54 protein-coding genes (2 of these 54 cut by a window edge) are annotated in these 55,540 nt (G+C 72.2%); 18 read left to right on the top strand and 36 right to left on the bottom strand.

All coding sequences use genetic code 11. The features are described from left to right. From mmsB to ASD16_RS02470, 10 genes are all read right to left on the bottom strand, one after another. On the bottom strand, window positions 1–511 hold the start of the coding sequence (gene mmsB, locus ASD16_RS02515; RefSeq protein ID WP_055912426.1) for a multiple monosaccharide ABC transporter permease. Its footprint begins 671 nt before the window's first position; the window shows 511 of its 1,182 coding nt (coding positions 1–511); the start codon lies at window positions 509–511; its stop codon lies off the left edge, out of view. Further along, the gene (gene mmsA / locus ASD16_RS02510; RefSeq protein ID WP_055912424.1) at window positions 508–2,046 is read right to left on the bottom strand and encodes a multiple monosaccharide ABC transporter ATP-binding protein; all 1,539 of its coding nucleotides are present in this window, start codon (window positions 2,044–2,046) and stop codon (window positions 508–510) included. Before mmsA ends, mmsB begins: the two co-directional genes overlap by 4 nt. 114 nt (window positions 2,047–2,160) lie before the next feature. Beyond that, the gene (gene chvE / locus ASD16_RS02505; protein WP_055912421.1) at window positions 2,161–3,303 is read right to left on the bottom strand and encodes a multiple monosaccharide ABC transporter substrate-binding protein; all 1,143 of its coding nucleotides are present in this window, start codon (window positions 3,301–3,303) and stop codon (window positions 2,161–2,163) included. Window positions 3,304–3,643: 340 nt separating this feature from the next. Then, window positions 3,644–9,454: a pullulanase-type alpha-1,6-glucosidase gene (gene pulA / locus ASD16_RS02500; protein WP_055912419.1), complete on the bottom strand. Its 5,811-nt coding sequence runs from the start codon at window positions 9,452–9,454 to the stop codon at window positions 3,644–3,646. 148 nt (window positions 9,455–9,602) lie between these two features. After that, a complete protein-coding gene (locus tag ASD16_RS02495) occupies window positions 9,603–10,325 on the bottom strand; it encodes a cysteine hydrolase family protein (protein WP_055912417.1) in 723 nt (240 codons plus the stop codon). Then, window positions 10,322–10,882: a cysteine hydrolase family protein gene (locus ASD16_RS02490; protein WP_055912415.1), complete on the bottom strand. Its 561-nt coding sequence runs from the start codon at window positions 10,880–10,882 to the stop codon at window positions 10,322–10,324. The genes ASD16_RS02495 and ASD16_RS02490 overlap by 4 nt, the downstream gene beginning before the upstream one ends. A 50-nt stretch (window positions 10,883–10,932) precedes the next feature. Beyond that, on the bottom strand, window positions 10,933–12,093 hold the full coding sequence (locus ASD16_RS02485; protein ID WP_055912413.1) for a BMP family ABC transporter substrate-binding protein: 1,161 nt from the start codon (window positions 12,091–12,093) through the stop codon (window positions 10,933–10,935). A 32-nt stretch (window positions 12,094–12,125) separates the two neighbouring features. Further along, window positions 12,126–13,037 carry an ABC transporter permease gene (locus ASD16_RS02480; protein WP_200942808.1) on the bottom strand — a complete coding sequence of 304 codons (912 nt, stop codon included), beginning with the start codon at window positions 13,035–13,037 and terminating at the stop codon, window positions 12,126–12,128. After that, window positions 13,034–14,131: an ABC transporter permease gene (locus ASD16_RS02475; RefSeq protein WP_082570555.1), complete on the bottom strand. Its 1,098-nt coding sequence runs from the start codon at window positions 14,129–14,131 to the stop codon at window positions 13,034–13,036. The genes ASD16_RS02480 and ASD16_RS02475 overlap by 4 nt, the downstream gene beginning before the upstream one ends. After that, on the bottom strand, window positions 14,128–15,654 hold the full coding sequence (locus ASD16_RS02470) for an ABC transporter ATP-binding protein (protein ID WP_055912411.1): 1,527 nt from the start codon (window positions 15,652–15,654) through the stop codon (window positions 14,128–14,130). Before ASD16_RS02470 ends, ASD16_RS02475 begins: the two co-directional genes overlap by 4 nt. A 145-nt stretch (window positions 15,655–15,799) precedes the next feature. Between ASD16_RS02470 and ASD16_RS02465 the strand changes: the two genes are divergently transcribed. After that, window positions 15,800–16,426 (top strand): alpha/beta fold hydrolase, encoded by a 627-nt coding sequence (locus tag ASD16_RS02465; RefSeq protein WP_055912409.1) that lies wholly within the window; start codon window positions 15,800–15,802, stop codon window positions 16,424–16,426. Here ASD16_RS02465 and ASD16_RS02460 read toward each other — a convergent pair. From ASD16_RS02460 to ASD16_RS02445, 4 genes are all read right to left on the bottom strand, one after another. Beyond that, window positions 16,423–16,692 (bottom strand): DUF167 domain-containing protein, encoded by a 270-nt coding sequence (locus tag ASD16_RS02460; protein ID WP_055912407.1) that lies wholly within the window; start codon window positions 16,690–16,692, stop codon window positions 16,423–16,425. The two genes, ASD16_RS02465 and ASD16_RS02460, sit on opposite strands and share 4 nt — an antisense overlap. Then, window positions 16,692–17,102 carry a hypothetical protein gene (locus ASD16_RS02455; protein WP_157453764.1) on the bottom strand — a complete coding sequence of 137 codons (411 nt, stop codon included), beginning with the start codon at window positions 17,100–17,102 and terminating at the stop codon, window positions 16,692–16,694. The genes ASD16_RS02460 and ASD16_RS02455 overlap by 1 nt, the downstream gene beginning before the upstream one ends. 13 nt (window positions 17,103–17,115) lie before the next feature. Then, window positions 17,116–18,105, bottom strand: coding sequence for a malate dehydrogenase (locus tag ASD16_RS02450; protein WP_055912402.1), 990 nt, complete (start codon window positions 18,103–18,105; stop codon window positions 17,116–17,118). A 103-nt stretch (window positions 18,106–18,208) separates the two neighbouring features. Then, on the bottom strand, window positions 18,209–19,426 hold the full coding sequence (locus ASD16_RS02445; protein ID WP_055912400.1) for an NADP-dependent isocitrate dehydrogenase: 1,218 nt from the start codon (window positions 19,424–19,426) through the stop codon (window positions 18,209–18,211). 268 nt (window positions 19,427–19,694) lie between these two features. Between ASD16_RS02445 and ASD16_RS02440 the strand changes: the two genes are divergently transcribed. Next, a complete protein-coding gene (locus ASD16_RS02440) occupies window positions 19,695–20,741 on the top strand; it encodes an MIP family channel protein (RefSeq protein ID WP_055912398.1) in 1,047 nt (348 codons plus the stop codon). 79 nt (window positions 20,742–20,820) lie between these two features. Here ASD16_RS02440 and ASD16_RS02435 read toward each other — a convergent pair whose 3' ends face one another. Beyond that, entirely contained in the window at window positions 20,821–21,171 is a 351-nt protein-coding gene (locus ASD16_RS02435) for a DUF3017 domain-containing protein (protein ID WP_235523076.1), read from the bottom strand. A 131-nt stretch (window positions 21,172–21,302) separates the two neighbouring features. Between ASD16_RS02435 and ASD16_RS02430 the strand changes: the two genes are divergently transcribed. Next, the gene (locus ASD16_RS02430; protein ID WP_235523075.1) at window positions 21,303–22,571 is read left to right on the top strand and encodes an FAD-dependent oxidoreductase; all 1,269 of its coding nucleotides are present in this window, start codon (window positions 21,303–21,305) and stop codon (window positions 22,569–22,571) included. A 1-nt stretch (window position 22,572) separates the two neighbouring features. On the opposite strand, the gene purH is transcribed toward ASD16_RS02430, so the two are convergent. From purH to purN, 3 genes are all read right to left on the bottom strand, one after another. Continuing rightward, entirely contained in the window at window positions 22,573–24,165 is a 1,593-nt protein-coding gene (purH, locus tag ASD16_RS02425) for a bifunctional phosphoribosylaminoimidazolecarboxamide formyltransferase/IMP cyclohydrolase (RefSeq protein ID WP_055912394.1), read from the bottom strand. A 130-nt stretch (window positions 24,166–24,295) separates the two neighbouring features. After that, a complete protein-coding gene (locus tag ASD16_RS02420; RefSeq protein ID WP_055912392.1) occupies window positions 24,296–24,661 on the bottom strand; it encodes a DUF2750 domain-containing protein in 366 nt (121 codons plus the stop codon). After that, complete coding sequence (purN, locus tag ASD16_RS02415; RefSeq protein ID WP_055912390.1) at window positions 24,658–25,332, bottom strand: phosphoribosylglycinamide formyltransferase; 675 nt, start codon at window positions 25,330–25,332, stop codon at window positions 24,658–24,660. The genes ASD16_RS02420 and purN overlap by 4 nt, the downstream gene beginning before the upstream one ends. A 77-nt stretch (window positions 25,333–25,409) precedes the next feature. Here purN and ASD16_RS02410 point away from each other — a divergent pair, with 77 nt between their 5' ends. After that, a complete protein-coding gene (locus tag ASD16_RS02410; RefSeq protein WP_055912388.1) occupies window positions 25,410–25,937 on the top strand; it encodes a hypothetical protein in 528 nt (175 codons plus the stop codon). 6 nt (window positions 25,938–25,943) lie between these two features. Here the strand turns inward: ASD16_RS02410 and ASD16_RS02405 are convergent, their stop codons facing one another. The 3 genes from ASD16_RS02405 to sucC form a co-directional block, all read right to left on the bottom strand. Next, window positions 25,944–27,227: a DUF6350 family protein gene (locus tag ASD16_RS02405; RefSeq protein WP_055912386.1), complete on the bottom strand. Its 1,284-nt coding sequence runs from the start codon at window positions 27,225–27,227 to the stop codon at window positions 25,944–25,946. Window positions 27,228–27,355: 128 nt separating this feature from the next. Next, window positions 27,356–28,231 (bottom strand): succinate--CoA ligase subunit alpha, encoded by an 876-nt coding sequence (sucD, locus tag ASD16_RS02400; protein WP_055912384.1) that lies wholly within the window; start codon window positions 28,229–28,231, stop codon window positions 27,356–27,358. A gap of 42 nt (window positions 28,232–28,273) precedes the next feature. Then, complete coding sequence (gene sucC, locus ASD16_RS02395) at window positions 28,274–29,455, bottom strand: ADP-forming succinate--CoA ligase subunit beta (RefSeq protein WP_055912382.1); 1,182 nt, start codon at window positions 29,453–29,455, stop codon at window positions 28,274–28,276. Window positions 29,456–29,679: 224 nt separating this feature from the next. Between sucC and ASD16_RS02390 the strand changes: the two genes are divergently transcribed. Beyond that, window positions 29,680–30,372, top strand: coding sequence for an AAA family ATPase (locus tag ASD16_RS02390; RefSeq protein WP_055912380.1), 693 nt, complete (start codon window positions 29,680–29,682; stop codon window positions 30,370–30,372). A gap of 26 nt (window positions 30,373–30,398) precedes the next feature. On the opposite strand, the gene ASD16_RS02385 is transcribed toward ASD16_RS02390, so the two are convergent. The 4 genes from ASD16_RS02385 to ASD16_RS02370 are packed head-to-tail and all read right to left on the bottom strand — an operon-like array spanning window position 30,399 to window position 33,621. Then, the gene (locus tag ASD16_RS02385; RefSeq protein WP_162250274.1) at window positions 30,399–30,980 is read right to left on the bottom strand and encodes a signal peptidase I; all 582 of its coding nucleotides are present in this window, start codon (window positions 30,978–30,980) and stop codon (window positions 30,399–30,401) included. Beyond that, the gene (locus ASD16_RS02380) at window positions 30,977–32,353 is read right to left on the bottom strand and encodes a hypothetical protein (protein ID WP_157453763.1); all 1,377 of its coding nucleotides are present in this window, start codon (window positions 32,351–32,353) and stop codon (window positions 30,977–30,979) included. Before ASD16_RS02380 ends, ASD16_RS02385 begins: the two co-directional genes overlap by 4 nt. Further along, entirely contained in the window at window positions 32,350–33,054 is a 705-nt protein-coding gene (locus ASD16_RS02375) for a hypothetical protein (protein ID WP_157453762.1), read from the bottom strand. Before ASD16_RS02375 ends, ASD16_RS02380 begins: the two co-directional genes overlap by 4 nt. A gap of 27 nt (window positions 33,055–33,081) precedes the next feature. After that, window positions 33,082–33,621 carry a hypothetical protein gene (locus tag ASD16_RS02370; RefSeq protein ID WP_055912372.1) on the bottom strand — a complete coding sequence of 180 codons (540 nt, stop codon included), beginning with the start codon at window positions 33,619–33,621 and terminating at the stop codon, window positions 33,082–33,084. A gap of 180 nt (window positions 33,622–33,801) precedes the next feature. Here ASD16_RS02370 and ASD16_RS02365 point away from each other — a divergent pair, with 180 nt between their 5' ends. After that, window positions 33,802–34,014, top strand: coding sequence for a hypothetical protein (locus ASD16_RS02365; protein WP_055912370.1), 213 nt, complete (start codon window positions 33,802–33,804; stop codon window positions 34,012–34,014). Next, window positions 34,014–34,562, top strand: coding sequence for a Clp protease N-terminal domain-containing protein (locus ASD16_RS02360; RefSeq protein WP_055912369.1), 549 nt, complete (start codon window positions 34,014–34,016; stop codon window positions 34,560–34,562). The genes ASD16_RS02365 and ASD16_RS02360 overlap by 1 nt, the downstream gene beginning before the upstream one ends. A 58-nt stretch (window positions 34,563–34,620) precedes the next feature. On the opposite strand, the gene pcrA is transcribed toward ASD16_RS02360, so the two are convergent. From pcrA to ASD16_RS02345, 3 genes are read right to left on the bottom strand one after another with little or no spacing between them, the layout of a single operon-like run. Then, complete coding sequence (gene pcrA, locus ASD16_RS02355) at window positions 34,621–37,062, bottom strand: DNA helicase PcrA (RefSeq protein ID WP_055912367.1); 2,442 nt, start codon at window positions 37,060–37,062, stop codon at window positions 34,621–34,623. A gap of 59 nt (window positions 37,063–37,121) precedes the next feature. Continuing rightward, window positions 37,122–37,604 carry a DUF456 domain-containing protein gene (locus ASD16_RS02350; protein WP_055912365.1) on the bottom strand — a complete coding sequence of 161 codons (483 nt, stop codon included), beginning with the start codon at window positions 37,602–37,604 and terminating at the stop codon, window positions 37,122–37,124. A 16-nt stretch (window positions 37,605–37,620) separates the two neighbouring features. Continuing rightward, a complete protein-coding gene (locus tag ASD16_RS02345) occupies window positions 37,621–37,968 on the bottom strand; it encodes a hypothetical protein (protein WP_055912363.1) in 348 nt (115 codons plus the stop codon). Window positions 37,969–38,073: 105 nt separating this feature from the next. Here ASD16_RS02345 and ASD16_RS02340 point away from each other — a divergent pair, with 105 nt between their 5' ends. From ASD16_RS02340 to ASD16_RS02300, 9 genes are all read left to right on the top strand, one after another. Further along, a complete protein-coding gene (locus tag ASD16_RS02340; RefSeq protein WP_055912361.1) occupies window positions 38,074–38,814 on the top strand; it encodes an SDR family oxidoreductase in 741 nt (246 codons plus the stop codon). 25 nt (window positions 38,815–38,839) lie between these two features. Continuing rightward, window positions 38,840–39,415: a TetR/AcrR family transcriptional regulator gene (locus ASD16_RS02335; protein WP_055912359.1), complete on the top strand. Its 576-nt coding sequence runs from the start codon at window positions 38,840–38,842 to the stop codon at window positions 39,413–39,415. 4 nt (window positions 39,416–39,419) lie between these two features. Next, window positions 39,420–40,397, top strand: a complete 978-nt coding sequence (locus tag ASD16_RS02330) for an NADPH:quinone oxidoreductase family protein (protein ID WP_055912358.1) — start codon at window positions 39,420–39,422, stop codon at window positions 40,395–40,397. After that, window positions 40,394–41,125 (top strand): glucose 1-dehydrogenase, encoded by a 732-nt coding sequence (locus ASD16_RS02325; RefSeq protein ID WP_055912356.1) that lies wholly within the window; start codon window positions 40,394–40,396, stop codon window positions 41,123–41,125. The genes ASD16_RS02330 and ASD16_RS02325 overlap by 4 nt, the downstream gene beginning before the upstream one ends. Before the next feature lie 99 nt (window positions 41,126–41,224). Beyond that, window positions 41,225–41,968, top strand: coding sequence for an ABC transporter ATP-binding protein (locus tag ASD16_RS02320; RefSeq protein WP_200942805.1), 744 nt, complete (start codon window positions 41,225–41,227; stop codon window positions 41,966–41,968). Beyond that, window positions 41,965–42,675, top strand: coding sequence for an ABC transporter ATP-binding protein (locus ASD16_RS02315; RefSeq protein WP_055912355.1), 711 nt, complete (start codon window positions 41,965–41,967; stop codon window positions 42,673–42,675). Before ASD16_RS02320 ends, ASD16_RS02315 begins: the two co-directional genes overlap by 4 nt. Further along, window positions 42,675–43,553, top strand: coding sequence for a branched-chain amino acid ABC transporter permease (locus ASD16_RS02310; protein WP_055912353.1), 879 nt, complete (start codon window positions 42,675–42,677; stop codon window positions 43,551–43,553). The genes ASD16_RS02315 and ASD16_RS02310 overlap by 1 nt, the downstream gene beginning before the upstream one ends. Then, window positions 43,550–44,641 (top strand): branched-chain amino acid ABC transporter permease, encoded by a 1,092-nt coding sequence (locus ASD16_RS02305; RefSeq protein WP_055912351.1) that lies wholly within the window; start codon window positions 43,550–43,552, stop codon window positions 44,639–44,641. The genes ASD16_RS02310 and ASD16_RS02305 overlap by 4 nt, the downstream gene beginning before the upstream one ends. Before the next feature lie 5 nt (window positions 44,642–44,646). Then, window positions 44,647–45,912, top strand: a complete 1,266-nt coding sequence (locus ASD16_RS02300; protein WP_055912350.1) for an ABC transporter substrate-binding protein — start codon at window positions 44,647–44,649, stop codon at window positions 45,910–45,912. Between the two features lie 54 nt (window positions 45,913–45,966). On the opposite strand, the gene ASD16_RS02295 is transcribed toward ASD16_RS02300, so the two are convergent. From ASD16_RS02295 to ASD16_RS02275, 5 genes are read right to left on the bottom strand one after another with little or no spacing between them, the layout of a single operon-like run. Then, window positions 45,967–47,550, bottom strand: a complete 1,584-nt coding sequence (locus tag ASD16_RS02295; protein WP_055912348.1) for an AMP-binding protein — start codon at window positions 47,548–47,550, stop codon at window positions 45,967–45,969. A gap of 1 nt (window position 47,551) precedes the next feature. Further along, on the bottom strand, window positions 47,552–48,748 hold the full coding sequence (locus ASD16_RS02290) for an acyl-CoA dehydrogenase family protein (RefSeq protein ID WP_055912347.1): 1,197 nt from the start codon (window positions 48,746–48,748) through the stop codon (window positions 47,552–47,554). Then, a complete protein-coding gene (locus tag ASD16_RS02285) occupies window positions 48,748–49,809 on the bottom strand; it encodes a phosphotransferase family protein (RefSeq protein WP_200942802.1) in 1,062 nt (353 codons plus the stop codon). Before ASD16_RS02285 ends, ASD16_RS02290 begins: the two co-directional genes overlap by 1 nt. A 58-nt stretch (window positions 49,810–49,867) precedes the next feature. Further along, a complete protein-coding gene (locus ASD16_RS02280; protein WP_055912343.1) occupies window positions 49,868–50,272 on the bottom strand; it encodes a thioesterase family protein in 405 nt (134 codons plus the stop codon). Continuing rightward, window positions 50,269–50,910 carry a QsdR family transcriptional regulator gene (locus tag ASD16_RS02275; protein WP_055912341.1) on the bottom strand — a complete coding sequence of 214 codons (642 nt, stop codon included), beginning with the start codon at window positions 50,908–50,910 and terminating at the stop codon, window positions 50,269–50,271. Before ASD16_RS02275 ends, ASD16_RS02280 begins: the two co-directional genes overlap by 4 nt. A gap of 101 nt (window positions 50,911–51,011) precedes the next feature. Here ASD16_RS02275 and ASD16_RS02270 point away from each other — a divergent pair, with 101 nt between their 5' ends. After that, on the top strand, window positions 51,012–52,205 hold the full coding sequence (locus ASD16_RS02270) for an acyl-CoA dehydrogenase family protein (protein WP_082570552.1): 1,194 nt from the start codon (window positions 51,012–51,014) through the stop codon (window positions 52,203–52,205). Then, on the top strand, window positions 52,205–53,428 hold the full coding sequence (locus ASD16_RS02265) for an acetyl-CoA C-acetyltransferase (RefSeq protein ID WP_055912339.1): 1,224 nt from the start codon (window positions 52,205–52,207) through the stop codon (window positions 53,426–53,428). Before ASD16_RS02270 ends, ASD16_RS02265 begins: the two co-directional genes overlap by 1 nt. Before the next feature lie 123 nt (window positions 53,429–53,551). On the opposite strand, the gene ASD16_RS02260 is transcribed toward ASD16_RS02265, so the two are convergent. The 3 genes in view from ASD16_RS02260 to ASD16_RS02250 are tightly spaced (each overlapping or abutting the next) and all read right to left on the bottom strand, a layout consistent with a single transcriptional unit that may run on beyond the window. Beyond that, a complete protein-coding gene (locus ASD16_RS02260; RefSeq protein WP_055912337.1) occupies window positions 53,552–54,007 on the bottom strand; it encodes a MaoC family dehydratase in 456 nt (151 codons plus the stop codon). Continuing rightward, on the bottom strand, window positions 54,004–54,753 hold the full coding sequence (fabG, locus tag ASD16_RS02255) for a 3-oxoacyl-ACP reductase FabG (protein ID WP_055912335.1): 750 nt from the start codon (window positions 54,751–54,753) through the stop codon (window positions 54,004–54,006). Before fabG ends, ASD16_RS02260 begins: the two co-directional genes overlap by 4 nt. Beyond that, on the bottom strand, window positions 54,750–55,540 hold the 3' portion of the coding sequence (locus ASD16_RS02250) for an alcohol dehydrogenase catalytic domain-containing protein (protein ID WP_055912333.1). The gene runs 322 nt beyond the window's last position; only the last 791 of its 1,113 coding nucleotides appear in the window; its start codon lies off the right edge, out of view — the gene reads right to left on this strand; the stop codon is at window positions 54,750–54,752. Before ASD16_RS02250 ends, fabG begins: the two co-directional genes overlap by 4 nt.

Below are 55,540 nucleotides of genomic sequence, written 5' to 3'. Positions count from 1 at the left end.
CGCCCAGGAAGCCGTTGAGGAAGCCACCGGCGATCTTCTGGTACTCCGCGGGGAACGGCGACAGGGAGATGTTGCCGAGCACCTGCAGCGTCATGCCGCGGAAGAGCAGCATGCCGGCCAGGGTCACGATGAACGCCGGGATCCCGACGTACGCGACCCAGAAGCCCTGCCACATGCCGACCAGGAGCCCGACGGCGAGTCCGGCGAGGACGCCGACCCACCAGGGCAGGCCCCGCTGGATGACGACGACCGCCGAGACAGCACCCGTGAGCGCGACCACCGACCCGACGGACAGGTCGATGTGGCCGCCGATGATCACGATGACCATGCCGATCGCGAGGATCAGGATGTAGGAGTACTGCAGGACGATGTTGGTGACGTTGCCCGGGCTGAGCAGCACACCGTCGGTGAGGATGGTGAAGAGGCCCACGATCGCGACGAACGCGACGTAGATCCCACTCTGGCGCAGGTTCCTCGTGAAGAGGTCCTTCAGGCCTGCCATGGCGGTCATCGAACCTGGTCCTTTTCCTTGGTCATGAGTTCCATCAAGTTCTCCTGGGTCGCCTGCTCCTTGGGGAGCACGCCGGTGATCCGGCCGGCGGAGAGCGTGTAGATCCGGTTGCAGATGCCGAGCAGCTCGGGCAGCTCCGAGGAGATGACGAGGACGGCCCTGCCCTCCTCGGCGAGACGGTTGATCAGGGTGTAGATCTCGTACTTGGCCCCGACGTCGATGCCACGGGTGGGCTCGTCGAGGATGAGCACCTGCGGGTCCGTGTAGAGCCACTTGCTCAGCACGACCTTCTGCTGGTTGCCGCCGGACAGCTTGCCCGACAGCGCCAGCACCGTGGGTGCCTTGATGTTCATGCTCTGCCGAAAGCTCTCGGCGACCTTGATCTCCTCGTTGCTGTTCACCCAGCCTCCGCGCGAGACCTTCGACAGGTTCGCGGCGGAGATGTTCGTCCGGATGTCCTCGATGAGGTTCAGGCCGTACTTCTTGCGGTCCTCCGTGGCGTACGCGATGCCGTGCTTGATCGCCTCGGAGACGGTGGCGACGCGGATCTCCTTGCCGTGCAGGAAGACCTTGCCGGTGATGTGGCTGCCGTAGGAGCGGCCGAACACGGACATCGCGAGCTCGGTGCGCCCGGCGCCCATGAGTCCGGCCAGGCCGACGATCTCGCCCGCGCGCACCGTGAGGTTGGCGCCGTCGACGACGATGCGGTCCGGGTCGGTGGGGTGGTGCACGGTCCACTCCTCGATCCGCAGCACCTCCTCGCCGATGTGCGACTCGTGGGGCGGGAACCGGTGCCCGAGGTCGCGGCCGACCATCCCGCGGATGATGCGCTCCTGCGTGACCTCGTCGGCCACCATGTCGAGCGTCTCGACCGTGCGGCCGTCGCGGATGATCGTCGTGGTGTCGGCGATCTCGGCGATCTCGTTGAGCTTGTGGGAGATCATGATCGAGGTCATGCCCTGCGCCTTGAGCTGGCGCAGGAGGCCCAGCAGGTGCTCGGAGTCGTTGTCGTTGAGGGCGGCCGTCGGCTCGTCGAGGATCAGCAGCTTGACCTCCTTCGACAGCGCCTTGGCGATCTCGACGAGCTGCTGCTTGCCGACGCCCAGCTGTCCGACGGGGGTGACCGGCAGCTCGTCGAGGCCGACGCGCGCAAGGAGGGCCACGGCCTCGGAGTTGGCGACGTTCCAGTCGATGAGCCCGCGGCGCGAGCGCTCGTTGCCGAGGAAGATGTTCTCGGCGATCGACAGGTAGGGCACCAGCGCGAGCTCCTGGTGGATGATCACGATGCCCTTGGCCTCGGAGTCGTTGATCGACCCGAACTGGACCTCGTCCCCGTCGAAGAGGATCGAGCCGTCGTACGTGCCGTGCGGGTAGACGCCCGACAGCACCTTCATCAGCGTCGACTTCCCGGCGCCGTTCTCACCGCAGATCGCGTGGATCTCGCCACGCTGGACCGACATCGACACGTCCTGCAGCGCCTTGACGCCGGGGAAGGTCTTCGTGATGGCTTGCATCTCGAGAATGGAGTTGGCCATGGGGCTTCCACCTTCGTCGTGCAGGGTGCCGCCGTCGGCACCCCTCGTGGGGGGCGACCCGGGCCGACCGGCACCGTGTGGGTGCCGGCCGGCCGCAGGTCAGGACGGTACGGGTCAGGCCTGGCCGCTGGCGACCTGGTCCTCGGTCCAGTAGCCCGAGTCGATCAGGAGCGACTGGATGTTGTCCTTGTAGACGATGTCCGACTTGAGGAGGAAGGACGGGACGACCTTGACGCCGTTGTCGTACGTCTCGGTGTCGTTGGCCTCCGGCTCCTCACCGGCGAGGAAGGACTGCGCCGAGACGACAGCCTGCTCGGCGAGCTTGCGGGTGTCCTTGAAGATCGTCGAGAACTGGACGTCGTCGTTGATCAGCTTGACCGACGCGATCTCCGCGTCCTGGCCGGTGACGACCGGCAGGCCCTGGGCGAGCGTCGGGCCGTAGCCGGCGTTCTGCAGCGCGGTGATGATGCCGCGGGACAGGCCGTCGTACGGGGACAGGACGCCCTGCACCTTGCTGCCGTCGGAGTACGTCGACGTCAGCAGGTCCTCCATGCGCTTCTGGGCGGTCTCCTGCAGCCAGCGCAGCGTCGCGACCTGCTCGATGTCGGTCTGGCCCGACTTCACGACGAGCGTGCCGGCGTCGATGTACTCCTGCAGGGTGTCCATCGCGCCCTGGTAGAAGAAGTGCGCGTTGTTGTCGTCCAGCGAGCCCGCGAACAGCTCGACGTTGAACGGGCCGGCCGCGTCGCCCTTGGAGCCGTCGGCGTTGAGCACGCCCAGCCCGACGAGCAGCGACGTCGCCTGCTGGACGCCGACCTTGTAGTTGTCGAACGTCACGTAGAAGTCGACGTTCTCGCTGTCGCGGATCAGGCGGTCGTACGCGATGACGGGGATGTTCGCGTCGGCCGCGGCCTGCAGCTGGGTGGCCAGCGCGGTGCCGTCGATCGAGGCGATGATCAGCAGGTCGGCGCCCTTGGTGATCATCTGGTCGATCTGCTGCTGCTGGGTCGGGATGTCGTCGCCGGCGAACTGCAGGTCGACCTTGTAGCCGGCGTCCTTCAGACCCTTCTCGACCGCGTCGCCGTCGGCGATCCAGCGCTCGGAGGTCTGCGTCGGCATGGCGACACCGACCGTGAGGTCGGCCGGGTCTGCCGCGGCGCCCGTCGAGTCGTCGGTGCTCCCGGCACCGCTGCCCGAGCAGGCGGCCAGTCCGAGTGCGACGACCGCACCCATTGCCGCGATGGTGATCCGTCGCATTGCTTGCTCCTTCTCATCGTTGAGAGGTCCGGTGATCGGACCTGACGAGCTCGGGTTCGTCGGCCGCGGGCAGCGTCTGCGCTGCCTCGTCCGGTGTCCCGGCCGCGTTCTCCGGCGTGGCCGGTGATCGCTGCGGTGCTCACTTTCTTCTCTTCGAGTCTCGAAGTCAAACTCTCCTGAACGGCGGAGTGATTACAAATTCATCACGATGTGAACGCCAACATCACGGTTATCTCACGATCTGTCGCCAGTTTGGCTTCGCAGCGCGAACCTATCAGGCCCCAAAACGGACAGCGCGACGGGCCCGAGACCGAGGTCAGGGGCCCGTCGCGGGACGTCGTCAGCTGCGCTGGCCGCCCCACCAGCCCCGGACCGAGTCCCACCAGCCGTGGCCGTGGCCCCAGGTCGCGTGGTTCTCGACCAGCACCGCCACGGTCCGCGGCGGGACCGTCACCGTACCCGTCGCCTTGTCCCAGGTCGTGCCCTTGACCACCGGGTCGCTGCCCTTCGCCTGGACCGGCGACAGGGTCAGCTTGTGGCCCACCAGCGACGACACGGTCTGCGTGGTCGCCTCGTCGGACGCGTTGACCACGACCAGGACGCCGTCGAGCTTCTTGTCCACGTCCTTGGTCCACCACCGCGTCGCCGGGTCCCAGCCGGGCTCGTCGTCGATCGTCATGACGACCACACCGGGATCGGCGTCCGGACCCGAGCCGGGGAAGCCGACCTTCTGCTCGATCAGGTCGGCCGAGCCGAGCCGGAACAGCGGCGTCGAGAACCGCAGCTTCAGCAGGTCGTCGGCAGCCTTCGACGCCGTGGCGATGTCCGCCGGGGTCGGCTTCAGCGCCGGGTCGGCCAGCAGCGGCTGCTGGAACGGCCACTTGGCCGCGTTGTCAGGCGCCGGGGGCAGACCGCGGCCGAAGCCGTTGTCCTGGCCGGACAGGTCGAGCAGGTTGAACCAGTCGCCCGAGTTGTAGCTGTTGCGGTCGAGCGACTTGCTGCGCAGCAGGTCGGCGCCCGCGTGCCAGAACGAGGGCGTCTGGGCCAGGGCCGTCGTCGCCAGCGAGACGGTGTTCATGCGCACGCGGTCCGCCATCGGGGTGTCCGTAGGCAGCTTGTACGTGAGCGAGTCCCACAGCGTCTCGTTGTCGTGGGCGTCGACGTAGGTGATGACCTCCTCCGGGGAGTCGGCGTACCCGGCCGGCTGACCGTTGTAGTCGAGCTCCTCCCCCGTCTGAACGGTGCCTGCGCTGGTCAGGAAGGCGTAGTCGCGCAGGTTGCCCGCCATGCCGAGCCGGACCAGGTCGGCGTCGTGCGCCGCCCGGGCCAGCTGGTCGGCCGCCGAGCCGTTGATCGCGTCGCCGTTCGGGTCGGTGCCCCCGCCGGAGCCGAAGCCCTGGATGCGCGGGTTCTCGTCGAACGGGCCGCCGCCGCGGACCGCGTCGCGCAGCCGGTCGGAGAACGTTCCGATCCCCGTCCCGCCCAGCTGCCCCTGCGTGGCCTGCGTGAAGAGCCGGTTGTCGGCCACCTCGCCGAAGTTCCAGCCCTCGCCGTACAGGTAGACCTTCTTCCCGTCGACGCCGTCCTTCTTCGGTGTCAGCTTGTCCAGAGCGGTCCGGACGGCCTCCATGTTCTCCACGGAGTGGTGGCCCATGAGGTCGAACCGGAACCCGTCGACCTTGTAGTCCCGGGCCCACGTCACCACCGAGTCGACCATGGCCTTCTGCGCCATCGCGTGCTCCGTGGCGATGTTCTGGCAGCACGTCGAGGTCTCGACGTTGCCGGTCGCGTTGAGCCGCTGGTAGTAGCCGGGCACCACGCGGTCCAGCACGGACTGCGGCGACTGGCCGCTGGCCGTGGTGTGGTTGAACACCTGGTCGAGCACGACCTGCAGGCCGTCCGCGTGCAGCGCGCCGACCATCGTGCGGAACTCGGCGACGCGGGCACCGCCGTCCGCGTCGACCGCGTACGACCCCTCGGGCGTCGACCAGTGCAGCGGGTCGTAGCCCCAGTTGAAGCCGTCCGCGTCGGCCACCGCGGTGACGCAGGCCTGCTGCTGGTCGGAGTCCGGCGCGTACGACGCGAGGTCGCAGTCCGGCTGCAGCGGCTGTTCCTGCAACCTCCGGTCCTCCTGGATCGAGGCGATGTCGAACGTCGGCAGCAGGTGGACCGTCGTCAGGCCCGCCTTCTCGAGCTCACGCAGGTGCGCGCGGCCGTCGCCCTCGGTGCCGAACGCGAGGTAGGTGCCCCGCTTGGCGGCGGGGACCGTCAGGTCACTGATCGAGAAGTCCCGCACGTGCAGCTCGTAGATCGTCTGGTCCACGGGCCGCACCACCGGCTGCTTCGCCTTCTCCCACTCGCGCGGGCGGAACGCCTTGTCAGCGAGGTCCACCAGCACCGAGTGCGTCGAGTTGAGCGTGAGCGCCACCGAGTACGGGTCCGTGACCCGGTTGACCTCGACCTGGTCGGTCGTCGGCGCGTACACCGTGACCTCCCAGAGGTACCGCGCACCGGCCCAGGACTTCTTCCCGTCCACGGTCCACGAGCCGTCGTCCTGACGCGTCGCCGGGACACGCTGCTCCGTGCTCCCGGAGGAGACCAGCAGGTCGACCTTCTGGGCTGTCGGAGCCCACAGCGCGAGCGACGGGACACCCTTCTTCCACGTCGCGCCCAGGCTCCGCTTGCCGGCCTTCGCCGCGTACAGGTCGTCGAGCACGCCCGGGATCTGCACCCCGGTCGCCGCCTGGTACGTGCCGTCGGCCGCCGCCTGGGTGACCAGGAGCGCACCGCGCAGGAGCTCCGCGGCGGGTGTCCCGTCGGGCACGCGCAGGGCCAGGTAGCCCTCGAGCGCCGGGAAGCGCTCGAGCTGCTCGGCGGACAGACCGGCGGGGTCGTACGTGAGCGGCACCGCTGGGCCGTCGCCGAGGTCCGCCACGGACAGCCCACCGGTCGGCGAGCCGTGCAGCGCGAACGTGCTCTGTGCCGGGGTCGGCGCCCACGCCGCCGGCCAGGCGATCGTGCGTGCGTCGATCCAGTGCGCGCGCTCCTCACCCGAGCCGGGCAGCGGCGGGTCCGTGACCTCGATGGTCAGCACGTGCGTGGCCAGCACGTAGGAGAACGTCACCGGCTTGCCGCCCGGTGCGGAGAACGGGATGTTCGCCCCGTCGCGCACCCCGCCGGCACCGTAGTTCTCGGCCCAGCCGAGGTTGTGCGCGACCTTGACCTCGTACGCGCCCTCGGGCAGGTCCGGCGCGGTGAACGTGTACGTGCCGTCGCCGTCCAGGTCCTGCAGCCAGGACTTCAGGCAGTCCGGCATCCAGTCGCCGGAGCAGCCCAGCTCGCTGTTGTCGGAGCCGGGGACCGTGAGGATCGGGCCCTGAGCGGTCGACGTGAAGTAGTGCGTCGTGGCGTCGTAGTAGAACGTCACGGGACCGGCCGTGGTGACGGTGTACGCCGCGTTCGCGCCACCGGGGACGCCGCCCACGCCGTAGTTCTCGTCCCACGATCCGCCCACGGCGACCTTGTACTCGTAGCTGCCGACCGGCAGCGTGAACGTGCCCGAGTAGATGCCGTCGGCACGCTTGGTCAGCTGGGCGGCCTCGCAGTCCGGCTGCCAGTCGCCCGGGCAGCCCATCGCCGCGTTGTGGCTGCCGGGGACGGTGACGAAGAGGTCCTCGCCCGGGTCCGGGCCGGGGTCGACGACGCCGTCGACGGCCCCGCCGACGCTCGCGAACGTCGAGGCGGCGGAGCTGTGGCCCGCGGCGTCGACGGTCACCGCGCGGTACTCGACGAGCGCGCCGTCGGGCAGCCCCGTGACGGTGTGGAACACCCGCGGCGACGTGGTCTCGGCGGTCCCCAGCGGGGTCCAGCCGTCGTCGCCGAGCACGCGGTAAGCGAACGACGTCTGGCTCCACACGTCGTCCGCCACGGCGGCGGTGATCGCGACGTCGCCCGACAGACCGGCACCGGGCGTCGGGGCGGTGAGCGTGATGGCACCGGCGGACGCGGGAGCGCCGACCGTGCTGCCGGCCCGGAGCACGACCGCGCTCAGGGCGGGGATCGTCACCGAGACGGTGCCGTCGGCCGCCGCCGTCACGCCCGTCGACGTCCCGTACAGCGGCGCGAACGTCGCCCCCGGGGTCAGGGTGTCGATGGTGACGGTGGTCGCGCTGGTGCCGTTGTTCGTCGCGACGAGGTGCTCGACCTTCTCCGTGGCGTCGACCCGGCTGAACGCGTAGACCGCGCCGTCGGCGTACCGCTCGATCTGCGCGCCGGTGCCCAGCGCCGGGTGGGCGCTGCGCAGGGCGGCCAGCTCGGCGATGTGGTCGTACAGCGCGGAGTCGGTGTCGTACCGGTCGACGGAGCCCGCCAGGGTGCCGTCGAGCAGGTTCTGGTTCGCGTACTCGGACACCTGCGTCGCGAAGAGCGACTGCCGGGCGTCCTTGTCCCCGCCGGTGCCGACGAAGCCCTGCTCGTCGCCGTAGTAGACGACGGGCTGCCCGCGCGTGAGGTACATCAGCGAGTGCGCCAGCTCCGAGCGCTGCTCCCGGTTGTCCGCGTCCTTCACGAAGTAGCCGATGCGGCCCATGTCGTGGTTGCCGAGGAACGTGGGCAGCGCCTGCGCGTTCGTCGTCGGCGTGATGTACCGGTCGTCGCCCGCGTACAGCGCCGCCAGACCGCCCGACGAGAAGCCCTTGGCGTAGTTGCTGGCCGCCGACTGGAACGTGAAGTCGAGGACCGCGTTCATGTCGCTGTCGCGCAGGTACGGCGCGAGCTTGACCGGGTCGGCGTCGTAGACCTCGCCGAACATGAAGAAGTCGTCGTTGCCGATCGAGGCCGCGTGGTCGCGCACGCCCGTCGTGAACTTCTGCCAGAACTCGAAGTTCACGTGCTTGGCGGTGTCGATGCGGAAGCCGTCGACGCCCAGGTCGACCCACTGGTTGTACACGTCCACGAAGCCGTCCACGACCGCCGGGTTCTCGGTCATGAGGTCGTCCAGGCCGGAGAAGTCGCCGTACGTCGTCGACTCACCGCTGTAGGTCGAGTTCCCGCGGTTGTGGTAGAGCGTCGGGTCGTTCAGCCAGCCCGGGACCTTGACGTCGGCGTCCTCGGGGTCGATCACCGGCGTGTAGGGGAAGGAGGTGGCTGGGTCCATCGTCGGGAACGTGTCGGTGCCCGCGTAGGTGGCCGGGTCGAACTCGGTGCCCGCGGCGTCGGTGTACGGGCTGGTCGCCTGGTCGACATAGTCGTACTGGCCCTCGGCGTAGTCGATGACGTCGGCCGTGTGGTTGGTGATGATGTCGAAGTAGACGTCGATCCCGCGCGCGTGGGCGTCGGCGATCAGCGCCTCCAGCTCCGCGTTGGTGCCCAGGTGCGGGTCGATCTGCGTGAAGTCGGTGATCCAGTACCCGTGGTACCCGGCCGACACGTCCGCGCCGCTGCCCTGCACGGGACGGTTCTTGAACGACGGCGTGAGCCAGATCGCGGTCGTCCCGAGGCCCTCGATGTAGTCGAGCTGCTCGTGCAGGCCGGCCAGGTCGCCGCCCTCGTAGAAGCCCTTGTTCGTCGGGTCGTAGCCCGTGACCAGGCTGTCTCCGGTGAGCCCGCCCGTGTCGTTGGCGTCGTCGCCGTCCGCGAACCGGTCGGTCATGACGAAGTAGAACTGCTGGTCCGCGCCCGGGTCCCGCACCGGGTCCGCGACGAGGGCGTCGTCGGCGGGCGTGTAGTCGCCGCCCAGGTCCAGCGGCGTCAGCGCGATGCGGTGGGTGGTGTCGTCGTAGGTGAACCGCAGGCTCGACGGGCCGGCGACGACGAGCGGGATGTTCGCGTCGCCGCCGTCCTTGCCGTAGCTCTCGTCCCAGCTGTCGTCGATGGCGACCTTGTACTCGTAGGTGCCCGCGGGGACCGTGAAGTCGGCGGCGTACACCCCCGCGGTGCCGGTCGGGGCGAGCTCGCTCTCGGCGCACGCAGGCTGCCAGTCGTCGGGGCAGCCGATCTCGCTCTGCAGCGACCCGACGAGCGCGACCGTGCGGTCGGCGGCGACGGACGGGGTGGCGACGACGGCGACGAGCCCGACGCCGGCGACCGCGGCGGCGGTCAGCGCGGCGAGCGCTCGGGAGAGGGGGCGGACGGGGGCGTCGGCGGGCGACATGGCGACTCCTTCGTCTCCCCGCACGTCGATGTGCGGGGCAGGTGTCGCCGACCGTATCCGCTTGCAGCAACTTGCAGCAAGCGATACGGGCGAATCTCTGAAGACGGGAGGGAACGGACGCGCTCCCACACGCGCCCGCCGACGTCCGCTAGGGGGTCAGCGGGTTCGCCAGGGACGCCAGAAGTGCCGCCGAGTCCGCGACCGCGCCGAACACGCCGCCCTGCATCGTGACCATCTTCAGCGCCGCCAGGTAGTTGCCGTAGTCCGTGGCACCCGTGCAGTCGGACAGCAGCAGGCACTCGTACCCGCGGTCGTTGGCGTCGCGCATGGTGGTGTGCACGCAGACGTCGGTCGTGATGCCGGTGAGGATGATGTGCGTGATGCCCCGGCTGCGCAGGATCAGGTCCAGGTCGGTGGCGTAGAACGAGCCCTTGCCGGGCTTGTCGATGACGAGCTCCCCCGGCAGCGGTGCGACCTCGGGGACGATCTCCCAGCCCGGTTCGCCGCGCGTCAGGATGCGACCGCACGGGCCGTCGTCCCCGATGCCCGCGTTGATCCGCCGCGAGCGCCACAGCTTGTTGGCGGGCAGGTCCGAGAGGTCGGGCCGGTGCCCCTCGCGCGTGTGCAGGATGTGGAACCCCAGGTCACGGGCCACAGCGAGCATCGCCGCCGTCGGTGCCAGGCCCGCGCGGGTGAGCGACAGGTCGTAGCCCATCGCGTCGACATAGCCGCCGGGGCCGCAGAAGTCCTGCTGCCAGTCGATGTTCAGCACGGCCGTGGTGGCGGCGGAGAACGTGCCGTCGTACGGCCACGCGTAGGGGTCGGCCTCGACAGGACCGAAGGTGGTCGTGGTGGTCAGCAGCTCGGTCATGTCAGGGCTCCAACGGTCAGCTCGGCGGTGGACAGGGCGGCGATCACGTCAGCGCTGGTGCCGACGGCCCCGAAGATGCCGCCCGACATCTCGATGCTCGACACCGACGCCGCCACCAGGGCGGGGTCGATCGGCACGCACGCGTCGAGCACGAGCAGGCACTCGTACCCGCGGTCGTTGGCGTCGCGCATCGTGGAGTGCACGCAGGTCTCCAGCCCGACGCCGGTGAGCAGCAGGCGCCGGATGCGGCCGGTGCGGAGCACGAGGTCGAGATCGCTGGCGTAGAACCCGTCGACCCCGCCGGCGGTGAGGTCGAGGTCCGCGACACCGGCGGCGGCCTCGGACGGGATGCCGGGTGGGCGCACGGCACCGGGTGCGGGTGCCGTGGTGCGCACGACGATGACCGTGCCCCCCGCAGCGCGGACCGCGGCGGCGAGCGGCTCGGTGGCTGCGGGCGGCTCGACGCCGACGGGCAGGACGACGAGCAGCGCGGTGCCGCTGCCCCCGAGGTCGCCGTCGTACGGCCACGGGTAGGGCGTGGTGCCGGTGACGTGCATGGCCCCTCCAGGAAAGGGGCGGGGGCCGGTGGGACCGGCCCCCGCCAGGGTCAGGAGACGGTGCCGGTGACGCCCTGCACGAAGTAGTCCATCTGCTCGATGGTCTCGATCGGCGGGGTCTCGCCCTCGGGGACCGTCACGGTCCCGTCCTGCGCGGTGATCGGACCGGCGAACGGGCTGCCACCCGCCTCGAGGTCGGCGGCCGCGGCGGCGATGAGCGCCTTGGTCTCGTCGGTGACGCTCGGCCCGAACGCCGAGGCGACGAACGGGTTCTTGCCGCTGGCCATGTTCGCGCGGTAGTTGGCGTTGTACTCGCTGCCCGTGAAGTCACCGTCGATCGCCGTCTGCACGATGTCCGTGTACAGCGGACCCCAGTCCCACTCGGACCCCGTGAGCCAGCCCTCGGGCGCCAGCGACGACGCGTCCGCGTGGTAGCCGACCGTGTACGCACCGGCGGCCTCGGTCGCCTCGATGATCGTCTTGGTGCAGTCCTGGTGCTGCGTCATCACGTCGACGCCGGAGCTGAGCAGCGACGCCACCCGGTCGGCCTGCGTGGCCGGGTCGCACCAGCTGGTGGTCGAGACGGCGGTCACGTCGACGTCCGGCCGCACCGACTGCGCACCGAGCGTGAACGCGTTGATGTTGGCCAGCGTCTGCGGGATCGGGATGGCGTAGACGTAGCCGAGCTTGCCGGTCTGCGTCGCGGCCCCTGCGGCGATGCCGGCGAGGTACACGGGCTCGAACACGCTCCCGAAGTACGTGCCCATGTTGGCGGGCACCGGGTCGAGCAGACCGCCCTGGTGGACGACGACGACCTCGGGGTGCGCCTCGGCCACCTGCTTGGCGGCGTCGAGGTGGCCGTAGCTGGTGGCGAAGATGATCGTCGCCCCCTGCGCGACCATGCTCTCCATCGTCGTGGCGGCCGTGTCGTCCTCGGGGATGTTGTACGCCTCGAGGACGTCGAGGTCGGGGAACTGTTCGCGCAGCGCCTCGACGCCCTGGTAGACGGCCTGGTTGTAGCCGAAGTCGTCCTTCGGCCCGACGGCGATGACGCCGACCGTCGTGGCGTCGGCGCCGGGCGCCGAGTCCCCGGCCGGGGCAGAGCCGCCGGTCTCCGGGGAGCTGACGGCGGGGCTGCACGCGGCGAGGCTGCATGCGGTGATGACCACCGCCGCGACGAGACACACGCGTGCTGTTCGGGTGAGGCGCATGGTGATCCTTCCGGGGGGAGGGGCTGTGGGGGTCAGGTCGTGCGGCTGTTGTCGAACACCTTGAGCAGCTCGTCCGGGGCGGCGAGCATCGTGCGGCGGCCCAGCACCGCCAGGACGACGAGGGTGAGCACGAACGGCACGGCGTTCAGGGCGAACTGGTTCACGGCGATGCCCGAGGTCTGCAGCACGGACGCCAGCGACAGCGCGGCACCGAACAGGTACGCGCCGGCCATGATCCGGATCGGGTTCCACATCGCGAAGATGACGAGTGCCACCGCGATGAAGCCGCGGCCGGCGATCATGTTCTCGAACCAGCTGTTGGCGTACGCGATGGAGATGTGCGCGCCGCCGATACCGGCCAGCGCACCGCCCGCGACGGTTGCGCAGTAGCGGACGGCCTGCACCGAGTACCCGTGCACCTCGAGCGCCTCGGTCCGCTCGCCCGCGGTGCGGACCAGGAGCCCGACGCGGGTGCGGAACAGCACCCACCAGATGACCGGCGCCGCGACGTAGGCGATGTAGACCAGCGGGTCGTGGTCGAAGAGGATCGGCCCGATCCCCGGGATCTCGCTCAGGCCCGGGACGGGGACGGGCGTGAACGCGTTGATCTGCTGGCTCACGTAGCTGACGCCGAACAGCGCCGTCACACCGAGGGCCAGGAAGTAGAGGGTCAGGCCGCTGGCGAACTGGTTGGCGCGCCGGCTGACCACGAGGACCGCGTGCACCAGGCTCAGCAGCGCACCCGCCAGCGCGCCGCCGAGGACCCCCAGCCACGGGTTCCCGGTCTCCGCGGTCACGGCGTACCCGCCCAGGGCCCCGAGCAGCATCGCCCCCTCGGTGCCCAGGTTGATGACGCCGCCGCGCTCGGAGATCGTCTCCCCCAGCCCCGCGTACATGATGGACGTGCCGCCACGGACCGCCCCGGCCAGGATGTCGATGATCACGAGCGCACCTTCCGCGGGCTGGTCCAGCCGAGGACGGCCAGCAGCACCAGACCCATGAGGATGTTGACGCTCGCGGCCGGCAGGCCCGAGCCGATCTGGAGGCTGTTGCCGGACACCGCGATCGCGGCCAGCACGAGCGACGCGATCAGCAGCGGCAGCGGCTTGTGCCGCGACAGCCAGCTGGCCAGGAACGCGACGTAGCCGATGGTCAGGCCGAAGGTGGGCCGCAGCTTGTACTCCATCCCCGCGAGCTGGATGAAGCCCGCCAGGCCGGCCAGGGCACCGCCGATGAGCAGCGCGGTCAGCAGCAGCGTGACCACGGGCAGCCCGGCCCGGCGCGCGGCCTCCGCGTTGCCGCCGACCACCGACAGCCGGAAGCCCCACGTCGTGCGGGACAGGGCGAACCAGACGGCCCCCGCCGCGACCACCGCGAGCGCCACCCCGACGTGGATCGCGGTCCCGGCGAACACCGGGAGCTTCATCGCGTCGTTGAGCTCGACGCTCGTGGACTGCCCGAGGGCCGCCGGATCCTTCCAGGGACCGAGGATGAGGAAGAGCATCGAGTAGAGCGCGACGTAGTTGAGCAGCAGCGTGGTGACGGCCTCGTTGACCTTCACGACGAGCCGCATCGCGGCGGCGATCCCGGCCCACGCGGCACCCGCCACCACCGCGGCGAGGACCATCAGCAGCATGACGAGCCACGGGGACGCGACGGGCGTGAGCCACAGCGCCACCCCGGCGGCCGCGACGGCACCGATGATCAGCTGCCCCTCGCCGCCGACGTTCACCAGCCCGGCGCGGGCGGGGACCACGACGGCCAGACCCGCGAGCGCGATGGGCGCGGCGCGCAGCACGATCTGCTGGAACTGCCCCGGCTGCGTGAGCGTCGACGTCCAGATGTCGGCGTAGACCGCGAACGGGTCGGCGCCGTTGGCCAGCACGAACGCCCCGAACACCACGAGGCCCGCGATCAGCGCCCCGACCCAGCGCAGCAGCGTGGAGCCACGGCTGAGGAACCTTCCCCGGCCGTCCGTCGTCTGCGGTGCCGGCGGGGGCGGCAGCGGTGGGGCAGCCTTCTCCGTCTCCTGGCTCATGCCACGCCTCCGAGCATCAGTCGTCCGATGGACATCCGGTCGGCACCGGCGGTGTCGACGACCCCGACCAGGTGCCCGTCGTGCATGACCGCGATCCGGTCGGCCACGGCGATGAGCTCGTCGAGGTCCTCCGAGACCATGAGCACGCCCGCCCCGCGGGCCCGGTGCTCCAGCAGCAGCTCCTGCGTGCGCCGGGTGTTCGCGACGTCCAGCCCGCGGCTGGGGTAGGCCGCGACGACGAGCGAGGCGTCCTGGCCCAGCTCGCGCGTGAGCAGGACCCGCTGGATGTTGCCGCCCGACAGGGACGACAGGGTCCGCTTGGCGGGTGCCATGTGCAGACCGACCCGCTCGTCCAGCACCGCGGTCCGCGCCCCGACGGCCGGCCAGTCGATCCCGAGCCCACGACGTGGCACCGCCCGTCCGTCGAGCACCATGTGCTCCAGCACCGTCAGGCCCGGCACCACGGAGTCCACGACCGGGTCCTCCGGTACGGCGACCGCACCGGTCAGCCCGTGCACCGACTCGCCGACGCGGACCGCGCCCGACGTCACCGGGCGTAGCCCCAGCGCGACCTCGCACAGCTCCTTCTGACCGCTCCCGGCGACACCCGCCACGCCGACCAGCTCACCCGGGTAGACCTCGAGGTCGACCCCCTTGAGCGCGACGTGCCCGCGGTCGCCGAGAGCCGTGGCGCCCTGCAGCTCCAGCACGGCCTGCTCGCGCGGCGGCACCGCGACGCGCTCCACCGCGAGGGGCGGCACCCGTCGGCCCACCATCGCCTCGACCAGCTCGGCGTCGGAGAAGTTCCCGGGGTCCTCCGCGTTGAGGATCACCTGCCCACCGCGCAGCACGGTCACCTGGTCGGCGATGGTGCGCACCTCCCCCAGCTTGTGCGTCACCAGCACGACGCCGAGGCCCTGGTCGCGCAGCTGCGCCACGACACCGAACAGCGCCTCGACCTCCTGCGGCGCCAGCACGCTCGTCGGCTCGTCGAGGATCACGAGGCGCGCGCCGGTCATGAGGACCTTGAGGATCTCCGCGCGCTGGCGTTCGCCGATGGACAGGTGCCGGACCTTCGCGGACGGGTCGACGGCCAGCCCGTACGCCTCCGACGCCTCCGCGATCCGCGCGGCCAGCCGGGCCAGGCGCAGGGTCGGCCCGTCGGGCAGCGCGAGGGCGATGTTCTCCGCGACCGTCAGCGCCGGCACCAGCCGCAGGTCCTGGAACACCATGCCGATGCCGAGAGCCCGGGCGTCCGCAGGGCTGCCCGGCGACACCGGCGCCCCGTCGACGAACATGCGCCCCTCGTCGGGGGTGTAGACGCCGTAGATCATCTTGAGCAACGTGCTCTTGCCGGCCCCGTTCTCCCCGATCAGGCCGTGCACGGTGCCGGGCAGGACGGTGAGGTCCACGTCCCAGTTCGCCTGCACCTCGCCGAAGCGCTTGGACAGGCTGCGCACCTCGAGGAGCGCGGCGGGCTTGCCCACCCGGCCTCGGGCGCGGGCGACGGCGTCGGTGGTCATCGTGGTGACCGCGCGAGCGGAGGAGTATCCACAGCGGTATCCGCTCGTGTATCCATGACGGGAGGCTAGGAGCGAGATGTTTCGGACATTCGAGACATAGGTAACGCTTGCGTGTCTCACCTGGGGCGGCGCCTACGCTCACGCCATGGCGACCTCGCGCGTGCTCCTGGTGCACGGAGCAGCGACGACGTCCCGCGTATGGGACCGGGTGCGCGAGCTCCTGCGCGGCGACGGCGTCGAGGTCGTCGCCCCCGACCGGGCGAGCAGCGGCGACCTCCCCACCGAGCTGGAGGCGCTGGCCGACGACGCGGACGGCGCGGTCGTCGTCGGTGTCTCCGGCGGCGCGACGCTCGGCCTCGCCCTGGCATCGGACCGCAGGATCGCGGCCGCCGTCCTGCACGAGCCGGCCGTCGGGTCCCTGGTGCCCGGCCTGCTCGACCACGTCGTCGCCGGGTTCACCTCCGGGGGCGTCCCCGGCTTCGGCGCCGCGCTCTACGGACCCTCCTGGACACCGGCGATGGCACCGGCCGACCCGGACGCCGTCGCGCGCGACCTCGCGATGTTCCGCCGGTTCGAGCCGGCGGCGCTGTTCCCGGGGCAGGGCCGCGTCGTCGTGACCGTCGGCGAGCTCTCCCCGCCGGCCCGGCACCGGGCGGCCCGGGCGCTGCACGACCTGCTGGGCGTCGAGGTGCGCGTGCTGCCCGGGGCCGGGCACTTCGTCCAGCACGACAATCCGCAGGCGCTGGCGGACGCGATCAGGTCCGTCCTCTAGCCGCCGCGGAGCGCGGCGAGCCGCACAGCGACCTCCGCGTCGTCCGCGTCGACCTCCACCACCTTGTCGCGGCTCGTCGCCCCCGAGACCAGCCGGACCTGGCGCGGCCGCAGCCCCAGCGCCTCCGCGAGGGCGTCCAGGGCCGCCCGCGTCGCGGCGCCGTCCACCGCGCGCGCCCCCACCGCGACCACCAGCCTGTCCGCGTGCGTCCCGCCCACGGCGGTGCGGGACGCACCGGGCCGTACCCGGATGGCCACCCTCACCATCACCGCTCCACCAGAGGTCCCGGCGCGCGGCGCAGACGCCGGAACATCACGACACCGACCGCCACCAGCGCCACGCCGACGAGCACGTACGGCCACGGGTTCGACTGCACGACGCACGCGGACGCGCCGGTCACCCCGTCGGAACAGACGGTCCCCGGCCCCTGCCGGTTCAGCCACGCGAGCGCGAACGGGAGGGCACCCAGGCCCGTGACGACACCGGCCTGAGCGGGGCGCAGGCCCTGCCGGACGACGAGCAGACCACCGACCAGCAGCAGCCCCAGCGCGACGAACAGGCCGCCCGGGATCCCGAGCCCGAGGCCCGCACCGATCCCGGCACCGAGCAGCACCCAGCCGAGGAACGCCGCGACGCCGGTGCCGGGACGCGAGACCTGCACTTCCTCCGCCCACATGGTGAGCAGCAGCTCAGAGCAGGCCCAGCGCCTGCACCGCGTCGCGCTCCTCGACGAGCTCCGCGACGGACGCGTCGATCCGGGACCGCGAGAACTCGTCGACGGACAGGTCGGGGACGATCTGCCAGCTGCCGTCGACCGAGGTCACCGGGAAGGAGGAGATGAGTCCCTCGGGCACGCCGTACGAGCCGTCAGACACGATGCCCGCCGACGTCCAGTCGCCCGCGGGCGTGCCGTGCACCCACGTGTGCACGTGGTCGATGGCGGCGTTGGCAGCGGACGCCGCCGACGACGCGCCGCGTGCCTCGATGATCGCGGCACCGCGCTTGGCCACGGTCGGGATGAAGGTGTCGCGCACCCAGGCGTCGTCGCCGACGACCTCGAGCGCGGGCCGCCCACCGACCGTGGCGTGTGACAGGTCCGGGTACTGCGTCGCGGAGTGGTTGCCCCAGATGGTGAGCCGCGCGATGTCCGCGACCTTCGCACCCGTCTTGGCGGCCAGCTGCGAGACCGCGCGGTTGTGGTCCAGGCGCGTCATCGCCGTGAACCGCTCGCGCGGCACGTCCGGCGCGTGCGACGCCGCGATGAAGGCGTTGGTGTTGGCGGGGTTGCCCACCACGAGCACCCGCACGTCGTCCGCCGCGCCCGCGTTGATCGCCGCGCCCTGCGGCTTGAAGATGCCGCCGTTCGCGGCGAGGAGGTCGCCGCGCTCCATGCCGGCCGTGCGCGGCCGGGCACCGACGAGCAGTGCCACGTTGACGCCGTCGAAGGCGGCCGTCGCGTCGTCGTAGATCTCGACGCTGTCCAGCGTGCTGAACGCGCAGTCGTCGAGCTCCATCGCGGTGCCTTCCGCGGCCTTGACGGCCTGCGGGATCTCCAGCAGGCGCAGGCGGACCGGGGTGTCGGCGCCGAGCAGCTGGCCGGACGCGATGCGGAAGAGCAGCGCGTAGCCGATCTGCCCGGCAGCTCCGGTGACGGTGACGGTGACGGGCGAGCTGGCCACGGAACGGGCTCCTTCGATCGACGACGACGGCGCCCTCACGCTACCCCGCAGACGACGGACGGCGCCCACCCAGGTCGGGTGGACGCCGTCGCGAACCGCAAGGTCAGGCGAGCTTGGCCGCCAGGTTGGCGTCGAGCGTCTCGAGGAACTCCTCGGTGGTCTGCCACGCCTGGTCCGGGCCGACGAGCGACGCGAGGTCCTTGGTCATGGCACCGGACTCGACCGTCTCGATGACGACCTGCTCGAGCGTCTCCGCGAACTGCGTCACCTCGGGCGTGCTGTCCAGCTTGCCGCGGTGCTTCAGGCCACCGGTCCAGGCGAAGATCGACGCGATCGGGTTGGTCGACGTCGGCTTGCCGGCCTGGTGCTGGCGGTAGTGGCGAGTGACGGTGCCGTGGGCAGCCTCGGCCTCGACCGTCTTGCCGTCGGGCGTCATGAGCACGGACGTCATGAGGCCGAGCGAGCCGAAGCCCTGGGCCACCGTGTCGGACTGCACGTCACCGTCGTAGTTCTTGCAGGCCCAGACGTAGCCGCCCTCCCACTTCATGGCCGCGGCGACCATGTCGTCGATGAGGCGGTGCTCGTAGGTGAGCCCGGCGGCCGCGAAGTCCGCCGCGTACTCGGCGTCGAACACCTCCTGGAAGATGTCCTTGAACGAGCCGTCGTAGGCCTTGAGGATCGTGTTCTTCGTCGACAGGTACACCGGGTAGCCGCGCTGCAGGCCATAGGCGAACGAGGCGCGTGCGAAGTCGCGGATCGAGTCGTTGAAGTTGTACATGCCCATGGCGACGCCGCCGCCCTCGGGGTACGTGACGACCGTCTGGTGGATCGGCTCCGACCCGTCGGCAGGCGTGAACGTCATGGTCAGCGAGCCGGCGCCGGGAACCTTGAAGTTGGTCGCGCGGTACTGGTCACCGAACGCGTGACGGCCGATGATGATCGGCTTGTTCCAGCCCGGCACCAGGCGCGGGATGTTGCTGATGATGATCGGCTCGCGGAAGACGACGCCGCCGAGGATGTTGCGGATGGTGCCGTTGGGCGAGACCCACATCTTCTTCAGGCCGAACTCCTCGACGCGGGCCTCGTCGGGCGTGATCGTCGCGCACTTGACGCCGACGCCGTGCTCCTTGATGGCGTTCGCCGCGTCGATGGTCACCTGGTCGTCGGTGGCGTCGCGGTGCTGGATCGACAGGTCGTAGTAGCGCAGGTCGATGTCGAGGTACGGGTGGATCAGGCGGTCCTTGATGAACTGCCAGATGATGCGCGTCATCTCGTCGCCGTCGAGCTCGACGACCGGGCCGACAACCTTGATCTTCGCCATGCGGGGATCTCCTGTGCTGGGGACGGAAGGGGGCACGGCACGATGGAACGTCTGCCGGCGCGGGTCCGGGGACAAGATTACTCGACGTCGAGAGATCTGCGTGAGTCCGCCCCTCGGCGCGCACCGTGACCGCAGGCACCAGGACTGGCATGCTGGCACCCACCAGGGGCGAGACGCTGCTCAGCGCGTCACCACGACCGCACAGTCGGACGTGGCAGGCTCCGCGCGCACCGCCCTTCCATCGACGGTTACTCACGACAGGATCGACATGTCACAGGACAACCCCGACAAGGCCGCAGGCTCCCCGGAGCCCGACGAGACCACCGTTGCCGGCACGCCCGCACCCGAGGAGGCGACGGCCGCAGCCGCCGCCGACACCCCGGCACCCGCCGCCGAGCCGGTCGTCGAGCCGGCCGCCGAGCCCGAGGCCGACGAGGACGTCGTCGTCGAGGAGCTCGACGCCTACGTGGTCCCGGCCGGCACGGTCGTCGTGACCGGCCCGAGCCTGGTCGCCCGCCTCGGCGCCGAGGCGTTCGGCACGTTCACCCTGGTGCTGGTCGGCCTCGGCATCGCGCTGTACTCCACGGTCAGCGGGCTGGGCGGCACCCTCGGCGTCGCCCTCGGCTTCGGCATCGCGGTCCTCGCCGGCATCATCGCCGTCGGCCACGTCTCGGGCGGGCACTTCAACCCGGCCGTCACGCTGGGCGCCGCCATCGGTGGCCGGACGGCCTGGAAGGACGTCCTTCCCTACTGGCTCGCGCAGCTCGTCGGCGGCATCCTCGCGGCCGCGATCCTGTTCATCACCATCCCGGCGACCCTTCCCGGCCTGCTCAACCAGGGCGCCGAGGCGTCGTCGAAGAGCTTCTTCAGCAGCGTGTCCAACGGCTACGCCGAGCACTCGCCGCTGTCGGTGGCCTCGCAGGGCCAGGTCGAGTTCTCGCTGGTCATCGCGCTGCTCGTCGAGATCGTCGTGACCGCCGTGTTCGTCGGCATCATCCTCGGCGCGACGGACCGCCGGTCCGCCAACGTCCAGGCGCCGTTCGCCATCGGCCTGGCGCTCGCGGTCCTCATCCTCGTCGCGATCCCCGTGACGAACGCCTCGCTCAACCCGGCGCGCTCGACGGCCTCGGCGATCTTCTCCGACAGCTGGGCCCTCAGCCAGCTCTGGCTGTTCTGGGTCGCACCGCTGGTCGGTGCCGCCCTGGCCGGACTGATCTACCGCGCGTTCGCCGCGGAGCCGGCCGAGGACAACCTGCTCGAGGAGGACGACGCGTACGTCACGACGGACGACGTCCTCGTGGTGACGGAGCGCTGACCCGCACCTGAGACCGCACGACCCGGGCGCCCGGGACCCTCGCGGTCCCGGGCGTCCGTGCGTCCGGTCCGCGGTGCGGTCAGCGCGGCAGGATCTGGGCGAGCACCGCGAGGCCTGCACCGAGCAGGACGAGGACGGCGACGTCGAGCGCCTTGGCCCGTACGGAGATCGCCACGGGGCCGGGTGACGGCAGCACGGCACGCACGACCGCGCACACCAGCGCGACGCCGGCGAGCACGAACGCGCCCGCCCGGGTGCCGACGACGAGGGCCACGACGGTGGCCACGACGATCCCGGAGCTGGTCCACCACAGCGACACGTTGCGCGCGGCGTCGAGGGACGCCCGCGCGATCGCCCGTGGGTCCAGCGGCGCCTCCTCGACCGGGATCGGGCCGGTGGAGGGCTGGTCGGGTGCCGGCCGGTCAGGCACGGGGGGCTCCTGGCGCAGGGGGTCGGCGGTGTGCGGGTGAGCGCCAGTGGCGCGGCGTACCCCGGCTGCCCCGCTCATGCGCTCCTTCACCATCTCGCTCGTGCCTCCCGACGGGAGACTACCGTTGCGAGGTGCCCGCCCGGACCCACGACGACCACAGCGACCACGCCGGTCCCCGACCACCACGTGACGTGCTCGTCGTCGGAGCAGGTCTCGCGGCGACCCAGACGGTCGCGGCGCTGCGTGAGCGGGGGTACGACGGACGGGTCGTGGTGCTCGGCGCCGAGGGGATCGCCCCGTACGACCGTCCGCCGCTGTCGAAGCACCTCCTGGACCGACCGCGCCCGACGTGGCTCGCCGACGAGCTCGGTGCCGACCTCCTCTCGCTCGCGGACGAGGTCCGTCTGGGCACCCCGGCGCGCGGGCTCTCGCTGTCCGGTGCGCGACCGGGGGTGCTCACCGACGACGGCGTGCTCAGCGCGGACGCCCTCGTCGTGGCCAGCGGCGCGCACGCGGTCCGTCCCCCGGGGTGGGAGGCGGCCCTCACCCTGCACACCGCCGCGGACGCGGAGCGGCTCCGCGCGGCGCTCGTGCCGGGCGCGCGGCTGGTCGTGATCGGCGCGGGCTGGATCGGCGCGGAGGTGGCCGGTGTCGCCGCGGCGGCCGGGGTCGACGTCGTGGTGGTCGAGGCGAACGGCGCCCCGCTGGTCGCGGCGCTCGGTCCGACCGTCGGCGAGCTGACCGTCCCCTGGTATGCCACCGCGGGAGTCCGGCTGCTGACCGGCGAGCACGTGGTCGAGGTCGGCACCAACGGGGTGAGCCTCGCGGACGGCAAGCTGGTCGCCGCCGACGTCGTGCTCGCGGCGGTCGGTGCGCGGCCGACCACCGACTGGCTGGCCGGTGCGCTCCCCCGCGAGCAGGACGGCTCGCTGCGGGTCGACGAGCACCACCGGGTCCTCGGCGCACCGGGGAGCGTCCGGGCGGTGGGCGACGTGGCACTGCGCCGCTCCCCGCGCCACGGCTGGGTGCCGGGCGGGCACTGGGACGGCGCGCTGCGCGGGCCGGCGGCGCTCGTCGCGGACCTGCTCGGCACCCCGGCCGACGCCGTCACCGACGTGGCGCCCTACGTGTTCTCCACGCAGCTGGGCCACGAGCTGACCCTGTTCGGCGCTCCGCACCCCGACGACGAGGTGGTCCTGCGCGGCGACCCGGCCGGCGGCGAGGGCTGGGGCGCCCTGTGGTTCCGACGGGGGTCCGCCGATGTCGGCGCGATCCTCACGGTCGACCGGCCGCGCGACGTCGGCGCCGCCCGGAAGCTGTTCACCGCGCCGGGCCTGCCCCGGCTCGACCGCACGCTGGCGGTCGACCCGGGGCGGCCCCTGCGGGAAGCGTCCGTCTAGCTCAGTGCGCGAAGTGCCGCGTGCCCGTGAGGTAGAGCGTCACGCCGGCGGCCTGCGCGGCGGCGATGACCTCCTCGTCCCGGACGGAGCCGCCCGGCTGCACGATGGCCCGCACGCCGGCGTCGATGAGGACCTGGGCACCGTCGGCGAACGGGAAGAACGCGTCCGACGCGGCGACCGCCCCCCGCGCGCGCTCGGTGTCCCCGGCGTTGGCCCGCTCGACCGCGAGCCGGCACGAGTCAACGCGGTTGACCTGGCCCATCCCGACACCCACGGACGCCCCCGCGTCGGCCAGCAGGATCGCGTTCGACTTCACGGCGCGCACCGCCCGCCAGGCGAACGTCAGGTCGGCGAGCGTGGCGTCGTCGGCCGCGGCACCCGCCGCCAGCGTCCAGGCCGCCGGGTCGTCGCCAGGGGCGTCCACCTGGTCGAGCTCCTGCACGAGCAGCCCCCCGCTGACCGCGCGCCGCTCGGTGCGGACACCGTCCACCGGCGTCACCTGCAGGAGCCGGATGTTCTTCTTGCGGGCCAGGATCTCGAGGGCCTCGGGCTCGAAGCCAGGGGCGACGACGACCTCGGTGAACACCGGCGCGATCTGCTCGGCGGCGGCCGCCGTCAGGGTGCGGTTGGTGGCGATGACGCCGCCGAACGCGGAGACCGGGTCGCACGCGTGCGCCCTCGCGTGGGCGTCGGCCACGTCGGTGCCCACCGCGATCCCGCACGGGTTGGCGTGCTTGATGATCGCGACGGCGGGGTCGGTGTGGTCGTGCGCGGCCCGCCAGGCGGCGTCGGCGTCGACGTAGTTGTTGTAGCTCATGGCCTTGCCGTGCAGCTGCTGCGCACCGGCCAGCCCGCGCCCCGCCGCGCCGTCGGGCGTCAGGTAGAGCGCCCCCTTCTGGTGCGGGTTCTCGCCGTAGCGCAGCACCTCGCCGCGCACCCACGTGGTCCCCGTGAACGCCGGGAAGCCCGAGGCCGCAGCCTCCTCGTCGGGCGCGTAGTCGGCGGCGAACCAGCTGGCGACCGCGGCGTCGTACGCGGCGGTGTGCGCGAACGCGTCCGCCGCGAGCAGGCGTCGGGCGGCCAGCGTGAAGCCGCCCGCCACGACGGCGGCAGCGACCTCGGTGTACCGCGCGGGGTCGACGACGACGGCCACGCTCGGGTGGTTCTTGGCGGCTGCGCGGACCATCGACGGGCCGCCGATGTCGATCTGCTCGACGCACTCGTCAGGACCAGCGCCGGACGCGACCGTGGCGGTGAACGGGTAGAGGTTGACGACGACCAGCTCGAACGGCGCGATGCCCAGCTCGTCCAGCTGCGCGAGGTGCTCCGGGAGCCGGGTGTCGGCCAGCACGCCCGCGTGCACCCGCGGGTGCAGCGTCTTGACGCGCCCGTCGAGGCACTCGGGGAAGCCGGTGAGCTCCTCGACGCGGGTCACCGGGACACCGGTGGCGGCGATGGTGGAGGCGGTCGAACCGGTGGAGACGATCTCGACACCGGCGGCGTGCAGGGCTTCGGCGAGCTCGGTCAGGCCGGTCTTGTCGTAGACGCTGACGAGGGCGCGGCGGATCGGGCGCTGGTTCTCGGAGGATGACATGGGCGGCGGCTCCGTGAGGCAGGGTCGGCTAGGGCGGACCCATGCACCCAGGCGGGCGGTGCGAGGCGGGGCACTGCGGCCGCTCCCCGGTGGTTGCACCCACCTGCGCCAGTCACGACCGGGGCCGAGTCTAGCCGCTGGTTCCACGCTCGCGGGCGGTGAGGTTCCGCTCGACGTCGTGCGGGAGCAGGTCGTAGCCCGTCACCCGGGCACCGGACCAGTTCAGGCCCACGCGCAGCCCGTCCTGCTCCAGGTCCGGGAGCCAGCGCTCGCGGAACTCGTCGAGGGGGACCTTGTCGACGGAGAAGCCCGCGTAGGCGGGGACGTTCGCGACGACGCTCTCGGCCCGGCTGCGCAGCGACCAGAACGGGAGAGCCCGGGACCCGTCCGACGTCCGGGGCGCGGGATAGCCGTCGTCGTCGCTGATGGTCCAGACGGTTCGCGTGCGCAGGGCCTCGTCGTAGAAGGCCGCCGCCTGCGCCGCACTCGTCGTCATCGCGGACCGGGTGGCACGCCGGCGTCACCGACGATCGCGTGCCGGCCCTCGACCCTCAGCCCGCCGCGCGCGACGCGGCCGACCCACTCGACCAGCAAGGGCTGCTCGACCGCCTTGATGCGCTCGTGCAGCGTGACCTCGTCGTCGTCGGGCTCGACCGCGACCGCCGCCTGCGCGAGGATCGGCCCGGTGTCGATGCCCTCGTCGACCACCATGACCGTGCACCCGGTGACCTTGACGCCGTACGCGAGCGCGTCCCGTACGCCGTGTGCGCCGGGGAACGACGGCAGCAGCGCCGGGTGGGTGTTGACGATCCGGCCACCGAACCGCCCGAGGAACGTGGCACCGAACAGCTTCATGAACCCGGCGAGCACGATCAGGTCGGGCGAGAACACCGCGACGGTCTCAGCGATCGCGGCGTCCCACGCGGCGCGGTCGTCGAAGTCCTTCACCGAGACGACGGCCGTCGGGATGCCCGCCTCGCGCGCGATGTCGAGCGCTCGGATGTTGCCCCGGTCCGCGACCACCGCGACGACGCGCGCACCGTAGGCGGGGTCGCCGTGCGCGGCCAGCAGCGCCGCCAGGTTCGAGCCGGTGCCGGAGACGAGGACCACCAGCCGGCCCGACTCGCGAGTGGCCGGGGCGGGGCGCTGGGGCGTCTCGTGCGTCACGGGCCGACCCTACCGGCGGAGCAGGCGCGTCCGGACGGCCCGTCCGGCGTCCACCGTTCGTGGGCGAGAATGCACGGGTGAGCAACCCGTACGCGCCCCCGGAGAACCGTCCGGCCGCACCGGACGACGCGCCCGTCCAGGACGCCCCGGTCTGGCCGCCGGCCGGCCCGCCGCCGCAGGCTCCGGTCGCCCCGGACCCGCTGCCCGCGGACCCCGAGGGCACCGCCCGCGCCACGAGCCTCACCCGGCTGTTCGCCGTGCTCGTGCTGGCCTCGGTGCTCGTGGCCACCCTTCCGCTGCCGTGGCAGGCTGCCGCCCTCCCGTTCGCGCTCGCGGCGATGGTCGTCGGTGTCCGCGCGATGGTGGTCGCCCTGCGTGCCCGGGCGCGCGGGCTCGCGCCGGTGCTCGGCGTCGGGCTGGGCATCGCCCTGCTCTGGACCTTCAGCGTGACCGTCCAGCTGGCTCAGTGGGAGCCGCAGCAGGACAAGCAGGAGTGCCTCGAACGCGCCCTGACGATCGGGGCGAGGAGCGCCTGCGAGACACAGTTCCAGCAGGACCTCAAGGACCTGTACACCTCGCTCCAGGAGCGCAGCACCGGGTCGTAGAGCGCGTCAGGACGGGTCGCGCCGCACCAGTGCCCGCAGGGCCCGGGCTGTCTCCGCGCGCAGCAGGGAGTCGCCGGGCAGCGCCACGACCAGCGACCCCACGAGCACCCCGGCGCCGGCCAGCAGCCCGACGATGCCGCCCTGCGCGCCGACGTCCGCCAGCCGGTCCGGGCCGATCCCACCGCTCGCCAGCGTGACGAGGAGGGTGACGACGAGGGCGGCGCCCAGGGCGGAGACGACGCACGCGAGCGCCGAGTCCCACCACCGCTGCGGCGTCAGCCTCCGGTGGACGTACAGCCCGACGAAGGCACCGACCCCGACCAGCACGAGCGGGACCAGGCTAGTCGCCGGGCCCACGACGTCGGCGGACGGGAGCGCGCCGAGCATCGGCACCGCCGGCAGCGCACCGCCCACGACCCCGTCGGGCGCGAAGTGCGTGCCCGCACCGACCGCGAAGCCCGCGCCCGTGAGCCAGGCGAGCGCCCACATCACCAGGTTCGGCAGGTAGGCCAGCTCCGCGACGGCCAGCACCACGCCTCCGACGGCGTCGAGGCCGAGCCCGCGCACGACGTCGCCGATGGTCGCCCGACCGGCCAGGACCCACAGCGCCGTCACCAGCGCGGCGACCGTCACCAGCGCCGCCGACGCGACCAGGGCGCCGGCTGCGCCGGTGCGCAGCGGTGCCGGGCACCGCGACCAGACGGGACGCGTGATCGCACGCAGCGACGGCGACTCCGGGCGGGCGAGCAGCCCGGCGCCGAGGCCGGTCGCGGAGACCAGCGCACCGCCGACGAACGCTCGCAGCAGGTCCACGCCGACGACCCCGGTGACCACGGCGAGCAGGACGGTGACCAGGGTGTACGCACCGACGCCCGCCGCGTACGACGACCACGTCGCCAGCCCCGAGCGGCGTGCCGAGGCGTAGCAGACGAAGAGCGCGATCAGCGTCACGCCGAGCGGCACCAGGGTCACGACGACCGGACCCACGTGCGCAGGGACCCCGTGCCCGAGCAGCCACAGCGCCGAGCCGACGCCCACGGACCGGAACCAGCCGACCCCGCTGTTGGACGGGTCCGCGGAGGTGGCGACGTACGCGGCGACCGCGGGGAGCGTGAGGACCAGGAACGAGAGCAGCGCCGCCTGCAGCGCCGACAGGAGGCCCGCGACCCAGCGCGGCGCGCCGTCGAGGGCGCTCGTGAAGAACGTGGGCGTCGGCTCGTCGGACAGCGTGCGACGGCGGCGACGGTCGACGACGGGGGTGCCCCCCGTGCGGGGGCCGGTGGCGCTCACCGTGCCATGGTCGCTGCCGCCCTCGCCGGAGCGTCGAACCCGGCGCGGCGCGTCGGCTGTCGGGTCAGACACGTCGACCCCGGCGAGCGAGGCTCACCGGGGTCGAGAGTCGTGCAGCGTCAGGCGGGTCAGCTGAGGAGCTGGCGCGCGAGGTCGGCCGTCTCCGACGGCGTCTTGCCGACCTTGACGCCCGCGGCCTCGAGAGCCTCCTTCTTGGCCTGGGCGGTGCCCGACGAACCCGAGACGATGGCGCCGGCGTGGCCCATGGTCTTGCCCTCGGGGGCCGTGAACCCGGCGACGTAGCCGACGACGGGCTTGGTGACGTGCTCGGCGATGTAGGCCGCGGCACGCTCCTCGGCATCGCCGCCGATCTCACCGATCATCACGATGACCTCGGTCTCGGGGTCCGCCTCGAACGCCGCGAGGGCGTCGATGTGCGTGGTCCCGATGATGGGGTCGCCGCCGATGCCGATAGCGGTGGAGAACCCGAAGTCCCGCAGCTCGTACATCATCTGGTAGGTCAGGGTGCCGGACTTCGACACGAGGCCGACGCGGCCCGGGCCCGTGATGTCCGCCGGGATGATGCCCACGTTCGACTTTCCGGGGCTGATCAGGCCGGGGCAGTTGGGGCCGATGAGCCGCACGTTCTTCTCCAGCGCGAGCGCGAAGAACTCGGCGGTGTCGGCCACCGGGACGCCCTCGGTGATGATGACGACGAGCGGGATGCCGGCCTCGATCGCCTCGACGACCGCGGCCTTGGTGTGGGCCGGCGGCACGAAGACGACGGAGACGTCGGCACCCGTGGCGTCCATCGCCTCGGCGACGGAGCCGAACACGGGGACGTCCGTGTCACCGAACGCGACGGACGTGCCCGCCTTGCGCGGGTTCACCCCGCCGACGACGGACGTGCCGGACGCGAGCATGCGGGTCGTGTGCTTCTGGCCCTCGGAACCCGTCATGCCCTGGACGATGACCTTGGATGCCTCGGTCAGGAAGATCGCCATGGTGGTGTCTGCTTCTCTCTGCGTCTGTTGTCGGTCAGCGTCTCAGGCCGCGGCGTGGGCGAGCTCGGCTGCCTTGTCGGCGCCGCCGTCCATCGTGTCCGCGATCGTGACCAGGGGGTGGCCGGCCTCGGCGAGGATGCGACGTCCCTCGACCACGTTGTTGCCGTCCAGGCGCACGACGAGCGGCTTGTTCTCCTCGTCGCCGAGGATCTCGAGCGCCGCGACGATGCCGTTGGCGACGGCGTCGCACGCGGTGATGCCACCGAAGACGTTGACGAAGACCGACTTGACCTGCGGGTCGGTCAGGATGATGTGCAGACCGGCCGCCATGATCTCGGCGCTCGCGCCGCCGCCGATGTCGAGGAAGTTGGCCGGCTTGACCCCGCCGTGCGACTCGCCGGCGTACGCGACGACGTCGAGCGTGCTCATCACGAGCCCCGCGCCGTTGCCGATGATGCCGACCTCGCCGTCGAGCTTGACGTAGTTGAGGTCCGCCTCCTTGGCCTTGGCCTCGAGCGGGTCCGCCGCGGCGCTGTCCTCGAGCTCGGCGTGCTCCGGGTGGCGGAAGCCCGCGTTCTCGTCGAGCGTGACCTTGCCGTCGAGCGCGACGATCTCGCCGTCCTCGGTGAGGACCAGCGGGTTGACCTCGACCAGCGTGGCGTCCTCGCTGCGGTAGACCGTCCAGAGCGTCTGCAGGACCGCGGCCACCTTGGGGGCGATGTCCGGCGCGAACCCGGCGGCGGCGACGATCTCGTCGGCCTTCGCCTGGTCGATGCCGGTGCGCGGGTCGACGGCAACCTTGGCGAGGGCGTCGGGACGCTCCACCGCGAGCTGCTCGATGTCCATGCCGCCCTCGACCGAGCACATGGCCAGGTAGCGGCGCTCGGCGCGGTCCAGCAGGAGGGAGAAGTAGAACTCCGTCGCGATCTTGGCACCCGCGGCGATCATCACGCGGTGGACCGTGTGGCCCTTGATGTCCATGCCGAGGATCTCGGAGGCCTTCTCGGCCGCGTCGTCCGCGGACCGGGCCAGCTTCACGCCGCCGGCCTTGCCGCGGCCACCGACCTTGACCTGCGCCTTGACGACCACGACGCCCGGCTGACCGCCCAGGAGCTGCTCCGCGCCGGCGCGAGCCTCCTCGGGAGTCGTGGCGACCACGCCGCCGAGCACGGGGACGCCGTGCTTCTCGAAGATGTCACGTGCCTGGTACTCGAACAGGTCCACCTGGTCTGGGTCCTCTCATCACCGGCGTTCGACGGCCTCTGTGCGGCCGAAACGCCCCGGTCGATGGTAGCGGGCACCTGCAGATATCTTCACATCGAGAGATGTGGCGTACGCGACCCTGGATCGTCCACACATTCTTCGCAACCCCTCCCCCGAATCGTCCCGATCCGCTACGTTCCCGGCATGGATCCGGATGCGGTCGTGGCCGCAGTGCCTCGCACACGATGAGCGCCCCCTCGGACACGGCACCCACGGCGTCCGTCGCGCGCCTGGCGGTGCTGCGCGAGGTGGCGCACCGCATCGCGGACCCCCGCGCGCTCGGGCGCCCCGTGCTCGTCGGGATCGATGGCATGGACGGTGCGGGCAAGACGACGTTCGCCGACGAGCTGGCGGCCGAGCTGCTGCGCGAAGGGCGCACCGTCGTGCGGATCAGCGTCGACGGGTTCCACCGCCCGCGGGACGAGCGCTACCGCCGGGGCCGGCACTCCCCCGAGGGCTTCTGGGCCGACTCCTACGACTACGACGCCCTGCGCACCCAGGTCCTGGAGCCGTTCGCGCCCGGCGGATCCCGCCGGTTCCGCCGCGCCGTCCGCGACGTCGCCACCGACACCGCGCTCGACCTTCCGCGCGAGCACGGCTCGGACAGCACCGTGCTCGTCGTCGACGGGATCTTCCTGCACCGCGACGAGCTGGCCGCCTGGTGGGACTTCTCGGTCTACCTCGACGTCGACTTCGCCGAGACGTTCGCCCGCATGGCCGTCCGTGACGGCTCCCCGCCGGACCCGACCCACCCCGCGAACGCCCGCTACGTCGAGGGCCAGCGCCACTACCTCGCAGCGTGCAGGCCGGCGACGCGCGCGACGGTCGTCGTCGACAACCGCGACCTCACCTACCCGCGCGTGATGCTCCACCCCTGACCGCGCGGCCGCGTGGCGTCACGGACTCACGGCGCAGCGGACTCCCCGCCGGCACGGGCGGCCCTGCGCCCCCGCTGGTCCGGACCCGGATCCGGGTCCGTGGCGGGCGTGGGCGGGTGGCCGCTCGGCACGAAGGCGATGGCGACGAGAGCGGCCACCGCGACGAGCGCGGGTACCGCGACGACGGGACGCTGCACCGTGGCCACCAGGGGCCCGACCCCGGAGACCGTGACGACCGGGACGAGTGCAGTACGGACGACGTACGGCAGGGGGTCGGCTGCGTCGTTCGCGTCCCCCTGCATCCGGACGGCGACCGCGCCGTCGCCCGAGCTCTCCGTCGCGGGTGCCACGGACACCACGCGGTGGGTGATGAGCCGGTCATCGGCGCTCCGGAGCGTCGCGACGTCACCCACCCCCAGGGTGTCGGCGTCGACCGGGCGCGACATGACGAGGTCGCCCGTCTCGTAGGTCGGGCGCATGGACCCGGAGGTCACGACGAGGGGTTGCACGGCGCCGAGCCGGACGGCGACGAACAGCGCGAACCCGAGGACTCCGACGATCGCGGCGACGGTGAGGAGCGCGTCGGCCGTGACGCGCAGCGCCCTCACGGCGTCACCCACGTGGAGGTGACGGGAACCGCGGGCACCGGCGCGATCGCCTGCCCCGCGCCGGTGCCGAGCGTGCCCGCCGCGCCCCAGCAGTAGATGTCGTCGTCGTCGGCGATGGCGCAGGCGTGGTTCCCGCCGACCGAGATCGACGTGAACAGGACTCCGCTCGGCTGCTGGACCGCTACGGGGACCGGGCTGGCCTGGCCGACGGGCACCGCCGTCGTGCCGAGCTCGCCCTGGGCGTTCCCGCCCCAGCACCAGGCCTGGCCGGTGCTGTCGAGCGCGCACGTCGAGTCCATCCCGGCGGAGACGGCGACCATCGTGCGCGCGGTGAGGCCGACGACCTGCCCGGGCGAGGTCAGCGCTCCGCTCTCGCCGTCGTTGACACCGAGCCTCCCGCCCGCTCGCAGTCCCCAGCAGTACACCTGCGCGGCGGCGATCGCGCACGTGTGGAACACCCCCGCCGTGATCGCGTCGACCGGGGCCGCCGGCATCGCGCCCTGCAGCACCTGGACGGGGGAGGTGTACGCGACGTTCACGCTGCCGACGCCGAGCTGGCCCTGCTCGTTCGTGCCCCAGCAGTAGTCGATACCGGCCGCGATGAAACAGGCGTCCTCGAAGCTCGACGTGAGCGAGGAGATCGGCACCCCCGCAGGGAGCTGGCTTCCCGGGTCCTGGGCGACGCTGGGCAACGCGATCGGCGCGTTGGCCCAGCTCTGCGGCGCCGGGGAGGCCGGGCGGGTGAGCCCGACCTGCAGCCCCCAGCACGCTCCGGGCGTGCCTTGCAGCGGAGCGAGCTCCGTCACCGCGCACGTGATGTCCTGCCCGGCCACGACCTCGCGGACGACCCGACCGGCCAGCGGTGACTGGTACTGGTTCCCGGTGCCGGCGGGGAGGTCGTACACCGCCGTGGGCACGGACACGGACGGCACCTGCCACGGCTCCGCGACGTTGAAGTTCCCGAGCTTTCCCCCACCGGCTCCCCAGCAGTACGCGCGTCCGCCGGAGGCACCACAGGCGTAGCCGCTCCCCGCGCTCACGTGGTCAGCCGTGCCCACCGCCATCGCGGTCACGCCGTCGCCCGCGGACACCGGGACATCGGCGTCGACCGTGCTGCCCACGCCGAGCTGGCCGTCGCCGCCCTCGCCCCAGCACCACATGTCGCCGGCGACGAGAGCGCACGTGAAGCCCGCACCCGCGTCGAGCTCGTCGGGGACCTGGGCAGGAACGATCAGCACCTGGGCGTCGGCGTACACCTGGTCCTGCCAGGCGGCCGAGGTCACGGTCGGCACGAGCGCCGCGACCGTGAGCAGCAGAACCACGGCGACCGACAAGGCTGCCCAGCGGCTCCCGATGAAGGCCGGCCGCGTCACGGCGCCCACCCCCTCGCCCTCACGCCCCGACGCTCGCGCACCCAGGTGCGCAGGGTCAGGCCGAGCGCGACCAGGGCGAGTGCTGCCGCCGCCAGCGCAGCAGCATCGGCACCCGTCGTTGCCAGCGGCACCGTGGTCCCCGGAGCGGGCGGCGCCGGTTCCCCGGGCCCGGGTGGTGTCGGCGCCACGGCGGGGTCGGGCGCCACCAGGTCCAGCCGGTAGGTGACTGTGCTCGCCGCGTTGGCGGGCGCCGCGCCGTCCAAGGTGAGCCCGACGCGGATGTACGCGACCCCGCTCGCCGGCACAGGGATGTCGAGTGACTCGTCCAGCCCGGGGGCGACGGGCCCGTCGAGCAGCACGGCGCCTCCCGCACTGCAGCCCAGCGCACCCCAGGGGACCGAGCACGCCTCGACGCGCGTCGTCAGGTGGTCGACCAGCCCACCGGTGGCGGACACGACGGCTCGGACCAAGGCCGCATCCTCCGGAGCGTCGATGGTGAGCGCCGCCGTCCTCACCTCCGTCGTCCCGGGGTCCATCCCCCCGAACTGCAGCGTGACCGCAGGCGGGTCCGTCGCCGCAGCCCCGACCGTGGCCGCGCGCGCGGGCACCGCCGCCCCCGGGAGGGCGGCGATGAGCGTGGCCGCGAGCACCACCACGAGGGCTGCACCCCCGTGGCGGGACCGCGGTGGGCTACCGGGCACGGCGTGACCTCGACGCGTCGACGTCGATCAGGGAGCGACCGGGTCGACCGACTCCCCGTCGGCACGCACGATGATGGTGCCCGCCGCACCCTCCACCACGGTGTCGTCGGCTGAGACCGTGAGCGTGAAGGTCGCCACATCCCCGGGCGCCAGGTCCTCCGGCGGGAGCGGGTCGGTGAAGGCCACGACGGCGGTGACACCGGCGGGCAGGGACGACGTGGGATCCAGCGCGATCGCCGTCAGGTCCGCCGTCCACGTGCTCGCCGGGTCGTTGCGGACGTAGCCGGTCAGGACGACCGACTCGTCGGGCGCGACCTGGATCTCGTCGAAGGTCAGCGTGATCGCGGTGATGTCGTCGGACTCCTCCCACGCCGCGCCGTCCGGCGGGGCCGCGGGGGCGGCCTGGTCGGCGGGCAGTGCGCCCTGAAGGTTGAAGTTTCCCGTGGTGACGTCGGCGTCGAAGAAGACCACGTCCGTCCACGCCGCGCTCGTCAGCGCCGCTCCGATGCCGAGAACCGCCAGTCCTGCCAGCCCGATCTTGACCCTGCGCGCCCGTCGTACGTCCACGGTGAACCTCCCCAGTCCACTCGTCCAGCGACCCGACCCGGCGCTGGATCTGGTCTCACTGTGCGTGCGGTGTCCGAACTGCGCAAGAGATCCCCGTCTGTGCACGTGAGGGGCTGACCTCGCGAAAGCCGCGTCAACATAGGTTGACATCAGGTGGATCGTCAACGTAGGTTGACACGCATGTCCGATGAGCTCATGACCGCGGCCGCCAGTGCCGCCGAGCCCGCCGAGGGGCTGCGGGCCGTCCGCTCGCTGCGCGCGCTGGCCGACCGGCTCGAGGCCCTGCACGTCGAGCGTGCCCGCCGGCTCGGGTGGTCCTGGCAGCAGGTCGCCGCCGCCCTCGGGGTCTCCCGGCAGGCGGTCCACAAGAAGTACGGGAAGAGGTTCGACTGATGTTCGAGAGATTCGCCAAGGACGCCCGCGAGGCCGTGGTCCACGCCCAGGACGAGGCGCGCACGCTGGGCGCGGACCGGATCGGGCCGGAGCACGTGCTGCTCGGCACGCTCCGCACGCCCGACACCGTCGCCGCCCAGGCGCTGGGACGGCTCGGCGTCGACCACGCCGCGCTGCTCACCGCGGTCCGGGCTCTGCCCGCGCACACGATCGACGCCGACGCGCTGGCCGGGATCGGGATCGACCTGGAGACGGTCCGGGCGCAGGTCGAGGCGTCGTTCGGTCCCGGAGCGCTCGACGCCGAGATCGGGTCGGCACCCACGAGAGGGCACCTGCCGTTCGACGCCGCGGGCAAGAAGCTGCTCGAGGTCTCGCTGCGCGAGGCCCTCCGCTGCAAGCACCGCCGCATCGACAGCGGCCACCTGCTGCTCGCGGCCGTCCGGCTGGACGACACCGCGGCCTACCGGGCGCTCGCCGCGGTCGGCGTGGGACCGGCCGCGGTGCGCGAGGCGGTCACCGCCGTGTGGGCCGATGTGCCGGTCGGCTGACGATGACCGCCTGGACGCTGTCGACGGTCCTGCGGACCCGCGCCTGGGTGCGGGCTGGTCAGAGCTTGGTGACCGGGGAGAACCGGAGCAGGAGCCGCTTGACGCCGTCGGTGCCGAAGTCGACCTTGGCCACCGCGTTCGGTCCGGCACCCTCGAGCGCGATCACCGTGCCGAGTCCGTACGAGTCGTGCGTAACGCGGTCACCCACCGCCAGCTGCGGGATGGCGGAGTCGGGCCGTGGCTTGGCCGAGCCGAAGGTCGCACCGGTGGACGGCAGCGCCGGACGGGCCTCGCGGTCGACCCGCGGCGCGGAGGACGCCCGGTAACCACCGCCGCCCGAGCCGTAGCCCGAGCCCCATCCGCCGCGGAGCTGCGAGGTGGAGGACTCCCGCCGCCGCCAGTCGATGAGCTCGTCCGGCAGGTCGTCGAGGAACCGGCTGGGCGGGAACTCGTTGGGCACACCCCACGCTGTACGGACGGCGGCGCGTGAGATGTACAGACGCTCGCGCGCCCGGGTCAGCCCGACATAGGCGAGCCGGCGCTCCTCCTCCAGCTGCTGCGAGTCCGACAAGGACCGCTGGTGGGGGAACGTGCCGTCCTCCATCCCCGTGAGGAAGACGACGGGGAACTCCAGGCCCTTGGCGGTGTGCAGGGTCATCAGGGTGACCACGCCGGGGTCAGGGCGCGCGACACCGTCGTCGTCCCCGCCGTCGTCATCCGGGATCTGGTCGGAGTCGGCGACGAGCGAGACGCGCTCGAGGAAGTCGGCGAGCACGCCCTCGGGGTCGCTCTGCTCGAACTCGGAGGCGACCGCGTGCAGCTCGGCCAGGTTCTCCACCCGCGAGCCGTCCTGCGGGTCGTCGCTGGCCCGCAGCTCGGCGAGGTAGCCGGAGCGCTCGAGGACGGCGCCGAGCACCTCGGCGGGCCCCGCGCTGGACGCGAGCACGCGCAGGTCGGTCATCATCGCCGCGAACGCCGACAACCCGGTGATCGCGCGCGTGCCCAGGCCCGGGACCTCGTCGAGCCGGTCGAGCGCCGCGCCGAACGAGATGCGCTCGCGCTCGGCGTACGACGCGACCATCGCCTCCGACCGGTCCCCCAGCCCGCGCTTCGGCACGTTGAGGATGCGGCGCAGGCTGACGTCGTCGTCGGGGTTGTCGAGCGCGCGCAGGTACGCGACCGCGTCCTTGATCTCCTTGCGCTCGTAGAACCGGGTGCCCCCGACCACCTTGTAGGGCAGCCCGACCCGGATGAGCACCTCTTCCAGGGCCCGGGACTGCGCGTTCGCGCGGTAGAAGACGGCGACGTCACCGGGCCGGACGCCGTCGGAGTCGCCCAGGCGGTCGATCTCCTCGGCGACGAACCGGGCCTCCTCGTGCTCGGTGTCCGCGACGTACGCGACGATCTGGGCGCCCGCGCCCGAGTCGGTCCAGAGACGCTTGTTCTCCCGGCCGGGGTTGCGGCTGATCACCGCGTTGGCGGCCGACAGGATGGTCTGCGTCGACCGGTAGTTCTGTTCCAGCAGGATGGTCCGCGCGTCCGGGTAGTCGACCTCGAACTCGAGGATGTTGCGGATGGACGCACCCCGGAACGCGTAGATCGACTGGTCCGCGTCACCGACGACCGTCAGCTCTCCGCGCGGCAGCTCCATGTCCGTCGAGTCGTCGACGATCCCCCGCGAGGAGCCGACGAGCTCGCGCACCAGCGCGTACTGCGCGTGGTTGGTGTCCTGGTACTCGTCGACCAGCACGTGCCGGAACCGCCGCCGGTAGTGCTCCGCGACCGCCGGGAACGCCCGCAGCAGGTGGACCGTGGTCATGATCAGGTCGTCGAAGTCGAGGGCGTGCGCCTGCTTCAGCCGTGCCTGGTAGCGCGTGTAGACCTGTGCGAGCGCGGTGTCGAAGTCGTTGGCCGCGCCGCCGCCGGACGTTGCCGCGAACGTCTCGGGGTCCACCAGCTCGTCCTTGAGCGACGAGATCTTGTTCTGCAGCGCCTTCGCCGGGTACCGCTTGGGGTCGAGGTCGAGCTCCCGCGCCACCAGCGTGAGGAGCCGCTGGGAGTCGGCGGAGTCGTAGATGGAGAAGCTGGACCGCAGGCCCAGGGTCGCCGCCTCACGGCGCAGGATCCGCACGCACGCGGAGTGGAACGTCGACACCCACATGCGGCCTGCGGCCGGTCCGACCAGGCCCTCGACGCGCTCGCGCATCTCCGCGGCGGCCTTGTTGGTGAACGTGATCGCGATGACCTCGCCCGCGCGGGCCCGGCCGGTGGCCAGCAGGTACGCGATGCGGTTGGTCAGCACCCGCGTCTTGCCCGAGCCGGCGCCGGCGACGATCAGCAGCGGCCCGCCCTGGTGCAGGACGGCCTCGCGCTGCTGGGGGTTCAGGCCGCGGAGCAGGGCCTCGGCCTCGCCCCGGCGACGGGCCGCAGCCGCCTCGCCCGAGGGGTCTGCGGAGGCGCCCGGGATGGGCAGGGCGAGGTTCTCGAAGAGCGACGTCATGGCCCCTCCAGGATAGGCGCCGCGACTGACAACACCGTGCTGCCTGTGGACCGTGGCGGTCAGGTCAGCGCGAGCGCCGTCAGCCAGGCGCCGGTGGACACCAGGGCCGCCGCGAGCTCCACCAGGATGGTCAGGCCCGTGGCCTGCAGAGCCGCCACGGTGGCCCGCCAGGCGGGCCGCGCCTCGCGCGAGCGCACCCACTCGGCGAGGTAGATCCCGAGCACGAAGCCGACGAACAGTCCGACCACGGGGATCGCGAAGAACCCGACGATGCCCGCGATCCCGCCCCACACCAGCGTCGACGACGGCACGCCCGCGCGCTTGAGGTGCCGACCGGCCAGCAGGTACTTGCCGATGGTCGCGAGCACGGTGACGACCACCGTGATCGCGACGACCGTCCACCCCGCGGCTCCCCCGGTGACGACGCCCCAGACGATGATGGCGCCGGCGACGAGGAGCCCGCCGGGCAGCACCTGGACCACGACGCCGAACAGCCCGACGAGCACGACGAGCCCGACGAGGAGGTCACCCACAGAGGTCACGGGGTGGACAGTAACCTCAGCGCCAGAGGACCGCGATCGCGACGTTCAGCGCGGTCAGGCCCGCGATGGCGCCGAGGTAGCCCGTGGTCACGCGCGACGGCTTGCGGATCCCGAGGATCACGAGCGTGGCCACGACGAGTGCGACGACGAGCTTGACCGCGATCTTGGTGGTGTTCGGCTCGTGCCCGGCCAGGCCCGCGGACGCGATCCCGACGATCAGGATGCCGGTGACCAGGGCGGTGAGGATGCCGTGCAGCACGCCCGTGGCGATCTTGGGGGTGCGCAGGTTGACCAGCGTGCCGCCGAGCACGATGGCCCAGCCGAGCAGGTGGAGGACGACGAGCAGGTTGTAGACGAGTTCCATGCCGCGCAGCCTAGTCGTATCTGACGCTGAGTCAGAAAAAAAGTCGGCACGAGTGCGCTACTGTCTGGCGACATACCGAACAGTCGGTATCGAGAAGGGTGCAGGATGCGCAGGTTCGAGGGCAGAGTCGCCCTGATCACCGGGGCGAGCCGTGGGATCGGGCTGGCCGTCGCGGAGCGGCTGGTGTCCGAGGGCGCCACCGTCGTCATCACCGGGCGCAAGCCGGACTCGCTGGCAGCCGCCGAGGAGCGGTTGGGCGGGCACGCCGTCGGCATCGCGGGCCGGGCGGACGACCCGGACCATCGCGCAGACGTGTTCGCGCAGATCAGCGAGCGGTTCGGGCGCCTGGACCACCTGGTCAACAACGCCGGCATCAACCCCGCGTACGGCCCGGCGCTCGAGATCGAGAGCTCGGTCGTCCGCAAGATCCTCGAGGTCAACGTGGTTGCGGCCCTCGACTGGACGCGGTCCGCCGTGGCCGCCGGCCTGAGCCGCTCGATCGTCAACACCGCCTCGGTGGCAGGCCTGTCGGCCAGCCCCGGCGTCGCGTTCTACGGCGTCTCCAAGGCCGCGCTCCTCAACCTCACGCAGCAGCTCGCGGTCGAGCTGGCGCCGGGCATCCGCGTCAACGCGGTCGCCCCCGCGGTGGTCCGCACGCGGCTCGCGCAGGCCCTGTACGAGGGCGACCGCGAGGCGGCGCTCGCGTCGGTCTACCCGCTCGGCCGCATCGGCGAGCCCGAGGACGTCGCCGGACCCGTCGCGTTCCTGCTCTCCGACGACGCCGCGTGGATCACCGGTCATACGCTCACCATCGACGGCGGCGCCAGTGCCGTCGCCGTCGGCTAGCTCCCGCACAGAACGAGAGGCACCCATGGCAACCTCCAGCGTCGTCGACGACATCACGCGGGCGGCCGTCGACCTGTTCTCCACCCAGGGGTACGCCAACACCTCGGTGCAGCAGATCGTCGAAGCGGCCGGCGTGACGAAGGGCGCGATGTACCACTACTTCGAGTCGAAGGACGACCTCCTCTTCTCGGTCTACGAGCGGATGCTCTCCCTGCAGACGAGCCACCTCGAGGAGATCGTCGGCCGGGGGACGCCGACCGCGCAGACGCTGCACGACGTGTGCGTCGACGTCATCGAGACGTCGATCGACTTCCTCCCCGAGGGGACGGTCTTCTTCCGCAGCGTGCACATGCTCTCGGAACCGCGCCAGAAGGAGGTCACCCGCCGCCGCCGGCAGTACCACGACGTGTTCGCGAGCCTCATCGAGCGCGGCCAGGAGGAGGGCCTCTACCGGACGGACATCCCGCGCGCCGTCCTGGTCGCCCACTTCTTCTCCGACGTGCACTACCTGTCGAACTGGTACTCCCCCGAGGGTCCTGAGGACAAGGTGCTCCTCGCGCAGCAGCTGACCGACCTCTTCCTCGTCGCGATCAAGGCCTGAGCCGGTGCGCGCGTGGCAGGTGGTCCGGTACGGCGAGCCGGCCGAGGTCCTGGCGATCGCCGACGTCCCGGACCCGACGCCCGGTCCGGGGCAGGTGCTCGTCCGCGTACGCGCTGTCGCGGTGAACTTCCCCGACGTGCTGCTCGCGCGCGGCGAGTACCAGGTGCGGCCGACCCTGCCCTTCTCCCCCGGGATCGAGCTGTGCGGCGAGGTGGTCGGCCTCGGCGACGGCGTCACGCGCGTGTCGGTCGGTGACCGAGTCGTCGGGTCGCGGATCGGCGTGCTCTCCGAGCTGGCGGTGCTCGACGAGCGTGAGGTCTTCCCTGCGCCGGCGGCGCTTGACGACATCGAGGCCGCCGCCCTGACGATCGGATACCAGACGGCCTGGTTCGGGCTGCACCGGAGGGCCGCGCTGCAGCCCGGCGAGATCCTGCTGGTGCACGCCGCGGCCGGCGGCGTCGGGAGCGCCGCGGTACAGCTCGGGGCAGCCGCGGGTGCGCGCGTGATCGGCGTGGTCGGCAACGCCTCGAAGGCGGAGGTCGCCCGGAAGGCGGGCGCGGACGTGGTCATCGACCGGTCGGCGCAGGACGTCGTGGCCGTCGTGAAGGCCGAGACCGGCGGCGCGGGGGCCGACGTGGTGTTCGACCCCGTCGGCGGCACCGCGTTCGAGCAGTCCACCAAGTGCATCGCGTTCGAGGGGCGGATCGTCGTCGTCGGCTTCGCGGGTGGGACCATCCAGGCCGTCAACGCCGGGCACGCCCTGGTGAAGAACTACGGCGTGCTCGGCCTGCACTGGGCGCTCTACGCGCAACGCCGGCCCGAGCTGGTCGACGCGGCGCACGTCGAGCTGACGCGGCTGGTCGACGCCGGGCGGGTCCGGCCCGTGGTCGGTGAGGTCGTCGCGTTCGAGGACGCCCCGGCCGCGGTGCAGAAGCTCGCCGACGGTGCGACCACGGGCCGTCTCGTGGTGCGCGTCTCATGAGGCTCGACGGACGCGTCGCCGTCGTCAGCGGCGCCGCGCGCGGGCTCGGCGCAGCGTTCGCGCGGGCCTTGCACGGAGCCGGCGCCAGCGTGGTGATCGCGGACCTGCTGGACGACGACGCCGCTGCGCTGGCAGCCGACCTGGGCGACCGCGCGCTCGCCACCCACCTCGACGTCACGTCGCCGGAGAGCTGGGCAGCCACGGTCGAGGCCGCCCTCGCGGCGTTCGGCACGGTCGACGTGCTGGTCAACAACGCGGGCATCGCGAACGCCGGGCCGATCGACCACTACCCCCTGGCGAAGTGGGACGCGGTCATCGCGGTCAACCTCACCGGGGTGTTCCTCGGCGTGCAGGCGGTGGTCGCGACGATGAAGGCGGCCGGCCGCGGCTCGATCATCAACATCTCGTCGGTCGAGGGCATGCTCGGCGGCTCCCATCTGCACGGCTACGTGGCGTCGAAGTTCGGCGTGCGGGGCCTGACCAAGTCGCTGGCCGTCGAGCTGGGCCCCGACGGCATCCGGGTCAACTCCGTGCACCCGGGCTTCGTCCGGACGTCGATGACCTCACGCCTCGACCCGACCGCGGTGCCGATCCCCCTGGGTCGGCCCGCATCCCCGGCGGACGTCGCCGGCACCGTGGTCTTCCTCGCCTGCGACGACTCGGCCTACACGACCGGCACCGAGCTGGTGGTCGACGGCGGCATGATCGCCGGCGTCCCGCACTCCTGATCCTGTGCTCTTCCGACGTGATCGAACCGTGTCCTGAACTCCATACCGTCCGGTCGGTTTCTGTTGTACTTTCGTCCTCACCGACACGAAGAGGTGCCGATGTCCGCACAGATGACGCCCGTCCGTACGGGCGACCCGCACTTGGCGGTGCACGGGCTGAGCGTGCGCTTCGGGGGCCTGAGCGCCCTCGACGACGTGAGCCTGGACGTGCGCGAGGGCGAGGTCGTCGGGCTCATCGGGCCGAACGGTGCCGGCAAGACGACGCTCTTCAACGCGGTCTGCGGGCTGGTCCGTCCCAGCGCCGGGACGATCGCGGTCGGTGGCGAGCCGCTGCCCCCGGACCCGACGCGGCTGTCCGCCCGCGGCGTGGCCCGGACGCTCCAGGGCCTGGGGCTGTTCCGCGGCCTGACGGTCCGCGAGAACGTGCTCGCCGGCCGGCTCGGAGCCGCCGACCCCGGCACCGACGCGCAGCGCCAGCTCGACGCACTCGACCTCGCCGCCCACGCCGACCGCCCCGTGGGCGACCTGCCCTACCCCGAGCAGAAGAAGGTCGCGCTCGCCCGGGCGCTCGTCGCGCAGCCGCGCCTGCTCCTGCTCGACGAGCCGGCCGGCGGCCTCGGCCCCGACGACATCGCGGCCCTCGGGGACCTGGTCCGGCACACCGCCGCCACCGGCTGCGCCGTGCTGCTGGTGGAGCACCACGTCGACTTCGTCATGAGCGTGTGCGATCGCGTCGTCGTCCTCGACTTCGGGCGCGTGATCGCGTCCGGCACGCCGGACGAGGTCGCGGGCGACCCGGCCGTCGACGAGGCGTATCTGGGCATCGAGGTGACCGCCTCGTGAGCGCGCTCCTGGAGGTGCGGGGGCTGACCGTGGGCTACGGCGGCGCGCCGGTCCTGCACGAGGTCGACCTCGACGTGCCGGCCGGCAGCATCGTCGCGCTCGTCGGTGCCAACGGCGCCGGCAAGACCACCCTGCTGCGCACCCTCTCGGCGCTGGTCCCCCTCACCCGCGGGAGCATCCGGCTCGACGGGCAGGACCTCGCGGGGGTCAGCGTCGAGGATCGCGTCCGGCGCGGTCTCGCCCACGTGCCCGAGGGCCGCGGCGTGGTAGCGGAGCTGACGGTCGACGAGAACCTGCGCCTCGGCGGGCTGTGGCGGGGGCCGGACCGTCGCGCGGCTGTCGACGAGGTCTACGCGCTGTTCGAGCCGCTCGCCCGGCGCCGGAACCACGCGGGCCACCAGCTGTCCGGGGGCGAGCGGCAGATGCTCGCGCTCGGCCGGGCGCTCGTCGCCCGTCCCACCGTGCTGTTGCTCGACGAGCCGTCGCTCGGGCTGGCGCCGCGCGTGGTCGCCCAGATCATGGGCGTCCTGCGCTCGCTGGCCGACCGCACCGGCCTGACCGTCCTGCTCGCCGAGCAGAACGTCGTCGGCGCGCTGTCGGTCGCCGACCACGGCGTCGTCCTCGGGCTCGGTGAGGTCGTGGCGTCCCGGCCCGCCCACGAGCTCGCCGCCGACGAGCGCCTCCGCCACGCCTACCTGGGGTTCTGATGGACCGACTCGTCTTCCTCCTCGGCACCGGCCTCGCCCGCGGCGCCGTCCTCGCGCTGTTCGCCCTCGCGCTCGTCCTCATCTGGCGCGGGGCGCGGGTGGTCAACTTCGCGCAGGGCGCCATGGCGGTGGTCAGCACCTACGTCGCGTTCGAGGTGACGTCGCTGACGGGCAGCTACTGGCTCGGTCTGCTGGCTGCGCTGCTCGCCGGTGGGCTGCTCGGGTTCGCCGTCGAGCGCGGGGTCATGCGGTTCGCGTCGCCTGTCTCGCCGCTGTCCGGTGTGATCCTGGCCATCGGGCTGGTGATGGTGCTGCAGTCGGCGCTCGGGATCGTGTTCGGCCCTGACTACCGGCCGATGCGTGTCCCGTTCGACGACACCGCGATCGTCGTCGGCGGGGTGCCGCTGCTGTCCCCGTACGACCTGTTCGTGCTGGTCGTCGCCGTGGTCGTGATGGCGGCGCTGGCCGTCCTGTTCCGGTGGACGTCGCTCGGCCTGCAGATGCGCGCCGCGGCGTTCGCCCCCGAGGTCTCGCGCCTGCTCGGCGTCCGGGTCTCCCGCACGGTGACCGTCGGCTGGGTGCTCTCCAGCGTCGTCGGGTCGCTGGCGGCGCTGCTGCTGGTGCCGACGAGCCTCGGCCTGAACCCGCACGCCACCGACTCGCTGTTCGTGCTCGGTTTCACCGTCGCGGTGGTCGGCGGGCTCGACTCGCCGGTCGGTGCGCTGGTCGGCGGCGTGGTCGTCGGCGTCGCGATGAGCCTGGTGACCGGCTACCTCGGCGCGGGCCTGGTGCCGATCGCGGTGCTCGTCCTGCTCGTGCTGGTGCTCCTCCTGCGACCCGCCGGACTGTTCGCGGCGGCGGAGGCGAGGCGCGCATGACCGGCCGGCAGCGACTGCCGGGGCAGCGTCCCCTCCTGCGCACGCTCCTCGTCGCGGCGGGCTGGACCGTCGTCGCGCTGGCCGGCACGTTCGCGCTCGACCCGTTCCGCAACTACCAGCTCGCACTCGTCGCCGCGTACCTGTGCGCGACGGCCGGGCTCACCGTGCTGGTCGGCGCCACCGGGCAGCTCTCGCTCGGGCACGCCGCGCTCATGGCGGTCGGCGGGTACGGGTTCGCGCTGACCACCAACGCGCTGCCGTTCGGCGGCATCCCCGCCTTCGTCCTCGCGCTGCTGGCCGGGGTGCTCGCGAGCGCCGTCGTGGGCCTGCTCCTGGGCCTCGCCGCCGCGCGGCTGTCCGGGCCGTACCTGGCGGGTCTCACGCTCGCCGTCGTGGTCGCCCTGCCCGCCGTCGCCTCCACCTGGTCGACCGTGCTGCACGGCGACCAGGGGGTGCAGATCCCGTTCGAGGGCGTGCCCGACGGACTGCGCCGGGTGGTCGCCCTCGAGCAGTGGCAGGCGATGGTGGCCGTGCTGGTCACGGCGGCCGTCGTGACGAGCCTGACGGTGCTGCGCGGCGGGCGGTTCGGGCTGCGGATGCTCGCGGTCCGCGACGACGAGGTGGCCGCGCGGCTCAGCGGCATCCCGGCCGGTCGCGTCAAGGTGCTCGCGTTCACCGCCAGCTCGGCGGCGGCGGGGGTCGGCGGCGCCGTCCTGTGCTTCGTCGCGCAGGCCGTCAGCCCCGGCGCCTACACCGTGGGGTTCTCGCTGCTGCTCGTGGTCGCGGTCGTCATCGGCGGGCTGGGCAGCATCCTCGGCGCCGCGCTCGGCTCGGTCGTCATCGTGCTCCTCCCCTGGCTCATCGGCCGGCTCACGTCGAACCTCCCGGCGGACGCCGCCCAACGACTGGACGGGAACCTCGCGGTCCTCGTCTTCGGGCTGCTGCTCATCACGGTGATGGCGGTCGCCCCGCACGGCCTGCACGGGGCGCTCGTCGCCCGGCGCCGCCGCACCACCCCCGACGTTCCCCGCCCGACAGCAGAACCCGCACCGCGCAAGGTCCTCGTCCCTACCGAAGAACAGAGGTGACACCGATGTCACAACGCTCCCGGTCCGTCGCGCTGATCGCCACCACCGCCCTCGTCGCCGCCGGCCTCGCGGCCTGCAGCACCCCGGAGCCCTCCCCGGGGATCAGCGAGGACACGGTCACGGTCGGCACCCACACGCCGCTCACGGGCCCCGCCGCGGCGGGGTACTCGTCCATCTCGGCGGCGACGAAGGCCTACTTCGACTACGTCAACGACAACGGCGGCATCAACGGCCGCAGCATCGAGTACATCGTCAAGGACGACGGCTACAACCCGGCGACCACCTCGACGGTGGTCCGCGAGCTGGTCCAGGAGGACGAGGTCTTCGCCGTCATCAACGGCCTGGGGACGCCCACGCACTCCGCGGTGGTCGACTACCTCAACGAGAACGACGTGCCGGACCTGTTCGTCGCCTCGGGCAGCCCCAAGTGGGACCAGCCGGGCACCTTCCCGAACACGTTCGCCTACAACGCCAACTACATCGTGGAGGCCAAGGCGCTGGCCACCTACGCCCAGGAGACGTGGCCGGACAAGACGTTCTGCGTCCTCGGCCAGGACGACGACTTCGGGACCGACTTCACCACCGGCCTCGTCCAGGTGCTCGGCGCCGACGGTCTCGCCTCGACGCAGACCTACTCGGTCTCCGTGCAGGACGTCGTCGCCCAGATCGGCGCGATGCAGGCGGCCGGCTGCGAGGTCAACTTCCTCGCCACCGTCAACGGCTTCACGGCGCTCGCGCTGGGCACCGCCGCCAAGATGAAGTACGGCGCGCAGTGGGTCTCGTCGTCGTCGGGCGGCGACTACCCGACCCTGGTCGGCTATCTCGGTGAGGACGTCGCACCGCTGCTGCTGCAGGGCTTCGTCAGCTCCAACTACCTGCCGTTCAGCCCCGACGACGAGTGGGTCACGCTGTTCCAGGAGATCAACGACCAGTACAACGACGGCGCACCGTTCAGCGGCAACACCGTGTACGGGATGTCGGTCGGCTACCTGTTCGCGCAGGCCCTGGCCAAGGCCGGCGACGACCCGACGCGCGAGAGCCTCCTCGACGCCCTCGAGGTGGGCGCCCTGACGGGCAACGGCATCGTGCCGCTGGGCTTCTCGAAGGACAGCCACGCGGCGTTCGAGGGCGTCGGCATCACGGTGGTCGACGAGGGCGTCCAGGACTACGTCGACGGCCAGATCTACACGACGGACGCCGGCAACGGCCCGGTCGAGCCCTACACCGGCGAGGCCGTGGCGCTCGAGGGTGACGGCATCCCGACAGCCTGAGCCCGCACACGGCAGAGGCCCGGTCCCCCACGAGGGGACCGGGCCTCCGTCGTGTCAGGCGTCGACCGGTGTCGTCGAGAACTGCGCCACGAGCTCGCGCTTGAGCACCTTGCCGCTGCCGCCGAGCGGGAGGGCATCGACGAGGTGGACGACGCGCGGGAACTTGTAGGCGGCGATGCGTTCCTGCACGAACGCCACCAGCTCCTCGGGCGTGGCCTCGTGCCCGTCGAGCAGCACGACCGCCGCGTGGACCTCCTGCCCGCGCGCCTCGTCGGGAAGCCCGAAGATGGCCGCGAACGCGACGGCGGGGTGCCGCATCATGACGTCCTCGACCTCGCTCGGGTACACGTTGTAGCCGTTGCGGACGATCATGTCCTTCTTGCGGTCGACGATCGTGACGATGTCGTCGCCGTCCTTGGTGCCCAGGTCCCCGGTGCGGAACCAGCCGTCGACCACGGCGGCGGCCGACGCGTCCGGGTTGCCCAGGTACCCCTTGAACAGGGCGTGCCCGCGCACGACGATCTCGCCGAGCTCCCCGGCGGGCAGGCGCACGATGCGGTCGTCGATGTTCGCGTCCGCGATCTCGATGTCGACCCCCCACAGCGGGCGCCCCACGGTGCCGGGCCGGATCGGCTCGCCCACGTGGTTGAACGCGACCGCGGGCGACGTCTCGGTCAGGCCGTAGCCCTCGTGCACCTCGGCGCCGAAGTCCCGGGCGAACGCCTCGAGCACCGCGACGGGCAGGGCGGCGCCCCCGGAGACCGCGTAGCGCAGCGGCGGCCGGGCGGTGCTGCGCGCGGCGGCCTGGATGAGCCCGATGTACATCGTCGGGACCGCGGTGAACACCGTCGCACCGTGCTGCACCATCTGCGCGAGCGCCTGGTCGGGGTCGAACTTGGGCAGCAGGATCACGGCGGCCCCGCGGCGGAACGCGGTGTTCATCACCGATACCTGGCCGAACGTGTGGAACAGCGGCAGGCCGCCGAAGACGACGTCGTCGCGCACCATGTCGAACAGGTCGATCAGGGCCACGTTGACCTGCTCGATGATCGCCATGTGCGAGCCGACGGCTCCCTTGGGCCGGCCCGTCGTGCCGCTGGTGTACAGGATCGTGGCGGGGCTGATCGGGTGCACCGACTCGTACAGGTCGATCGCGTCGGCGGCCGCCGCCTCGTCCTCCAGGCGCGGGAACGGGACGGCCATCCCGTCCGGGACCAGCACGGTCAGCAGCGGGAGGCCCACCCGCGCGGCCGCGGGGGCGGCCTCGGCGAGCATCGGCGCCGCGGCGACCAGGATCGTCGCGCCGGAGTCGCGCAGGACGAACTCGATCTCGTCGGCCTTGAACAGCAGGTGGACCGGCACGACGACCGCGCCGAGGGCCAGCACGCCGTAGTAGATGCGGGCGAAGTCGGGCACGTTCGGCACGATCATCGCGACGCGGTCGCCCGGGCCGATCCCGCGGGCGCGCAGGGCACCCGCGTACGCACGGGTCTGGTCCCAGAGCTCGCCATACCGGACCACCTGGTCGCCCAGGAAGAACGCCGTGCGGTCGGGGGTGCGATGGGCGGTCTCGGCGAGGATCGCCGCGACCGACATGCTCCCGTAGCCCGCACCGTCGAGGGCCTGGTCTAGAGGCATATCACTTTCCCTTCGTGAGCTGGGCTCGCCCCAAGGAGGCGAGGTGGACCTCGTCCGGACCGTCCGCCAGGCGCAGGGCCCGGGCGGCGGCGAACATCTCGGCCAGCGGCTGGTCGCCGGACAGGCCGGCCGCGCCGAAGAGCTGGATGGCGCGGTCGAGGATCTGCTGCACGGCCCGCGGGACCGCGATCTTGATGGCCTGGATCTCGGTCATCGCGGCGCGGTTGCCGACGGTGTCCATGAGCCAGGCGGTCTTGAGCACCAGCAGCCGCAGCGCCTCGACCTGGAGGCGGGACTCGGCCACCCACTCGCGCACGACGCCCTGGTCCGCCAGCGGCTTCCCGAACGCGATCCGCGACGTCGCTCGCTCGACCACCAGGTCCATCGCGCGCTCCGCCATCCCGAGGGAACGCATGCAGTGGTGGATCCGGCCGGGACCGAGGCGTGCCTGCGCGATCGCGAAGCCCTGCCCCTCGCCCGCGAGGATGTTGGCGACCGGCACGCGCACGTCCTCGAAGAGGATCTCGGCATGCCCGCCGTGGTCGCGGTCGTCGTAGCCGAACACTGTCAGCGGTCGCACGATCCGCACGCCCGGGGTGTCCCGCGGGACCAGGACCATGCTCTGGCGACGGTGCCGCTCGGCGGTGGGGTCCGTCGCACCCATGACGACCAGCAGCGCGCAGTCGGGGTTCATCGCACCCGTCGACCACCACTTGCGGCCGGTGATCACGTACTCGTCACCGTCGCGGACGATGCGCGTGGCGATCTGGGACGCGTCCGACGAGGCCACGTCAGGCTCCGTCATGCAGAACGCGGACCGGATCTCGGCGTCCAGGAGGGGCTCGAGCCACTCCTCCTTCTGCTCGGGCGTCCCGAACTCGGTGAGCAGCTCCATGTTGCCGGTGTCGGGCGCGGCACAGTTGAACGCAGCCGGGGCCAGACGCGGGCTGCGGCCGGTGAGCTCCGCGACGGGGGCGTACTGGAGGGTGGTCAGCACGCTCGGCAGGAACAGGTTCCACAGCCCCTGCTCGCTGGCCAGCCCCTGGAGCCGCCGGACCACGGGCCGCGTCCCCCACTCGGTCGGGGTCGCGGCGAGCTCGGCCTCCAGCACCGGCTCGGCGGGATAGACGTGCTCGTCGAGGAACCGCTGCGCGCGCGCGACGACGTCGACCGTCACGGCGTCGGGGGCGAAGTCCATCAGCGCACCACCCCCGCCAGCTGCGCGAGTCCCTCGTCGGCGAGCGGCGCGACGAGGGCGCCGATCCGGTCGAAGCCCTCCCCCACCGTGTCGCCGCCGAGGAACCGGAAGTGGATGCCTTCAAGGATGACCGCGAGCTTGTAGGCGGCGAACGCCCGGTACCAGCCGAGCTCCGGGACGCTGCTGCCCAGGCGGGCGCTGTAGGCGTCGACCAGCTCGTCGAACTCCGGGTAGCCGGCGGCCGGGTCGACCGCGCTGGGCGCGACGCTGCCGCCGCCCTCGATCCGGCGGATGTGCCAGTAGAGGCCGAGCATCCCCAGGTCCACCGCCGAGTCGCCGAGCGTCGCCATCTCCCAGTCGAGGATCGCGGTGATGCGCGGGCTGCTGCCGGACGACGTTCCCACCAGCACGTTGTCCAGCCGGTAGTCCCCGTGCACGATGCTGCTCCGACGGGTGGTCGGGACGCGCTCGGCCAGCCGCTCCTGCAGGTGGTCCAGGCTCGGCACCGGCCGCGAGCGCGAGCCGTCGAGCTGCGTCCGCCACCGGCGCAGCTGGCGGTCGAGGTACCCGTCGGCCCGGCCGAGGTCTGCGAGCCCGACCCGGTCGGGCTCGATCGTGTGGAGCTCGGCCAGCAGGGTGGCGAGCTCGAGACTGACCGTGCGCAGCTCGTCGGCGGTGTAGACGGTGTTCTGCGACGGGTGGGCGAGCACCGTGCCCTCGACGAGGTCCATGACGTAGAAGACGCCGCCCGTGCCCGCCGACGGGTCGTCCACCAGGGCGACCACCGGCGGCACCGGCACGCGGGACCCCTGCAGTGCCGAGATCACCCGGTGCTCCCGGGCCATGTCGTGCGCGGTCGTCTGCACGTGCCCGAGCGGCGGCCGCCGGACCACGAGCGGCCGCGGGCCACCGTCGACCCGGTAGGTGAGGTTGCTGCGCCCGCCGGCGATGACCCGCGCGGACAACGTGCCGTCGCCCACCACGTCCGGGTGCTCGCGGCGCAGGTACGCCTCCAGCTGCGCCACGTCGAGCCCGGGTGGGTCCGGCATGCGTCGGGTCATCGTCGACCACCTCTCCGGGTGGCACGTCGTCATACCGCCCGGTCGGTATGCTACCCGATCAGACGATCAGGTCGCGCTCGATCGCGGCACGGATCCCGTCGGGGATCGGCACCGGACGGCGCGTCACGTGGTCGACGAAGACGTGCACGAACCGACCCTCGGCCAGCAGCTCCCCCGCGCGCAGGATGCCGAGCTCCCACGTCACGCTCGACGTCCCCACGCGGCCGGCCCGCAGGCCCACCTCGAGCGGCTCGGGGAACGCGGCGGAGGCCGTGAACTCGCACGACGAGGACACGCAGACGCCGATCGGGCCCCCACCGGTCGGGTCGAGGCCGGCCGAGGTCATGAGCCAGACGTTGATCGTCGTGTCCATCGCCTCGTAGTAGACGGTGTTGTTGAGGTGGCCGTAGACGTCGTTGTCGTTCCAGCGGGTGGGAAAGGCTGCACGGTGGGGATACGTCACGGCCGCAGCACCAGCTCGAAGGCCGCGCGCGCCCGGTCCGCGCTGGGCCGGTCGCCGTTGATCAGGTCCGCGTACGTGAACGACTCCGAGATGCGGACGAGCAGGTAGGCCAGGTCGTGCGCGGTCACCCCGCGCCCGAACGGGTCCTCACCCAGCTCCTGGCGCACGAGGGCCTCGACGACCGCGACGTACCGGCGCTGGATCTCGCTCTCCTTGGTGGTCAGCAGCCGCAGGGCGCGCGCGGGCTCGCGCTGGAGGAAGCCCCGGAAGTAGTCGGCGGTGATGAGGTCGCCGGCGAAGTGCGTGAGCACGCCGGCCACGCGGGCGGCGCCCTCGGTGTCGCGCGTCGCGGCCTCGGCCTGCTCGAGCGTGGGGACGGCGAGCGACCACAGGACCTCGGAGAGCAGCGCGTCGCGGTTGCCCACCCAGCGGAACAGGGACGTCCGGTCGACGCCGAGCTTGCTCGCGAGGCGACCCATGTCGATGCGGGCACCCTCGATGAACGTCGCGCGGGCTGCGACGAACGCCCGCAGCGCATCCGGGTGCTCGCCGTCCTCCAGCCGTTGGGACAGCCACGAGGGAGCGACGCGGGTGCCGATGCGGCCGAGCCCGTCTCCGATCACGCCAAGGTTCGACATGGCGGCAACCTACTCCTCTTCGCCGGGGGCTATGCAACATCTTGGAAAATGATGCACACTCGAGAGGTGATCAGTGCGGATCAACGAGCGGAGCTCTCGGAATGACCCAGACAGACCTGACCCATGCCCTCCTGACGAGTGACTTCTACTCGTTCCAGGACCTCCTCACCCCGGACGAGAACGCCCACGTCATGGAGATCCGGGAGTTCCTGGAGCGCGACCTGCGCCCGATCGCCGACGACTACTGGGACCGCGCCGAGTTCCCGGTGCACCTCATCCCCGAGGTCGGCCGGCTCGGCATGCTGGGGCCGGTGTGGCCCGAGACCAAGCGCTTCGAGACCACCGCGCTCTACCGCGGGTGGGTCGCGCTCGAGCTCGCCCGCGTCGACCCCGGCTTCGCGACCTTCATCGGCGTGCAGAACGGGCTGACGATGGGCGCGATCGGCGTCGGCGGCTCCCCCGAGCAGCGCGCCGAGTGGCTCCCGCCCATGGCCACCGGCGAGGTCATCGGTGGCTTCGGCCTCACCGAGCCGCTGTCCGGGTCGGACACCGCGCGCGGCCTGCGCACCACGGCGCACCGGACCGGCGACACGTGGGTGCTCAACGGCGCCAAGCGCTGGATCGGCAACGCGACGTTCGCGGACGTCGTGGTCATCTGGGCCCGCGACACCGCCGACGACCAGGTCAAGGGCTTCCTCGTCCGCCGCGGGACCCCCGGCTTCACCGCGACCAAGATCGAGCGCAAGCAGGCGCTGCGCAGCGTGCAGAACGCCGACATCCTGCTCGACGGCGTCGAGGTCTCGGAGGCGGACCGGCTGCCGAACATCCACTCGTTCAAGGACGTCGCGATCGTGCTGCGGCTGACCCGGGCGGAGGTCGCCTGGCAGGCGGTCGGCGTCGCGGTCGGCGCCTACGAGGCCACGGTGAAGTACGCGCTCGCACGCGAGCAGTTCGGCAAGCCGATCGCGTCGTTCCAGCTGGTGCAGGACCGGCTCGCCCGCTGCCTGGGCAACATCACGGCCGGCATCGCGATGTGCGTCCGCGTGTCCCAGCTCCAGGACGAGGACCGGCAGGGCGACCAGCACTCCGCGCTGGCCAAGGCCTACACGACCTCGCTCATGCGCGAGACGGTGGCCCTCTGCCGCGAGACGCTCGGCGGCAACGGCATCCAGCTCGACCACGGCGTCGCGCGCTACATGGCCGACGCCGAGGCGGTGTTCTCCTTCGAAGGGACCCACGACATGAACAACCTCATCGTGGGGCGTGCCATCACCGGCATCGCGGCGTTCGTCTGATGGCCGAGGCGTACATCGTCGCGACGGCCCGCTCCCCCATCGGCCGCGCGTTCAAGGGCTCGCTCGCCTCCGTGCGGCCCGACGACCTCGCCGCCACCATGGTCCGCGCCGCGCTCGCCCAGGTGCCCGAGCTCGACCCGGGCCGCGTCGAGGACCTGCTGCTCGGCTGCGGCATGCCCGGCGGCGAGCAGGGCATGAACATGGCCCGGATCGTCGCGGTGCTCCTGGGGCTCGACGGGGTGCCCGGCACGACCGTCAACCGGTACTGCTCGTCGTCGCTGCAGACCACCCGGATGGCATTCCACGCGATCAAGGCCGGCGAGGGCGACGTCTTCGTCTCCGCAGGGGTCGAGTGCGTCAGCCGGTCCGTGATCGGTTCCTCGGACTACATCCCGGGGGCGTCGCTCGAGAACCCGCTCTTCGGCGACGCCGTCGCCCGGACCGCCGCGCGCGCCGCGACGTCCGAGGCGTGGGTCGACCCGCGCGAGAGCGGCCTGCTCCCCGACGCCTACATCGCGATGGGGCAGACGGCGGAGAACGTCGCGGCGCTCACCGGCACCACGCGCGCCGAGCAGGACGAGTTCGCGGCGCTCAGCCAGAACCGGGCCGAGAAGGCGCTGGCCAACGGCTTCTGGGCCGACGAGATCACGCCGGTGACGCTGGCCGACGGCACGGTCGTGTCGGCCGACGACGGCCCGCGTGCGGGTGTCACCGTCGAGTCGCTGGGTTCGTTGAACCCCGTCTTCCGTCCCGACGGCACGGTCACGGCCGGCAACTGCTGCCCGCTCAACGACGGCGCCGCGGCGATCGTCGTGGTCAGCGACCGGATCGTCGACGAGCTGGGGCTGACCCCGCTCGCCCGCATCGTGTCGACCGGCGTCAGCGGCCTGTCGCCGGAGATCATGGGCCTCGGTCCGGTCGACGCGTCGCGCATGGCCCTGGCCCGCGCCGGCCTGACCATCGACGACATCGACCTGGTCGAGCTCAACGAGGCGTTCGCCGCGCAGGTGCTGCCGTCGGCGCGGGCGCTCGGCATCGACCACGAGAGGCTCAATGTCAACGGCGGGGCGATCGCGGTCGGCCACCCCTTCGGCAGCACCGGCGCCCGCCTGACGACGACACTCCTGCACGGCCTCGCGGACCGCGACAAGACGTTCGGCCTGGAGACCATGTGCGTCGGCGGCGGCCAGGGCATGGCGATGGTCGTCGAGCGCGTCTCGTAGAAGAACCCGCAACGTCCGAGGAAGTGGCTGCTCCAGCGCTCACTTCCTCGGACGTTGTCGTGCAACGCAACGCAACGTCCGAGGAAGTGGCTGCTGGGGCGCGCACTTCCTCGGACGTTGTGGTCAGGCGGCGAAGTAGAGGACGACCGTCTCCGCGATCAGCGCAGGCTTCGTGGCGCCCTCGATCTCGATCGTGATCGTGAAGGTCGCGCGGACACCCTGCGGCGTCGGCTCGGCGGACGTCACCGTCGTCGACGCCCGGATGCGCGAGCCCGCCGTCACGGGCTGCAGGAAGCGGACCTTGTCGAGGCCGTAGTTGACGACGAGGCCCGTCCCGCCGACCTCGACCAGTCCGTCGGTCAGCGACGGGATCAGGGAGAGCGTGAGGTACCCGTGGGCGACCGTCGCGCCGAACGGGCCCTGCGCCGCCCTCTCCGGGTCGACGTGGATCCACTGGTGGTCGTCGGTGGTGTCGGCGAACGCGTCGATGCGCGCCTGGTCGATGGCGAACCACCCGTCGGCGGTGACGGACTGCCCGATCACGTCGACGAGCCCACCCGGCGTCGCGACGACGATCATGCCTTCGGCCCGCCAGCCACGTAGAGGACCTGCCCGTTGACGAAGCCGGAGGCCTCGGAGCAGAAGAACGACACGGCGTTCGCGATGTCCTCCGGCACCCCGATGCGCCCGACCGGGATCTCCTTGGCGGCGGCTTCGATGAACTGCTCATAGGTGATGTGCATGCGCTCGGCGGTCTGGCGGATCATGTCCGTCCCGATGAACCCGGGCGCCACGGCGTTCGTCGTGATCCCGTACCGGCCCAGCTCGAACGCGAGCGTCTTGGTGAACCCCTGGATGCCGGCTTTGGCGGTCGCGTAGTTGGCCTGCCCGCGGTTGCCCAGCGCCGACGTGCTCGACAGGTTGACGATCCGCCCCCAGCCCGCCTCGACCTGGTGCTTCTGCACGGCGCGGCTCATGAGGAACGCCCCGCGCAGGTGCACGGACATCACCGAGTCCCAGTCGTTCTCGGTCATCTTGAACAGCAGGTTGTCGCGCAGGATCCCGGCGTTGTTCACCAGGACGGTCGGCGCTCCGAGCTCGTCGACGACGCGCGCGACAGCCGCGGCGGCGGCGTCGGTGTCGCCGACGTCGGCACCGATGCCGACGGCGGAACCCCCGGCCGCACGGATGGCGTCGACCGTGTCCGCGCAGTCCTCCTCCCGCAGGTCGAGGACGGCGACCTGGAGGCCGTCGGCGGCCAGCCGGAGGGCGGTCGCGGCGCCGATGCCACGGGCGGCTCCGGTCACGAGGGCAGTTCTGGTCACAGGTGAGTCCTTTCGTCGAGAACGATCAGCTGGCGGAGCTCGCCACCGGCCGCGAGGCGGTCCATGGCGACGTCGAGATCGTGCAGGGTGATGCGCGAGGAGACCAGGCGTTCGAGCGGCAGCCGCCCGGAGCGCCACAGGTCGACGTAGAGCGGGATGTCGCGCGCGGGCACGGCCGAGCCCAGGTAGCTGCCGACGACGGTCCGCGCCTCGGCGGTCAGGGTCAGCGGGCTCACGGACGCGCGGGCGTCGGGTGCCGGCAGGCCGACGGTCACGGTGGTCCCACCCGGCGCGGTCGCCGCGAGCGCGGTCTCGAACGCGCGGGCGTTGCCGGCGGCCTCGATGACGACCGGGGCGCGCACGCCCGTCAGCTCGGAGGGCGCATAGGTCGCCGCCGCCCCGTTGGCTCTCGCGGCGTCGAGCTTGTCCGCGAGCGCGTCGACCCCGATGACCTCGAACCCGAGCGCGACGGCGACCAGCAGCGCGGCCATGCCCACACCCCCGAGCCCGACGACCATCACCGTGTCACCCTCCCGCGGACGGCCGGCGTTGACCACCGCGCCGCCCCCGGTGAGCACCGCGCAGCCGAGCAGCGCCGCGACCTCCGGGGGAACGTCGGGGTCCACCCGGACGACGGAGGTGCGGCTCACCACCGCGTGGCTGGCGAACGCGGACACGCCGAGGTGGTGGTGGACGGGCTCGCCGTCCCGCGAGAGCCGGCGATGGTCGCCGACGAGCAGGCCGAGGCCGTTCGCGGCGCTGCCCACCCGGCACGGCAGCCGCCCGT

It is taken from the genome of Cellulomonas sp. Root485 (assembly GCF_001426705.1).
Taxonomy (GTDB): Bacteria; Actinomycetota; Actinomycetes; order Actinomycetales; family Cellulomonadaceae; genus Cellulomonas.
The sequence above is the reverse complement of the archived record's forward strand: the minus strand, read 5'-3'. Positions and strand labels throughout refer to the sequence as shown.

What these genes read in the sequence shown, in the direction of transcription:
- ASD16_RS02335 (WP_055912359.1), top strand. Translation starts at nt 38,840, where the DNA reads ATGGCAACCTCCAGCGTCGTCGACGACATCACGCGGGCGGCCGTCGAC.
- chvE (WP_055912421.1), bottom strand. Translation starts at nt 3,303, where the DNA reads ATGCGACGGATCACCATCGCGGCAATGGGTGCGGTCGTCGCACTCGGA.
- sucD (WP_055912384.1), bottom strand. Translation starts at nt 28,231, where the DNA reads ATGGCGATCTTCCTGACCGAGGCATCCAAGGTCATCGTCCAGGGCATG.
- ASD16_RS02465 (WP_055912409.1), top strand. Translation starts at nt 15,800, where the DNA reads ATGGCGACCTCGCGCGTGCTCCTGGTGCACGGAGCAGCGACGACGTCC.
- ASD16_RS02365 (WP_055912370.1), top strand. Translation starts at nt 33,802, where the DNA reads ATGTCCGATGAGCTCATGACCGCGGCCGCCAGTGCCGCCGAGCCCGCC.
- ASD16_RS02470 (WP_055912411.1), bottom strand. Translation starts at nt 15,654, where the DNA reads ATGACCACCGACGCCGTCGCCCGCGCCCGAGGCCGGGTGGGCAAGCCC.
- ASD16_RS02295 (WP_055912348.1), bottom strand. Translation starts at nt 47,550, where the DNA reads ATGCCTCTAGACCAGGCCCTCGACGGTGCGGGCTACGGGAGCATGTCG.
- ASD16_RS02320 (WP_200942805.1), top strand. Translation starts at nt 41,225, where the DNA reads ATGTCCGCACAGATGACGCCCGTCCGTACGGGCGACCCGCACTTGGCG.
- ASD16_RS02290 (WP_055912347.1), bottom strand. Translation starts at nt 48,748, where the DNA reads ATGGACTTCGCCCCCGACGCCGTGACGGTCGACGTCGTCGCGCGCGCG.
- ASD16_RS02345 (WP_055912363.1), bottom strand. Translation starts at nt 37,968, where the DNA reads ATGGAACTCGTCTACAACCTGCTCGTCGTCCTCCACCTGCTCGGCTGG.
- ASD16_RS02460 (WP_055912407.1), bottom strand. Translation starts at nt 16,692, where the DNA reads ATGGTGAGGGTGGCCATCCGGGTACGGCCCGGTGCGTCCCGCACCGCC.
- ASD16_RS02475 (WP_082570555.1), bottom strand. Translation starts at nt 14,131, where the DNA reads ATGAGCCAGGAGACGGAGAAGGCTGCCCCACCGCTGCCGCCCCCGCCG.
- ASD16_RS02440 (WP_055912398.1), top strand. Translation starts at nt 19,695, where the DNA reads ATGTCACAGGACAACCCCGACAAGGCCGCAGGCTCCCCGGAGCCCGAC.
- ASD16_RS02485 (WP_055912413.1), bottom strand. Translation starts at nt 12,093, where the DNA reads ATGCGCCTCACCCGAACAGCACGCGTGTGTCTCGTCGCGGCGGTGGTC.
- ASD16_RS02310 (WP_055912353.1), top strand. Translation starts at nt 42,675, where the DNA reads ATGGACCGACTCGTCTTCCTCCTCGGCACCGGCCTCGCCCGCGGCGCC.
- pcrA (WP_055912367.1), bottom strand. Translation starts at nt 37,062, where the DNA reads ATGACGTCGCTCTTCGAGAACCTCGCCCTGCCCATCCCGGGCGCCTCC.
- ASD16_RS02265 (WP_055912339.1), top strand. Translation starts at nt 52,205, where the DNA reads ATGGCCGAGGCGTACATCGTCGCGACGGCCCGCTCCCCCATCGGCCGC.
- ASD16_RS02390 (WP_055912380.1), top strand. Translation starts at nt 29,680, where the DNA reads ATGAGCGCCCCCTCGGACACGGCACCCACGGCGTCCGTCGCGCGCCTG.
- ASD16_RS02360 (WP_055912369.1), top strand. Translation starts at nt 34,014, where the DNA reads ATGTTCGAGAGATTCGCCAAGGACGCCCGCGAGGCCGTGGTCCACGCC.
- ASD16_RS02495 (WP_055912417.1), bottom strand. Translation starts at nt 10,325, where the DNA reads ATGACCGAGCTGCTGACCACCACGACCACCTTCGGTCCTGTCGAGGCC.
- purH (WP_055912394.1), bottom strand. Translation starts at nt 24,165, where the DNA reads ATGTCATCCTCCGAGAACCAGCGCCCGATCCGCCGCGCCCTCGTCAGC.
- ASD16_RS02270 (WP_082570552.1), top strand. Translation starts at nt 51,012, where the DNA reads ATGACCCAGACAGACCTGACCCATGCCCTCCTGACGAGTGACTTCTAC.
- ASD16_RS02490 (WP_055912415.1), bottom strand. Translation starts at nt 10,882, where the DNA reads ATGCACGTCACCGGCACCACGCCCTACCCGTGGCCGTACGACGGCGAC.
- pulA (WP_055912419.1), bottom strand. Translation starts at nt 9,454, where the DNA reads ATGTCGCCCGCCGACGCCCCCGTCCGCCCCCTCTCCCGAGCGCTCGCC.
- ASD16_RS02305 (WP_055912351.1), top strand. Translation starts at nt 43,550, where the DNA reads ATGACCGGCCGGCAGCGACTGCCGGGGCAGCGTCCCCTCCTGCGCACG.
- ASD16_RS02285 (WP_200942802.1), bottom strand. Translation starts at nt 49,809, where the DNA reads ATGACCCGACGCATGCCGGACCCACCCGGGCTCGACGTGGCGCAGCTG.
- ASD16_RS02340 (WP_055912361.1), top strand. Translation starts at nt 38,074, where the DNA reads ATGCGCAGGTTCGAGGGCAGAGTCGCCCTGATCACCGGGGCGAGCCGT.
- ASD16_RS02260 (WP_055912337.1), bottom strand. Translation starts at nt 54,007, where the DNA reads ATGATCGTCGTCGCGACGCCGGGTGGGCTCGTCGACGTGATCGGGCAG.
- ASD16_RS02445 (WP_055912400.1), bottom strand. Translation starts at nt 19,426, where the DNA reads ATGGCGAAGATCAAGGTTGTCGGCCCGGTCGTCGAGCTCGACGGCGAC.
- ASD16_RS02275 (WP_055912341.1), bottom strand. Translation starts at nt 50,910, where the DNA reads ATGTCGAACCTTGGCGTGATCGGAGACGGGCTCGGCCGCATCGGCACC.
- ASD16_RS02300 (WP_055912350.1), top strand. Translation starts at nt 44,647, where the DNA reads ATGTCACAACGCTCCCGGTCCGTCGCGCTGATCGCCACCACCGCCCTC.
- mmsA (WP_055912424.1), bottom strand. Translation starts at nt 2,046, where the DNA reads ATGGCCAACTCCATTCTCGAGATGCAAGCCATCACGAAGACCTTCCCC.
- ASD16_RS02420 (WP_055912392.1), bottom strand. Translation starts at nt 24,661, where the DNA reads ATGACGACGAGTGCGGCGCAGGCGGCGGCCTTCTACGACGAGGCCCTG.
- ASD16_RS02455 (WP_157453764.1), bottom strand. Translation starts at nt 17,102, where the DNA reads ATGTGGGCGGAGGAAGTGCAGGTCTCGCGTCCCGGCACCGGCGTCGCG.
- ASD16_RS02325 (WP_055912356.1), top strand. Translation starts at nt 40,394, where the DNA reads ATGAGGCTCGACGGACGCGTCGCCGTCGTCAGCGGCGCCGCGCGCGGG.